The sequence below is a fragment of the Bacillus sp. TE9106W genome (assembly GCF_054062215.1).
This window is the reverse complement of sequence record NZ_JBSSFA010000017.1, coordinates 55,724-106,347: the sequence shown is the minus strand read 5'-3', so window position 1 is coordinate 106,347 and position 50,624 is coordinate 55,724. Positions and strand designations below refer to the sequence as shown.

General features: G+C 36.7%; 48 protein-coding genes. 22 read left to right on the top strand and 26 right to left on the bottom strand.

What is annotated here, in order from left to right; genetic code table 11:
* Positions 1-426: 426 nt before the first annotated feature.
* Together ACVWY7_RS23830 and ACVWY7_RS23825 are read left to right on the top strand one after the other, a co-directional pair.
* A complete protein-coding gene (locus tag ACVWY7_RS23830; protein WP_073526275.1) occupies positions 427-1,107 on the top strand; it encodes an MgtC/SapB family protein in 681 nt (226 codons plus the stop codon).
* Between the two features lie 95 nt (positions 1,108-1,202).
* Positions 1,203-2,198 (top strand): potassium channel family protein, encoded by a 996-nt coding sequence (locus tag ACVWY7_RS23825; protein ID WP_000842311.1) that lies wholly within the window; start codon positions 1,203-1,205, stop codon positions 2,196-2,198.
* Here the strand turns inward: ACVWY7_RS23825 and ACVWY7_RS23820 are convergent.
* Both ACVWY7_RS23820 and ACVWY7_RS23815 read right to left on the bottom strand, forming a co-directional pair.
* Positions 2,185-2,598, bottom strand: coding sequence for a YugN-like family protein (locus ACVWY7_RS23820; RefSeq protein WP_017561657.1), 414 nt, complete (start codon positions 2,596-2,598; stop codon positions 2,185-2,187). The genes ACVWY7_RS23825 and ACVWY7_RS23820 overlap by 14 nt on opposite strands.
* Before the next feature lie 107 nt (positions 2,599-2,705).
* Positions 2,706-4,058: a glucose-6-phosphate isomerase gene (locus tag ACVWY7_RS23815; protein ID WP_073526292.1), complete on the bottom strand. Its 1,353-nt coding sequence runs from the start codon at positions 4,056-4,058 to the stop codon at positions 2,706-2,708.
* 274 nt (positions 4,059-4,332) lie between these two features.
* Between ACVWY7_RS23815 and ACVWY7_RS23810 the strand changes: the two genes are divergently transcribed.
* Positions 4,333-4,566, top strand: a complete 234-nt coding sequence (locus ACVWY7_RS23810) for a DUF378 domain-containing protein (RefSeq protein WP_000105789.1) — start codon at positions 4,333-4,335, stop codon at positions 4,564-4,566.
* 112 nt (positions 4,567-4,678) lie between these two features.
* Here the strand turns inward: ACVWY7_RS23810 and yugI are convergent, their stop codons facing one another.
* From yugI to ACVWY7_RS23795, 3 genes are all read right to left on the bottom strand, one after another.
* Positions 4,679-5,023 (bottom strand): S1 domain-containing post-transcriptional regulator GSP13, encoded by a 345-nt coding sequence (gene yugI, locus ACVWY7_RS23805; protein WP_000003765.1) that lies wholly within the window; start codon positions 5,021-5,023, stop codon positions 4,679-4,681.
* Positions 5,024-5,276: 253 nt separating this feature from the next.
* Entirely contained in the window at positions 5,277-6,467 is a 1,191-nt protein-coding gene (locus tag ACVWY7_RS23800) for an aminotransferase (protein ID WP_072191026.1), read from the bottom strand.
* Positions 6,464-6,961 carry an Lrp/AsnC family transcriptional regulator gene (locus tag ACVWY7_RS23795; protein WP_000255699.1) on the bottom strand — a complete coding sequence of 166 codons (498 nt, stop codon included), beginning with the start codon at positions 6,959-6,961 and terminating at the stop codon, positions 6,464-6,466. The genes ACVWY7_RS23800 and ACVWY7_RS23795 overlap by 4 nt, the downstream gene beginning before the upstream one ends.
* 264 nt (positions 6,962-7,225) lie before the next feature.
* Between ACVWY7_RS23795 and ACVWY7_RS23790 the strand changes: the two genes are divergently transcribed.
* Positions 7,226-8,218, top strand: a complete 993-nt coding sequence (locus ACVWY7_RS23790; RefSeq protein ID WP_073526294.1) for a 2-hydroxyacid dehydrogenase — start codon at positions 7,226-7,228, stop codon at positions 8,216-8,218.
* A gap of 110 nt (positions 8,219-8,328) precedes the next feature.
* The gene (locus ACVWY7_RS23785; RefSeq protein ID WP_001015199.1) at positions 8,329-9,168 is read left to right on the top strand and encodes an alpha/beta fold hydrolase; all 840 of its coding nucleotides are present in this window, start codon (positions 8,329-8,331) and stop codon (positions 9,166-9,168) included.
* Between the two features lie 29 nt (positions 9,169-9,197).
* Here ACVWY7_RS23785 and ACVWY7_RS23780 read toward each other — a convergent pair whose 3' ends face one another.
* Complete coding sequence (locus ACVWY7_RS23780; protein ID WP_000537636.1) at positions 9,198-9,449, bottom strand: YugE family protein; 252 nt, start codon at positions 9,447-9,449, stop codon at positions 9,198-9,200.
* A 117-nt stretch (positions 9,450-9,566) separates the two neighbouring features.
* On the opposite strand from ACVWY7_RS23780, the gene ACVWY7_RS23775 reads away from it, so the two are divergent.
* Positions 9,567-10,718 carry a MalY/PatB family protein gene (locus ACVWY7_RS23775; protein ID WP_456524003.1) on the top strand — a complete coding sequence of 384 codons (1,152 nt, stop codon included), beginning with the start codon at positions 9,567-9,569 and terminating at the stop codon, positions 10,716-10,718.
* Between the two features lie 204 nt (positions 10,719-10,922).
* On the opposite strand, the gene sodC is transcribed toward ACVWY7_RS23775, so the two are convergent.
* Both sodC and ACVWY7_RS23765 read right to left on the bottom strand, forming a co-directional pair.
* Positions 10,923-11,462 (bottom strand): superoxide dismutase [Cu-Zn], encoded by a 540-nt coding sequence (sodC, locus tag ACVWY7_RS23770; protein ID WP_000746509.1) that lies wholly within the window; start codon positions 11,460-11,462, stop codon positions 10,923-10,925.
* Positions 11,463-11,530: 68 nt separating this feature from the next.
* Positions 11,531-11,704 (bottom strand): hypothetical protein, encoded by a 174-nt coding sequence (locus ACVWY7_RS23765; protein WP_212115065.1) that lies wholly within the window; start codon positions 11,702-11,704, stop codon positions 11,531-11,533.
* Positions 11,705-11,878: 174 nt separating this feature from the next.
* Between ACVWY7_RS23765 and ACVWY7_RS23760 the strand changes: the two genes are divergently transcribed.
* Positions 11,879-12,262 carry a kinase-associated lipoprotein B gene (locus tag ACVWY7_RS23760; RefSeq protein WP_001209332.1) on the top strand — a complete coding sequence of 128 codons (384 nt, stop codon included), beginning with the start codon at positions 11,879-11,881 and terminating at the stop codon, positions 12,260-12,262.
* A 41-nt stretch (positions 12,263-12,303) separates the two neighbouring features.
* Here ACVWY7_RS23760 and kapD read toward each other — a convergent pair whose 3' ends face one another.
* Positions 12,304-12,927 carry a 3'-5' exonuclease KapD gene (gene kapD / locus ACVWY7_RS23755; RefSeq protein ID WP_000344361.1) on the bottom strand — a complete coding sequence of 208 codons (624 nt, stop codon included), beginning with the start codon at positions 12,925-12,927 and terminating at the stop codon, positions 12,304-12,306.
* 289 nt (positions 12,928-13,216) lie between these two features.
* Between kapD and ACVWY7_RS23750 the strand changes: the two genes are divergently transcribed.
* Positions 13,217-14,542 (top strand): ArsB/NhaD family transporter, encoded by a 1,326-nt coding sequence (locus ACVWY7_RS23750; protein ID WP_000545220.1) that lies wholly within the window; start codon positions 13,217-13,219, stop codon positions 14,540-14,542.
* 58 nt (positions 14,543-14,600) lie between these two features.
* On the opposite strand, the gene ACVWY7_RS23745 is transcribed toward ACVWY7_RS23750, so the two are convergent.
* Positions 14,601-15,068, bottom strand: a complete 468-nt coding sequence (locus ACVWY7_RS23745; protein WP_000390057.1) for a hypothetical protein — start codon at positions 15,066-15,068, stop codon at positions 14,601-14,603.
* Positions 15,069-15,186: 118 nt separating this feature from the next.
* Here ACVWY7_RS23745 and ACVWY7_RS23740 point away from each other — a divergent pair, with 118 nt between their 5' ends.
* Positions 15,187-15,900 carry a DNA alkylation repair protein gene (locus ACVWY7_RS23740; RefSeq protein WP_000553326.1) on the top strand — a complete coding sequence of 238 codons (714 nt, stop codon included), beginning with the start codon at positions 15,187-15,189 and terminating at the stop codon, positions 15,898-15,900.
* Positions 15,901-16,247: 347 nt separating this feature from the next.
* Positions 16,248-17,624, top strand: a complete 1,377-nt coding sequence (locus ACVWY7_RS23735; protein WP_000287154.1) for a glycine--tRNA ligase — start codon at positions 16,248-16,250, stop codon at positions 17,622-17,624.
* 37 nt (positions 17,625-17,661) lie between these two features.
* On the opposite strand, the gene ACVWY7_RS23730 is transcribed toward ACVWY7_RS23735, so the two are convergent.
* Positions 17,662-18,045 carry a hotdog fold thioesterase gene (locus ACVWY7_RS23730; RefSeq protein WP_001140609.1) on the bottom strand — a complete coding sequence of 128 codons (384 nt, stop codon included), beginning with the start codon at positions 18,043-18,045 and terminating at the stop codon, positions 17,662-17,664.
* A 95-nt stretch (positions 18,046-18,140) separates the two neighbouring features.
* On the opposite strand from ACVWY7_RS23730, the gene ACVWY7_RS23725 reads away from it, so the two are divergent.
* Both ACVWY7_RS23725 and ACVWY7_RS23720 read left to right on the top strand, forming a co-directional pair.
* Positions 18,141-18,884 carry a DUF3298 and DUF4163 domain-containing protein gene (locus ACVWY7_RS23725; RefSeq protein ID WP_456524002.1) on the top strand — a complete coding sequence of 248 codons (744 nt, stop codon included), beginning with the start codon at positions 18,141-18,143 and terminating at the stop codon, positions 18,882-18,884.
* A gap of 50 nt (positions 18,885-18,934) precedes the next feature.
* Positions 18,935-19,528 (top strand): biotin transporter BioY, encoded by a 594-nt coding sequence (locus tag ACVWY7_RS23720; RefSeq protein ID WP_001252159.1) that lies wholly within the window; start codon positions 18,935-18,937, stop codon positions 19,526-19,528.
* A gap of 45 nt (positions 19,529-19,573) precedes the next feature.
* Here the strand turns inward: ACVWY7_RS23720 and galU are convergent, their stop codons facing one another.
* Together galU and ACVWY7_RS23710 are read right to left on the bottom strand one after the other, a co-directional pair.
* On the bottom strand, positions 19,574-20,461 hold the full coding sequence (gene galU / locus ACVWY7_RS23715) for a UTP--glucose-1-phosphate uridylyltransferase GalU (RefSeq protein ID WP_000832654.1): 888 nt from the start codon (positions 20,459-20,461) through the stop codon (positions 19,574-19,576).
* Positions 20,462-20,569: 108 nt separating this feature from the next.
* Positions 20,570-22,294 (bottom strand): phospho-sugar mutase, encoded by a 1,725-nt coding sequence (locus ACVWY7_RS23710; RefSeq protein WP_001104191.1) that lies wholly within the window; start codon positions 22,292-22,294, stop codon positions 20,570-20,572.
* A 143-nt stretch (positions 22,295-22,437) separates the two neighbouring features.
* On the opposite strand from ACVWY7_RS23710, the gene cdaS reads away from it, so the two are divergent.
* On the top strand, positions 22,438-23,043 hold the full coding sequence (gene cdaS / locus ACVWY7_RS23705; RefSeq protein WP_001158742.1) for a sporulation-specific diadenylate cyclase CdaS: 606 nt from the start codon (positions 22,438-22,440) through the stop codon (positions 23,041-23,043).
* Between the two features lie 82 nt (positions 23,044-23,125).
* On the opposite strand, the gene pepA is transcribed toward cdaS, so the two are convergent.
* The 4 genes from pepA to ACVWY7_RS23685 form a co-directional block, all read right to left on the bottom strand.
* Complete coding sequence (pepA, locus tag ACVWY7_RS23700; RefSeq protein ID WP_000487984.1) at positions 23,126-24,610, bottom strand: cytosol aminopeptidase; 1,485 nt, start codon at positions 24,608-24,610, stop codon at positions 23,126-23,128.
* A gap of 145 nt (positions 24,611-24,755) precedes the next feature.
* Positions 24,756-25,382 (bottom strand): 3D domain-containing protein, encoded by a 627-nt coding sequence (locus ACVWY7_RS23695; RefSeq protein ID WP_000920101.1) that lies wholly within the window; start codon positions 25,380-25,382, stop codon positions 24,756-24,758.
* Positions 25,383-25,468: 86 nt separating this feature from the next.
* On the bottom strand, positions 25,469-25,786 hold the full coding sequence (locus ACVWY7_RS23690; protein WP_000027007.1) for a YuiB family protein: 318 nt from the start codon (positions 25,784-25,786) through the stop codon (positions 25,469-25,471).
* Positions 25,783-26,289 (bottom strand): NUDIX hydrolase, encoded by a 507-nt coding sequence (locus ACVWY7_RS23685; protein WP_000415298.1) that lies wholly within the window; start codon positions 26,287-26,289, stop codon positions 25,783-25,785. Before ACVWY7_RS23685 ends, ACVWY7_RS23690 begins: the two co-directional genes overlap by 4 nt.
* Positions 26,290-26,453: 164 nt before the next feature.
* Between ACVWY7_RS23685 and ACVWY7_RS23680 the strand changes: the two genes are divergently transcribed.
* The gene (locus tag ACVWY7_RS23680) at positions 26,454-26,705 is read left to right on the top strand and encodes a hypothetical protein (protein ID WP_000831500.1); all 252 of its coding nucleotides are present in this window, start codon (positions 26,454-26,456) and stop codon (positions 26,703-26,705) included.
* A 25-nt stretch (positions 26,706-26,730) separates the two neighbouring features.
* Here ACVWY7_RS23680 and ACVWY7_RS23675 read toward each other — a convergent pair whose 3' ends face one another.
* Positions 26,731-27,939, bottom strand: a complete 1,209-nt coding sequence (locus ACVWY7_RS23675) for an NAD(P)/FAD-dependent oxidoreductase (RefSeq protein WP_000856616.1) — start codon at positions 27,937-27,939, stop codon at positions 26,731-26,733.
* Between the two features lie 462 nt (positions 27,940-28,401).
* Here ACVWY7_RS23675 and ACVWY7_RS23670 point away from each other — a divergent pair, with 462 nt between their 5' ends.
* On the top strand, positions 28,402-29,391 hold the full coding sequence (locus tag ACVWY7_RS23670) for an NAD(P)/FAD-dependent oxidoreductase (protein ID WP_000829779.1): 990 nt from the start codon (positions 28,402-28,404) through the stop codon (positions 29,389-29,391).
* A 118-nt stretch (positions 29,392-29,509) separates the two neighbouring features.
* Here ACVWY7_RS23670 and ACVWY7_RS23665 read toward each other — a convergent pair whose 3' ends face one another.
* Entirely contained in the window at positions 29,510-39,610 is a 10,101-nt protein-coding gene (locus ACVWY7_RS23665; RefSeq protein ID WP_456524001.1) for an isopeptide-forming domain-containing fimbrial protein, read from the bottom strand.
* A gap of 444 nt (positions 39,611-40,054) precedes the next feature.
* Between ACVWY7_RS23665 and ACVWY7_RS23660 the strand changes: the two genes are divergently transcribed.
* Together ACVWY7_RS23660 and ACVWY7_RS23655 are read left to right on the top strand one after the other, a co-directional pair.
* Entirely contained in the window at positions 40,055-40,531 is a 477-nt protein-coding gene (locus ACVWY7_RS23660; RefSeq protein WP_000662558.1) for a GyrI-like domain-containing protein, read from the top strand.
* Positions 40,532-40,706: 175 nt separating this feature from the next.
* Positions 40,707-41,954 (top strand): MFS transporter, encoded by a 1,248-nt coding sequence (locus ACVWY7_RS23655; RefSeq protein ID WP_073526315.1) that lies wholly within the window; start codon positions 40,707-40,709, stop codon positions 41,952-41,954.
* Positions 41,955-41,964: 10 nt separating this feature from the next.
* On the opposite strand, the gene ACVWY7_RS23650 is transcribed toward ACVWY7_RS23655, so the two are convergent.
* A complete protein-coding gene (locus ACVWY7_RS23650) occupies positions 41,965-42,852 on the bottom strand; it encodes a helix-turn-helix domain-containing protein (RefSeq protein WP_000535286.1) in 888 nt (295 codons plus the stop codon).
* A gap of 80 nt (positions 42,853-42,932) precedes the next feature.
* Between ACVWY7_RS23650 and ACVWY7_RS23645 the strand changes: the two genes are divergently transcribed.
* Positions 42,933-43,394, top strand: coding sequence for a DUF523 domain-containing protein (locus tag ACVWY7_RS23645; RefSeq protein WP_000635498.1), 462 nt, complete (start codon positions 42,933-42,935; stop codon positions 43,392-43,394).
* Positions 43,395-43,422: 28 nt separating this feature from the next.
* Here ACVWY7_RS23645 and ACVWY7_RS23640 read toward each other — a convergent pair whose 3' ends face one another.
* The 4 genes from ACVWY7_RS23640 to ACVWY7_RS23625 form a co-directional block, all read right to left on the bottom strand.
* Entirely contained in the window at positions 43,423-43,776 is a 354-nt protein-coding gene (locus tag ACVWY7_RS23640; protein ID WP_000833139.1) for a YxeA family protein, read from the bottom strand.
* Positions 43,777-44,004: 228 nt separating this feature from the next.
* Complete coding sequence (locus ACVWY7_RS23635; protein WP_000573828.1) at positions 44,005-44,358, bottom strand: HesB/IscA family protein; 354 nt, start codon at positions 44,356-44,358, stop codon at positions 44,005-44,007.
* Between the two features lie 41 nt (positions 44,359-44,399).
* Complete coding sequence (dapF, locus tag ACVWY7_RS23630) at positions 44,400-45,266, bottom strand: diaminopimelate epimerase (RefSeq protein WP_000077386.1); 867 nt, start codon at positions 45,264-45,266, stop codon at positions 44,400-44,402.
* A gap of 244 nt (positions 45,267-45,510) precedes the next feature.
* Positions 45,511-45,750 carry a YuzB family protein gene (locus tag ACVWY7_RS23625; protein WP_000595026.1) on the bottom strand — a complete coding sequence of 80 codons (240 nt, stop codon included), beginning with the start codon at positions 45,748-45,750 and terminating at the stop codon, positions 45,511-45,513.
* 351 nt (positions 45,751-46,101) lie between these two features.
* Between ACVWY7_RS23625 and ACVWY7_RS23620 the strand changes: the two genes are divergently transcribed.
* The 4 genes from ACVWY7_RS23620 to ACVWY7_RS23605 all read left to right on the top strand — a co-directional run bounded on the left by ACVWY7_RS23620 (position 46,102) and on the right by ACVWY7_RS23605 (position 49,071).
* Positions 46,102-47,172, top strand: a complete 1,071-nt coding sequence (locus ACVWY7_RS23620; RefSeq protein WP_000682073.1) for an NAD(P)/FAD-dependent oxidoreductase — start codon at positions 46,102-46,104, stop codon at positions 47,170-47,172.
* A gap of 230 nt (positions 47,173-47,402) precedes the next feature.
* Entirely contained in the window at positions 47,403-47,576 is a 174-nt protein-coding gene (locus tag ACVWY7_RS23615; protein WP_001103329.1) for an aspartyl-phosphate phosphatase Spo0E family protein, read from the top strand.
* Between the two features lie 54 nt (positions 47,577-47,630).
* On the top strand, positions 47,631-48,290 hold the full coding sequence (locus ACVWY7_RS23610) for an ABC transporter ATP-binding protein (RefSeq protein WP_000470339.1): 660 nt from the start codon (positions 47,631-47,633) through the stop codon (positions 48,288-48,290).
* Positions 48,274-49,071 (top strand): ABC transporter permease, encoded by a 798-nt coding sequence (locus tag ACVWY7_RS23605; RefSeq protein ID WP_000679263.1) that lies wholly within the window; start codon positions 48,274-48,276, stop codon positions 49,069-49,071. The genes ACVWY7_RS23610 and ACVWY7_RS23605 overlap by 17 nt, the downstream gene beginning before the upstream one ends.
* A 180-nt stretch (positions 49,072-49,251) precedes the next feature.
* Here the strand turns inward: ACVWY7_RS23605 and phnA are convergent, their stop codons facing one another.
* Entirely contained in the window at positions 49,252-49,593 is a 342-nt protein-coding gene (gene phnA / locus ACVWY7_RS23600) for an alkylphosphonate utilization operon protein PhnA (RefSeq protein WP_000212737.1), read from the bottom strand.
* Positions 49,594-49,828: 235 nt separating this feature from the next.
* Entirely contained in the window at positions 49,829-50,623 is a 795-nt protein-coding gene (locus tag ACVWY7_RS23595; protein ID WP_105989960.1) for a DUF2628 domain-containing protein, read from the bottom strand.
* Position 50,624: the final 1 nt, after the last annotated feature.

The following is a 50,624-nucleotide window of genomic DNA, read 5'->3' as shown; positions in this document are numbered from 1 at the left end:
GCCAGGATCAAACTCTCCAATAAAGTTAGTTTGTCTAGCATCTAAAATAAAAATTGACGTTTCACGTTGTTTGTTTCGTTCAGTTTTCAAAGAACCACTTGGTCGCTCATTTGCGACTCCCTTATGTTAACATCTTCGTTTTTCGATGTCAACTAAGTTTTTTAATTTCTTTTTTGTCGTTTTCTGCGTTTCCGCATCAGCGACGGTTATTAATATATCATGCAGTAAAATGAAATGCAACACCTTTTATAAACTTTTTTTAAATTAACTACATTTCTTTTTTATTATCATATACTTAAACGAAATATCTCTTTCATTTCTAAAAGATTGCTACATATATTCTATATAAAGTCACTCTACCCAAAAACGTTTCTTTCTATAATAAACGTTTTATTTATATACGATATCATACAAGGAGGAATATATATGGACTATACCGATTTATTAATCAAACTAGGTCTTTCGGCTATTTTAGGATTCGCCATCGGTTTAGAGCGCGAATTAAAACGGAAACCACTTGGTTTAAAAACGTGTTTAGTTATTTCTATTATTAGTTGCCTCCTGACGATTGTTTCTATTAAAGCAGCTTATAACTTACCACATACCGATCATATGAATATGGATCCCCTTCGACTTGCCGCCCAAATTGTATCAGGAATTGGTTTTTTAGGTGCTGGTGTTATTTTAAGAAGAGGAAACGATAGTATTGCAGGACTAACGACTGCCGCTATGATCTGGGGCGCATCTGGTATTGGTATTGCTGTTGGAGCCGGATTCTATATCGAAGCAATTTTCGGGATGTGTTTCCTTATGATTAGCGTTGAACTTATACCGTTAACAATGAAATTCATAGGACCTAGATCATTTCGTCAACGTGATATCGTAGTCAAACTTGTTGTGCGAAAGATGGACAATATCCCGGTTGTAATTGAGGAAATAAAAGAAATGGATATAAAAGTGAAGAATATGAAGCTTAAAACGTTAGAAAATGGTTCTCACTATTTACATCTTAAATTATGTATCGATCAAAAAAGACATACTGCCGATGTTTATTATGCTCTCCAGCATCTTGAAAGTGTTCAACAAACTGAGGTGGAAAGTATGTAACGCAAAACAAACTCTCTTTTAAAATTAGAGAGTTTTTCTTTTTTCTATAATGGCAACAATGAATGTAGTCCTGCAAAGTAAGGAGGAATTGGCAATTGAAATCCCGTCCAAAATTAGTAGATGCATTTCGTGATTCGATTATTTTTCGTTTAATTTGTTTTATTGTTGTACTTACTGCTTTTTCCGGCTTTCTTATACATATATTAGAACCGTCGCACTTTACCACATGGTTTGATGGAATTTGGTGGTCAATCGTTACGATTTTCACTGTTGGCTATGGTGACTTTGCCCCGCATACACTAATCGGCAAACTTATCGGTATGGGTATTATTTTATTTGGAACTGGTTTTTGTTCTTATTATATGGTTCTATTCGCCACTGATATGATTAATAAACAATATATGAAAGTTAAAGGAGAAGAAGCCGCGACCTCTAACGGTCATATGATTATTGTCGGCTGGAACGAACGGGCAAAACATGTTGTAAAACAAATGCACATCTTACAACCGAACCTGGATATCGTTTTAATTGATGAAACACTTTCTTTACTGCCAAAACCATTTCATCATTTAGAATTTATAAAAGGATGCCCCCATCACGATCAAACATTATTAAAAGCTAATATTACAACGGCTCACACTATATTAATAACTGCTGATAAAGAAAAAAACGAAAGCTTAGCTGATACACAGTCCATTTTAAATATTTTAACCGCAAAAGGGCTCAACCCAAACATTCACTGCATCGCTGAACTTCTTACTTCTGAACAAATACAAAATGCAACGAGAGCTGGTGCATCAGAAATTATAGAAGGAAATAAATTAACGAGCTATGTATTTACCGCTTCTCTTTTATTCCCTTCCATTTCAGGTGTACTATTTTCACTTTACAATGAAATCTCTGATAATAAATTACAACTGATGGAGCTTCCATCGTCCTGCACCGGACAAACTTTTGCAAATTGTAGCTATACTCTTTTAAAGCAAAACATTCTCTTACTAGGTATAAAGCGCGACGAACAATATATGATTAATCCAGTTCATTCCTTTGTTCTCATTCAAAGCGACATACTCATTGTTATTCACCATTAGTAAAATGTTTTTCTAGTTCTTGTATGAGTACTTTCCCAATATTGATATATTTTCTTTTTACATCTCCATCTGGATCTTTCGGCTCAGCAAATTGATCCATTCCACTCGTTCCGGCTGTTAAAGTATTAACATGATCATCTAGTTCGTCTTGATATACGTGCGAAAGAATATACGGCGTTCCAAGACGAACTACTACACCAGGTACATCTAGTTCTCCATCAACCGCTGTAAATGGCACTCGTAAAAATTGGTAGCCATCTTCTTCATCAATTTTATAATCAAAGCATCCTTTCTCATAATCCCAATTGCCGCCAATGCTATACCCAAGTGGCTTCATTATTTCTTCTAACTTATATAACGCATATGTACGTCCCTCTAAATTTGATTGAATCGGAATCAAGCCCATCCCTCCTAGACTTTTTCTTTAGCATACCCACTCTAGTTTGAATATACTAATGGACTTTTCGACGAAATAATAAAAAGCGGCCGGATTGCGGCCGCTTTTTATTATTTTAAACGCTCTTCTAATTCTGCTTTTAATTCTTCAAATCCTGGTTTACCAAGTAAAGCAAACATGTTTTTCTTGTATGCTTCTACTCCTGGTTGGTCAAATGGATTTACGCCTAATAAGTAGCCGCTCATCGCACATGCTTTTTCGAAGAAGTATACAAGGTAACCGAATGTGTACTCATTTAATTCAGGAATATTTACGATTAAGTTTGGTACTCCACCATCGCTATGTGCAAGTAATGTACCTTCGTATGCTTTCGTGTTTACGAAGTCTACAGTTTCACCAGCAAGGTAGTTTAATCCATCTAAATCGTTTTCTTCTGATTCAATTGTTAGTTCATGTGTAGATTTACCTACTTTCAGAACTGTTTCAAATAAATCACGACGACCTTCTTGAACGTATTGACCTAATGAGTGTAAGTCAGTTGAGAAGTTTGCTGAAGATGGGAAAATACCTTTTTGATCTTTTCCTTCACTTTCACCAAATAACTGTTTCCACCACTCAGCGAAGTATTGAAGTGCCGGCTCATAGTTAACAAGCATTTCAATTGTTTTTCCTTTATTGTATAAAGCGTTACGAACTACTGCATATTGGTAAGCTGGGTTTTCTTCTAGTTCTGATGTTCCGAAGTCATCACGACCAGCAGCTGCACCTTTCATCATCTCTTCAATATTTAAACCACTTACTGCGATTGGTAATAAACCAACTGGCGTCAATACAGAGAAACGTCCTCCAACATCATCTGGAATAACGAATGTTTCGTAACCTTCATTATCAGCTAATGTTTTTAATGCACCACGTGCTTTATCTGTCGTTGCATAAATACGTTTGCGAGCTTCTTCTTTTCCATACTTTTCTTCTAATAACTTACGGAAAATACGGAATGCTAGTGCAGGCTCTGTCGTTGTACCTGATTTGGAAATAACGTTAATAGAGAAGTCTTTACCTTCTAATACGTCCATTAAATCTTTCATGTAAGTGGAGCTAATGTTTTGTCCAACAAATAGCACTTGTGGAGTTTTACGTTGTTCTTTAGATAGCGTGTTGTAGAAAGAATGGTTTAACATTTCAATTGCTGCACGTGCTCCTAGGTAAGAACCACCGATACCTACAACAAGTAAAATGTCAGAGTCATTTTTAATTTTTTCTACGCATTTTTGAATGCGAGCGAATTCTTCTTTGTCATATTGAAGCGGAAGGTCTACCCACCCAAGGAAATCGTTCCCAGCTCCAGTTTTTTCGTGGATTGCGTGATGTGTTACTTTCACTGCATCACGTAAATAAGTGATTTCATGTTCACCGATGAAGGATAACGCTTTAGAATAGTCGAACGTTACATGTGTACTCATCTTTTTCCCTCCAATTATGGATATGTATTTCTGTATTCACTTTAGCGAAACTGAAGTTGTAAATCAAGCGATTCAACCATTGTAAACGTAACCAATATATATTTTTTAGAAAAAGTTCATTTTTTGCATAAAAATTCGCATTTTTCGGTATAGATGTATATACATCCTGTTTCAAACATTTTTTATGTATAAAAACAACATAACTACCCCATTCTATAAAAGAGTTAATTAACTCATCGCTTGCTCATGCTTCACAATTAAGGGGGGCTTTTTCATGAGTACTTTGCAACGTATCGCATTAGTCTTTACTGTAATTGGCGCTGTGAACTGGGGATTAATCGGGTTCTTCCAGTTTGACTTAGTAGCAGCCATTTTCGGTGGACAAAACTCAGCTCTTTCACGTATTATTTACGGCATCGTCGGTATTTCTGGGCTTATCAATCTTGGTTTACTCTTTAAACCATCAGAAAATCTTGGCACTCACCCAGAAACGAACGAGATTCGCTAGTCAGTATGTCTTTACTTCACCTCCGACATACGAATATGATTGCATGCAATCATATTTGCAAATATATATCATAAGATAAAGTAAAAGAGGAACGCTCATATGCGTTCCTCTTTTACTTTGTTAACTCGGACTCTTCAATCCATTCTGTTAGCTTTTCTCGCAGCGTATTAAATCCGTTCTCAGATGGATTCGGTATAAGAATCCGTCCTTGTTTTCTTTTCGCCGCTTTTAACGATAAACTCATTTTTCTGTGTTCTTCATCAATTGAAAGTACTTTTACTTCTACTGTATCGCCGACTTTTAAAAAGTCATGAATATCCTTTACATATCCATTTGTAATTTCAGATATATGCACAAGTCCTTGTGTTTCTGCATCTAACGCTACAAATGCACCGTAATCTTGAATCCCAGTCACTTTCCCTGTTACAACCACTCCTGTTGTATATTGTTCTGACATATGAAACACTCCCATACGTTTACCATTTTCTCTACAATTGTAGATAGCAAAGCAGATGATTTATTGTTAAATATCCGATTAGTTAGTACGTACCCTAAGTAAAACTACTCCGAATACGTATACCTTATATTAGTAAATTATACCACTATGACAGGACGCATTCAAAATTCATGAAAAAATTTCCTTAAGTAAGTATAATTCTCCAATATTAGGGTAGAATACTAACACATGGCTTTCTAGTATTCCCCCCCTTTTATGGACAAAACGTATTGTGTTTTGTCCTTTTTTTATTCTCTACGAACCGTTCCATTCTCTTCATTGCTTCCATAAGTTGTTCAAGCGATGTTGCATATGAACAACGAATAAATCCTTCACCACTTTCCCCAAATACACTTCCAGGTACAACAGCCACCTTTTCTTCTAATAATAACTGTTCTGCAAATTCCGCCGAAGATAGTCCAGTTGAAGAAATAGAAGGAAATACATAAAATGCTCCGCCCGGCACATGACATGTTAATCCCATTTCATTGAAAGATGTCGTCATAAAATTACGGCGTTTCTTATAACTATCTCTCATCCGAATTACTTCATCATTCCCCGTGCGTAACGCTTCAAGTGCTGCAAACTGAGACATCGTCGGCGCACACATCATGGAATATTGGTGAATTTTGAGCATTAATTCCGAAAAATAAACGGGAGCTGCAATCATACCAAGGCGCCACCCTGTCATCGCAAATCCTTTTGAAAATCCTGAAATTAAAATCGTATGCTCACGCATATTTTTAATACTCGCGAAACTTGTATATGCTTCGTCGTATACAAGCTCTGCGTAAATTTCATCAGATAATACGATTAAATTGTACTTCTCAACAATCACTGCTATTTCTTCAAGCTCGGACTTATTCAACATTGCACCTGTTGGGTTATTTGGTGAACAAAGTAAAATTACCTTCGTTTTCGCTGTAATAGCTGCTTCAATTTGTTCTGGTTGTACTTTAAACTCATTTTCTAAAGTAGTCGCCACAGGAACCGGAACTCCTCCAGCTAAAGTTACGAGCGGTGCATAAGAAACAAAGCTTGGTTCAATAATAAGTATTTCATCATCAGGATTTATAATGGCGCGCATCGCTACATCTAACGCCTGACTCGCTCCAACTGTAACAATGATTTCATCGTTTGGATCATAAGATACTGCAAATTGTTTTTTTAGATACTTTGCTATTTCTTGACGGAGCTCCAATAATCCTGCATTTGCTGTATATGACGTATATCCTTGTTCTATAGAACGGATACATGCTTGCCTCACATTCCAAGGTGTAACAAAATCAGGCTCTCCTACTCCAAGAGAAATAACACCTTTCATATTTGCTGCTAAATCGAAAAACTTTCGAATACCAGATGGTTGTAGAGATTCTGCTGCTCTAGATAGTTCAAATTGCTTCATGGTGTCACCACAATTCGCTTATCATCATCGTTTTTTTCATAAATAATTCCCTCATGTTTATACTTCTTCAAAATGAAATGCGTTGTCGTAGAAACGACAGATTCAATTGTTGCTAATTTCTCAGAAACAAACATCGCTACTTCTCCCATTGTCTTTCCTTCTAATGTAATAGAAAGATCATACGTCCCTGACATTAAATACACAGACTTTACTTCTGAATAACGATAAATTTGTTCGGCAACTGCATCGAACCCAACGCCGTGCTTTGGTGTAACTTTCACATCGATCATTGCCGTTAAACCTGTATGTTCTTTCACCTTCGTCCAATCGATATGTGTGACATAATCCACGATAATCTTTTCCGCTTCTAATTTTTCAACCATTTTCTTTACTTCTTCTACTTCTATATTTAACAGCTTCGCTAATGTATCTACAGATAATCGACTACTTTTTTCAAGACAAGCTAATAATTCTAACTCCTTTTCTGTCACCACATAAATCATCCTTCCTTTTCGTTTGTGTCTAAATTATACAAATACACTTTCCAGTTTGAAAAGAAGATTTTTTTAGTGAATTATGTCAAAATAAAGTGAAACTTTAATCCATGGAAAGGTTCACCCCATGGATTATTAGTTGAACCAATCGGGCTTTTACGAGCAGTTGATCTCCCACCTCACTTCTTTGTCTCAACCGTCTTTTTAGGTGGGAGTCTTACTGCTCGTTAAAGCGGGGTAAAGTGAAACTTAATCAGCGGAAAAATGCGTGATAAAGCGAAAGGGGATGGAACCGTGAAACCAAAAGTTTATATTGCTGAACCAGTTCCAACATTTGTAGAAAACTATTTATCAGAACACTGTGATTATGAAAAATGGGAGCAAAATGAGAAGGTACCTCGTGATGTTCTACTAGAGAAAATACAAGATAAAGATGGTTTATTAAATTTTGGATCTGCTATTAATGAAGAATTATTGGAGGCGGCTCCTAACTTAAAAGTAGTAAGCAACATTTCTGTCGGTTACGATAATTTTGATTTACAAGCGATGGCAAAGCACAATGTCATCGGAACAAATACACCGTACGTACTAGATGATACAGTAGCTGACCTCGTTTTCGCTCTTATGTTATCTGCTGGTCGTCGTGTTTGTGAACTCGACTCCTACGTAAAAAATGGTGAATGGAATGCCGAAATTGGAAAAGAACACTTTGGTCTAGATGTACATCATAGTACAATCGGCATTATCGGTATGGGCCGAATTGGAGAAGCTGTTGCAAAACGAGCGAAATTCGGATTTGATATGGATGTTCTTTATTATAACCGTCGCCGAAAAGAAGAAGCTGAACAAAAATTCGACGCTACATATTGTGATTTACAGACACTACTCAAACAGTCTGACTTTATCGTTCTTCTTACTCCATTAACAGATGAAACGTATCACCTTATCGGAGAAAAGGAATTTTCATTCATGAAAGAAACAGCTATCTTCATTAATGCTTCTCGCGGGAAAACAGTCGATGAAGAAGCGTTAATCCATGCGTTAACTGAAAAGAAAATCTTTGCAGCAGGCATCGATACGTTTACACAAGAGCCGATTCAAAAAGATAATCCGCTCTTATCATTACAAAACGTTGTGACTTTACCACACATCGGATCTGCAACATTAAAAACTAGGCAGCAGATGGCTATGACCGCCGCTGAAAATTTAGTTACAGCGTTACAAGGAAAGACACCACCGAATATTGTTCGCGGGTAATAATGGAATAAACGAAAGGCAAGATGACATCGTCATCTTGCCTTTTTTTGTTAACATATTTTTTTCTTCCTTGGAGATGATATGAACAAAAATCAATGGAGTGACAAAAAATGAATCACGAATATACTTGTCCTTATTTCACTTTTTCCACTCGCGGCACTACGATTCATTACGAATTGTATGAGCATGCTAATAAAGCGGAACGCCCTACTTTCGTGCTCGTTCACGGTTTTTTATCTTCCTCATTCAGTTACCGCCGTCTCATTCCTTTACTATCGAAAGAAGGAACCGTCATTGCTCTTGATTTACCACCGTTCGGAAAAAGTGATAAGTCTCATCTGTTTAAGTATTCTTATCACAATTTAGCAATGATTATTATCGATTTAATCGAACACTTATCTCTTTCAAATATTGTGTTAGTTGGGCATTCTATGGGTGGGCAAATTTCTCTTTATGTAAACCGTATACGTCCTGAATTAATTTCAAAGACGATTTTACTATGCAGCTCGAGTTATTTAGCACGCGCAAACTTACCTTTAATGTATTCTTCTTATTTGCCGTTCTTTCATTTATACGTAAAGAACTGGATTATACGGCGCGGCATTGTTCATAACTTAATGAATGTCGTTCATGATCATTCATTAATTGACGATGAAATGAAGGAAGGTTACTCCGCTCCTTTTTATGACAACCGTATATTCCCCGCTTTAACTCGTATGATACGAGATCGTGAAGGTGACTTATCTTCAATTGAATTACAAAAAATCGAAACACCTACACTACTCATTTGGGGTGAAAAAGATCGCGTCGTCCCTGTACATGTAGGTCATCGTCTACATAAAGATTTACCGAATTCGAAATTTATTTCTTACGAAAACACAGGACATTTACTACCAGAAGAAAAACCGGAACATGTTTATGAAGAAATTATCACATTTTCTGCGCAGTAATGTAAAAGGCTGTCGGAAATTCCGACAGCCTACAATGAACAACTTCCGCCTTCTTTTATTACGAGTAATTCCACAGCTAACTTCTCACATTTTTCAAGCGCAGGTACTTCTTCAAAAGACATAAAGTATATATGTTGAATCTTCTTTGCGATGTATTTCGAATCATCAAACACACTTGCGACGTTCACAACATCGCTCGCTTCTGTTTCATAAAACTCCGGTCCCATTTGAAACGGATCCCAATTCTTCACAACCTCTATCATCTTTTCATATGTACCCATTCGCTTCCCGCCTTTTCACTTTTTAATACTTTTCTTTATCCTATCACATCAGCTATTCTATAAGAAGAGAGAGAACTTTTATAACTTAACGGTTTTACAGAAGAAGGGGGCAAACTTATGCAACTATTTCATAAAACAGTCAATCGACGTGGAACTCATAGTATAAAATGGGATACATATAAAAACGAAGAACTTATCCATGCTTGGATTGCGGATATGGATTTTGAAGTACCACAACCAATTCAAACTGCTTTAAAGAAACGTATCGAGCATCCTATTTTCGGCTATACACTTCCTCCTGAAAATATTGGAGATATTATTTGTAACTGGACCAAAAAACAGTACAACTGGGATATTCAAAAAGAATGGATTGTCTTTAGCGCCGGAATCGTTCCAGCTCTTAGTACGAGCATACAAGCCTTCACAAAGGAAAACGAATCCGTTCTCGTACAACCACCTATTTATCCCCCATTTTTCGAAATGGTCACAACAAACAACAGACAATTATGCGTAAGTCCATTACAGAAACAAAATGATACATATGCGATAGACTTTGAGCATTTAGAAAAGCAATTTCAACAAGGCGTCAAACTCATGCTTCTTTGCAGTCCTCACAATCCGATAGGGCGTGTTTGGACGAAAGAGGAACTAACAAAGCTTGGATCTTTATGTACCAAATATAATGTAATCGTTGTCGCAGACGAAATTCATTCCGATATTATTTACGCAGATCATACACATACACCGTTCGCTTCTTTATCTGAAGAATTAGCAGCGCGCACGATTACTTGTATGGCTCCGAGTAAAACATTTAATATCGCGGGATTACAAGCATCGATTATTATCATTCCAAATGAAAAACTCCGTCAAGCCTTTACATCTATCCAATATAGACAAGGCTTCCACGGATTAAATATATTCGCCTATACAGCGATGCAAAGTGCCTATACAGAATGTAACGATTGGCTAAATGAAATTCGATTCTATATAGAAGATAACGCTAAATTCGCTTGTGAATATATTAAAGATCACATACCTACTCTTTCCGTAATGAAGCCAGAAGGTAGCTTTTTATTATGGATTGATTGTTCTGCCCTAAATCTTTCTCAAGACGAGCGCACTATATCGCTTGAGGAAAAAGGGAAAATTATCGTTGAACCTGGTGAGAAATACGGATTAGGCGGAGAAGAACATATTCGAATTAACATCGGCTGTCCAAGATCTGTTTTAGAAGAAATTTTAAATAGACTGCGCCATACGTTTTCATAATAAAAAGGAGGCTATTTGAGACAGACTCCTTTGTCAACTTTTGTCGGTAAGTCAATATATTAAAAAAATCGCTGATATATTTCGAGTTGCGGTCGATATATTCCAATAATCGCCGATATAATTTGAGTTACAGTCGATATATTCCAATAATCGCTCAGATATTTTCACTTACACTACACAAAAAGCTACCATGCACGGTAGCTTTTACTTTTTCTTCATATCCGACGCTTTTTTTACAATGACACCGCAAGCAATTCGATCACCGGATTTCCCTGTCGGTTGTGTCATGCCATCATCAGCGTTTTCCGTAATAATAATAGACGCTCCATCTTTTCTATAAATCGTCGTTTTTCCTTCTTCAAGCGTTATGTGTGGCGCATCAATTTCTGCTTTAATCTTTCCAGAACCGTCTGCAATTACGTTCGGTAAATCGCCGTTTTCTGCACCCTTCGGATTGAGTAGACCATGCTTTTTATCATCTGGATTAAAATGATTTCCAGCTGATTCAAAACGAGGTGCTTTACACTCTCCAATTTCGTGTACATGTAGTCCGTGCGGGCCTGGCGTGAAACCTTCCCCTTTAATCGTAATTTTCACTCCGCTTGTTTGCTGAGTTACTTTCGCAGTTCCCACTTCATCACCTGAAGCATTATGTAATTTCACGTCAATTTCTTTCGGCTTTCCTTGGTCACAACCTGCCATCAGAAATAGTAAACAACAACTGAAAAAAAGCCGTTTTTTCATTTTATTCCCTCCAAAATACATTCTGCCCTTAGATTGTCCGAGCATAGAGGGAAACATACAAAAATGAGTTACTGTTTCTTTTCAGCTAATAGCTTTTCTTCAACTTTCTGTAATCGTTCTGCTTCTCGTTTTGATACACGAACGAACATACGCCACGTAGCAACGGCACCGATGATAAATAGAACACAAACAATCCCTGGAATAATATATTCTGTTTTATCTTCCGGAAAATATAAAGGCATCATATAGAATAGAACACTCCTTCATTAGAGGATTTATAAAACATCAGAATTTTCTGTTACATTAATTTAAATTATAGTTGAACCGATTCATATTCTCAAGGGGTCGTTCCGAAAGCGAATGATTTCTTTGACTCCTTCTCTTACTTTCCTTACTATAAACTTGAGGTGAAAAATATGAGAGAAACATTTGAAATTGGCGAAATCGTTACTGGTATTTATAAGACGGGAAAATACATCGGCGAAGTTACAAATAGACGCCCTGGCAGTTACGTCGTAAAAGTATTAGCTGTTTTAAAACATCCGGTGCAAGGTGACTTACATAACGTGAAACAAGCTGACGTACCATTTTTCCACGAAAGACGTGCTTTAGCTTTCCGTGAACAGACGAACATTCCAGAGCAAATGGTGAAGAAATATGAAGGAGAAATTCCAGATTATACAGATTCACTCAAATTAGCATTAGAAACTCAAATGAATTCATTTGCTGAAGATGATTCACCTTTTGCAGTTCGCAGTCTAGAAACATTAGAGCAGTTAAAAAAAGACTACAAACTTTAAAAAAACAAAACGACCAAATTACATACTGTGCAATTTGGTCGTTACTGTGTGCTCACTTTCTTTAACACTTTTGAAAAATCAACGAGTTCTCCTAATGTTGGAGGTGCTGGTTTCACTAAATACTCTTTATCTTTTTCTACTAATTTAAAAATATTATACGTCGTCATCGCATCATCTAGCGCACAATGATGCTTACCCGTCCCTACTTTTCCATACGCTTCAATTGCTTTCCACAATCCTGTTTGATTTCTCTCACCAAAAAACTTCTTATACTCAAGTGATAAATCACGGCACTGTCCTAAGAACGGAAAATCTACCTCCGCTTTTTCACAATTATGCTTCAACACTTTCATATCCATATTTCCCCACGTAACAATGGTCGGTTTACATTTCTTTTCATATTCTGCGAGTTTTTCAACGAGTTCTAGAAACGAAATCCCTTTATCTACGACTTCTTGTTTAATCCCTAAAAATTTCTTACATCGATCCGTTAAAGAAGGAAAAGTTTTCGGCCTCACATGAGCTGAATACGTATCTTCTACCTTACAGCCAACAACCGAAACGAGTCCTACCTCAATAATCTCCGGGAAAAATCCTTTTGGTTTTTTTCTGTGCTGGGGCATCGTAAACTCAAAATCTAAAAATAAAAATCGTTGTTCATCCATACGATCCCTTCCTTATCATCTTTGTCATTCCTTTCTATTTGACACTCCTACACGAACAAGCTCGAATGCTAATTCCATTTTAAATATTCAGATTGGATGTATCTTATATATATGTCAAATACCCGCAAATATTTTTAAAAATACGAAAAAGTAACAGTTGCAGAAAATATAACAAAATAAGCCCTTTCATTTACATCCGACAATTTTCTAATTTATAATGACGTTATGTGTGTTTCATCTAGTTAATTTTTGACACACTAAGAAAAGTGAATGAAAGGAGATGAGAGTTTTGCACGAAACAACGCAAGAGCTCGCAAATTGGCAGTATTATTTTGCTATCGCAGTCTTTTTAATTACATATGCCATTATTATTTCTGAAAAAATCAATCGCGCTGTCATCGCACTTCTCGGTGCAGCACTCATGGTAATTATGGGGGTCGTTGATTTACACAACGCCTTTACGAAACATATTGAATGGGGGACGATTACACTACTCATCGGTATGATGATTTTGGTGAACATTACGAGTAAATCGGGCGTCTTCCAATACGTTGCCATTAAAGCAGCAAAAGGAGCACAAGGAAATCCAATTAAAATTTTAATTTCACTTTCCTTACTTACTGCGCTTGGTTCCGCATTTTTAGATAACGTTACAACTGTACTTCTTGTTGTTCCAGTTACTTTATCTATTACGCGCATACTGCAAGTAAATCCTGTTCCTTATTTACTTTCTGAAATTATTTTTTCAAACATTGGGGGAACAGCAACATTAATTGGTGATCCACCTAATATTATGATTGGTTCTGCAAATAAGCATTTAGACTTCAATGCATTCTTAATAAACTTAGCGCCAATCGTAATTATTATTATTGCAGTGACAGCAGTCATACTTTACTTCATGTACCGTAAACAATTAATTGCTGATCCTGTACAAGTTAAAAAATTAATGAGCCTAGATGAAAAACAATACATTAAAGATCCAGTATTAATGAAAAAATCTTTAACAGTACTTGGACTTACAATTGTAGGTTTCATGACTCATTCGATTTTCCACATTGATGCAGCTATCATCGCTTTAACTGGTGCTACTGTACTTATGCTAATTGCTGTGAAAGAACATGAAATTGAAGAGGTATTTGCAAGTGTAGAATGGGTAACAATCTTCTTCTTCGCAGGACTATTCGTACTCGTTGGAGGACTTATCGATATCGGCCTTATTAAAATGCTAGCTCAAAAAGTAATTGGCATAACAGGCGGAGATATTTCTTACGCATCTATCCTTATTTTATGGGTGTCTGGTATCGCCTCTGCAACAATTGATAACATTCCATTCGTTGCAACAATGATCCCACTTATTAACGATATGGCAGTTGGGCTAGGTTTATCACCTTCTGACGCACAAATCGACGTATTATGGTGGGCATTAGCATTAGGTGCTTGTCTGGGCGGAAACGGAACATTAATCGGAGCTTCAGCTAACGTAATTGTCGCAGGTATCGCAAGCCGCGAAGGGCATAAATTTAGCTACATGGACTTCCTAAAAGTCGGTTTCCCAATTATGATCGTTTCATTAATCATTTCTCATATTTATATTTATTTACGCTACCTTATGTAGTAGAAAAAGCGCTCTGATAATCAGGGCGCTTTTTTCATTACACATATTTAAAATAAACTTACTCGTTATACCTCACTGGCTCATTTCGAATAATGAACAAGTGAATCGGCAAGAACACCGAAAATGTGATGACATGAATAATCGTAAATAATATAGAGTTCGTTCCATATCTGTCTAAGATAGCGTAGATGAGATAAATGGACAACACAATCGATACGGCTGTTGCTATTAAATATAAAATTGGTACGAAATTAAAAATGAAACATGCGACATATATGCCGAATACTTTCCATCCTGCTTCTTCTTTCAAGAAATCTGGTAATTTATCTTTCGCTAAATCACCCCATATTTTACTATTTAAAAAAGGAATAAATGCAAGAACACCATCCGTTGCACCGTCATTTTTCGCCATCGTATACAGTGCAAAAGCCGTTAACAAATACGCAATAACTGCCCAAATCAATATAACAAGAATAAACGCAAAACTAAGAGCAAAGAAACCTGCTAGTAAACCTTGATCTTCCATCTTATCCTCTCCTCTCTACTCTCAACATATTTCGTTGCATTGCAAGTTATGTTTTAAAATTCAACCAAACTCTCTGTATAATAATAGGAGTAAGATAATAAGAGAGGAGAACGAACCTATGCATCCATTTGTAAAAGCATTACAAGAGCACTTCACAGCAAATCAAAATCCAGAAAAAGCAGAACCGATGGCACGTTATATGAAAAATCACTTCCCATTTCTCGGTATTCAAACGCCTGAAAGAAGACAATTATTGAAAGACGTCATCCAAATACATACTCTCCCAGATCCAAAAGACTTCCAAATTATCGTACGTGAGCTGTGGGATTTACCAGAACGAGAATTTCAGGCAGCCGCACTCGATATGATGCAAAAATATAAAAAGCATATAAACGAAACGCATATCCCCTTCTTAGAAGAACTCATTGTAACAAAATCTTGGTGGGACACCGTTGATAGCATCGTCCCTACCTTTTTAGGCAATATCTTTTTACAACGCCCGGAATTAATTTCTGCCTATATTCCAAAGTGGATTGCATCAGATAATATATGGTTACAACGCGCCGCTATTTTATTCCAGCTAAAATATAAACAAAAGATGGATGAAGAACTTCTTTTTTGGGTCATCGGACAACTACATTCTTCAAAAGAATTTTTCATTCAAAAAGCAATTGGATGGGTCCTTCGCGAATATGCAAAAACAAAGCCCGATGTCGTTTGGGAATACGTGCAAAATAACGAGCTTGCTCCGCTCAGTAAACGTGAAGCAATTAAGCACATTAAACAAAATTACGGAATAAATAACGAAAAAATAGGCGAGACTCTATCATAGATAGACGCGTTCCTCTATTGAGATTTAAAAAAGAACGTGTTAGAATATGTTCATTATTATTAATATAAGTAGCGATGACGGACTTATAAGTACTTGCACAAAAAGCGATTCAGGGATAGTGAAAGCCTGAAGCTGCAAGGAAACGGCAGTCTCGAGCAATACGTGATAAAGTGGATGCACCTTTTGTGTATCAACTAGGGTGGAACCGCGGGCAAACGCTCGTCCCTAGGCAATTAAGCCTTGGGATGAGCGTTTTTTTATGTTTTTCAAAGCATATACTGCTCGTTTCACAAGTTACCTGAGCACGTCATCGCCAATACGTTAACTTTCAAAAGGAGGATTTTCTTATGTATTCAATGGAACAAGTAGTAAACTTAGCGAAACATCGCGGTTTCGTTTTCCCTGGTTCTGAAATTTACGGTGGTCTTGCAAACACTTGGGATTACGGTCCACTTGGAATCGAATTAAAAAATAACGTTAAAAAAGCTTGGTGGAAAAAATTCATTCAAGAATCTCCATACAACGTTGGTTTAGACGCAGCTATTTTAATGAACCCAAAAACTTGGATCGCTTCTGGTCACGTTGGTAACTTCAACGATCCAATGATCGACTGTAAAAAATGTAAAGCGCGTCACCGTGCTGACAAATTAATTGAAGATGCATTAGATGCAAAAGGCATCGAAATGGTTGTTGATGGTCTTACTTTCGACCAAATGGCTGACTTAATGAAAGAACATGAAGTAAAATGTCCTGATTGCGGTAGTGAAGAATTCACTGAAATCCGTCAGTTCAACTTAATGTTCAAAACATTCCAAGGTGTTACAGAGTCTAGCACAAACGAAATCTTCCTTCGTCCAGAAACAGCACAAGGTATTTTCGTAAACTTCAAAAACGTACAACGCTCTATGCGTAAAAAACTTCCATTTGGTATTGGCCAAATCGGTAAGAGCTTCCGTAACGAAATCACGCCTGGTAACTTCACATTCCGTACACGTGAATTCGAACAAATGGAACTTGAATTCTTCTGTAAGCCTGGTGAAGATTTAGAGTGGTTCGCATTCTGGCGTGAAACTTGTAAGAACTGGTTACTTTCACTTGGTATGACGGAAGAAAGCATGCGTCTTCGTGACCACGGTGAAGAGGAGTTATCTCACTACAGTAACGCAACAACTGATATTGAATTCAAATTCCCATTCGGTTGGGGCGAACTATGGGGCGTTGCATCTCGTACAGACTTCGATTTAAAACGTCACATGGAACACTCTAACGAAGACTTTAACTATATCGATCCACAAACGAATGAGCGTTACGTACCGTACTGCATCGAGCCATCTTTAGGTGCTGACCGCGTAACATTAGCATTCTTATGTGATGCATACGAAGAAGAGCAATTAGAAAACGATTCTCGTACAGTTCTTCGTTTCCACCCTGCTTTAGCACCATACAAAGCAGCTATCTTACCATTATCTAAAAAGCTATCTGAAGGTGCTACTGAAGTATTCGCAGAATTAGCGAAAGACTTCATGGTAGACTTTGACGAAACTGGTTCTATCGGTAAACGTTACCGTCGTCAAGACGAAATCGGTACACCATTCTGTATCACTTACGACTTCGACTCAGTTGAAGACAAAGCTGTTACAGTACGTGACCGTGATACAATGGAACAAGTTCGTATGCCAATTAGCGAACTAAAAGGTTTCTTAGAGAAGAAAATCCAGTTCTAATTATAAAAAAGAGGCGCTCTATTGAGCTGCCTCTTTTTTACTTTTCACGTTTTTCTTTAATTGCTACTGTACATCTTGAAATACATAATAAATCGTCATTCTCATCAATGATGCGCACATCCCAAACCATCGTTGAATGTCCTCTATGTATCGGTGTTCCGATTGCCGTTACCATTCCATCTTTCTTTGAGCGAATATGGTTTGCATTAATTTCTAGACCGAAGCAAATGCATTTCTCTTGATCAATTAAATTGTATGAACCGACGCTTGCTACTGTTTCCGCTAACGCAAGAGATGCACCACCGTGTAAAAAACCAAACGGCTGATGTGTACGTTCATCAACAGGCATCGTAGCAACTACCTTATCTTCTGTCATCTCTAACAACTCAATTCCAAGTGAATCCATTAAAGTTTTTGCCATATCGTTTCCCCCTTCTCTCACTTTAATTAAATGTATAATTTTACCTATTTACTTTCAAACTACGTATAACACTTATATAAGGAGGTTTCACCTAAATGAAACAGAAATTTTTTATACTATCTCTTATGTTCTCCTTGCTGACTATTGTACCAAATTGTGCACTAGCAGCCAAAGCATCCAACCTGACAATCGATGTTCAGACTGTCACGCAAAAAGGTAAGAAACCTTATATAGAATATCAAATCAATAGGCCTTCGTTTCATAATTTTTCCGATTCTAAGTTTCAAAATAAGCTCAATTTCTATTACAAAAAATCTACTGAAAAATTTAAAACAAAATTAGAAAAAGACGCAAAGAAATATTATAAAGAAACAGAAGGATCTAGTACACCATTTCATCCGTACGTGGCGAATGTTGATTATAAAGTCTCCTTAAATAAACCACATTTGCTCAGCCTTTATTTGAATTACTATCAATATACAGGCGGAGCACACGGTCTTTATACGTGGAAGGCTAACACATTTGATTTAAAAGAAAAAAAGTTACTACACTTAGACGATTTATTTCAACAAGAAGATAAATATAAAGAAGTAATTCGTGCTGAGATTGTAAGACAGATTAAACAAAATGAAAGTATTTATTTTCCTGATGCAACTGAAAAAGTCATGAGCACGAAAAAGTTTCACTTCTTTTTAGAACCGAACAATCTTGTCATTTATTTCCCTTTATATGAAATTGCGCCTTATTCAAGCGGCATTCCACAATTTCGTATTCCATATACGTTGCTAAGAGAGTATTTGAAGCCTTCTTATCAAAATATTTTAATTGACAACAAGTAAATAGTTTCGCTACGATAATGTTAACCTAAAAACAACAGGAGGTTAACATTATGAGAAGATTTCATGTTTTAGATTTAGCATTAGCCGCCATGTTCGTCGCTCTTATGGCCATTGGTGCAAATATTGTATCTTGGGCACCATTCCTGCAAGTAGCGGGCATCCCATTATCTATGCAACCATTTTTCGCAATTTTAGCAGGGCTTCTTCTTGGAAGTAGACTTGGTGCATTATCAATGACTGTTTACATGCTCGTTGGAGTAGCAGGTGCACCAATCTTCGCTAACTTCAAAGCTGGATTTGGAGCACTTTTAGATCCTACTGGTGGCTTTATTATTGCATTTATTATCGTTGCTTACGTATCAGGAAAACTAGTAGAACAAAAGGAAAAACCGACATTCAGTACATTTGCAATTGCTTCGTTCACAGGGATCATTTTAACGTATATTATCGGTACTACTTATATGTACGGGGCAGTCAACCTCTTCATGGGTGGCAAGATGAGTTATAAAGCTGCATGGATGATTATGATGTGGTTTGCAGTAAAAGATATTGTGTTTACAATAATCGGTGCTATTATCGCACCTCGCATATACTATGCTGTACGTCGTTCCGCTTATCAGCATTCTCATTCGACGATTTCATAATAAAAAAGAGTTATCTTACTATGTTAAGATAACTCTTTTTTTATATTAAGACTCTTGATTCGTTTGTTCTTCTAAAATTTTCTTCATCATTACAACCATGTCATCACGTAATTCTGGGTGTTGCAGTGCCATTTCAATTGTCGTTTGAACGAATCCTAGCTTTTCACCTACGTCGTAGCGCTTTCCTTCGAAATCGTAAGCGAATACACGTTGAATTTCGTTTAAGCTTTGAATAGCATCTGTTAACTGGATTTCACCACCAGCACCAACATGTTGTTGTTCTAAGAACATGAAGATTTCAGGTGTTAAAACGTAACGTCCCATAATTGCTAAGTTTGAAGGTGCTGTACCTGCTGCTGGTTTCTCAACGAAATTGCGAACTTGGTAACGACGTCCTTCTTGCTCTAACGGATCAATAATTCCGTAGCGGTGTGTTTCGTCTTCTGGAACCGTTTGTACACCAATAACAGAAGAAAGCGTTTTATCATATTCTTCAATTAATTGACGTAAACATGGTTTTTCAGCTTGAACGATATCATCACCTAATAAAACAGCAAATGGCTCATCACCGATGAATTTACGTGCACACCAAACAGCGTGACCTAATCCTTTTGGTTCTTTTTGACGGATATAGTGAATGTCTACCATTTTTGAAGAAGCCTGTACTTTTTCAAGTAACTCATACTTTTTCTTTTCTAATAAGTTTTGCTCTAACTCAAATGCATTATCAAAATGATCTTCAATAGAACGCTTCGTTTTACCAGTAACGATAATAATATCTTCGATTCCTGATTTTACTGCTTCTTCTACAATGTATTGGATAGTTGGTTTATCAACAATCGGTAACATTTCTTTTGGCATTGCTTTTGTAGCTGGTAAAAAACGTGTTCCTAATCCAGCTGCTGGGATTATCGCTTTTCTTACTCTTTTCATCACAAAATACCCTCTCTTCTGTCAGAATCAATAACGATTATTTCCTTACATAGAACAAAAGGGAGGTTTCGCTCCCTTTTGTTTCCTACTACTTAAAATTACTTTATATTATAAACGATTCATAATATCTTCTTTAATAGTAAGTAACTTTTGTTCACTATTTTGTAAAGAATTATCTTGAACACCGAAGTAGAACTTGATCTTCGGTTCAGTTCCAGATGGACGTAGGCAGAACCAAGAACCATCTTCTAATTGATATTTTAACACATTTGATTTCGGTAAGTGAATCTCTTCTTTATGTCCATCTTGTAAAGATGTAATGATGCTCGCTTTATAGTCTTCAACTGCTACAACTGTTAAGCCAGCTACTTCTTTCGGAGGATTTTCACGGAATGTTGCCATCATTTCTTGAATTTGTTCCGCTCCATCTTTCCCTTTTAGCGTTAACGATACAAGATCTTCACGGAAGAAACCGTACTTCTCAAATACTTCTAATAGACCATCGTATAACGTTTTACCTTGTGATTTGTAGTATGCAGCTACTTCACATGCAAATAGAACAGATTGTACTGCATCTTTATCACGGCAGAATGGACGGATTAAATAACCATAGCTTTCCTCATAACCGAATTGGAATTCGTATTGTCCGCTTTCTTCATACTGTTTAATTTTCTCACCGATAAATTTAAATCCAGTTAACGTATCAACTGTATCTAAACCGTATGCTTTCGCGATTGTACGGCCAATTTCAGACGTTACGATTGTTTTTAATACAACACCGTTCTCTGGAAGCGTTCCGTTTTCTTTCTTTTGAGATAATAAGTAATCAAGCATTAATGCACCTGTTTGGTTACCCGTTAATACTTGGAACTCACCATCATGATTACGAACTGCTACACCAAGGCGGTCTGCGTCAGGATCTGTTGCGATTAACACATCTGCGCCTACCTTCTCACCGTCACGAATTGCATACTCAAACGCTGCATGCTCTTCTGGGTTCGGTGATTTCACTGTAGAGAAATTCGGATCTGGTAACTCTTGCTCTTTTACAACTGTTACATCTGTAAATCCAACTTCTGCTAAACCACGGCGTACAGAAAGATTTGATGTTCCGTGTAGTGGTGTGAAGACGATTTTTAAGTCTTTCCCAACCTTTTGTACCATTTCTTTATTAATAATGACATTGTTCAATTCTGCAGCATATGCATCATCTACTTCTTGTCCAATCATATGTAATAAACCGTCAGCTTTTAATTGCTCTACATCAGCAACTTCAACTGTTAATTCATCTTCTACTGCGTTTACGTAGCTAATTAATTCATCAGCTTCTTTTGGAGGCAACTGCCCACCATCTTCACCGTATACTTTATAACCGTTATATTCAGGCGGATTATGGCTTGCCGTAAGAACGATTCCACTCACTGTATGTAAATGACGAACTGCGAAAGAAAGCACTGGCGTTGGGCGTAAGCTTTCAAACACATATGTTGTAATACCGTGTGCACCAAGTGTAGCTGCTACTTCCATTGCGAACTCAGGTGATTTATGGCGAGAATCATACGCTACAACAACACCGCGCTTCTTCGCTTCTTCACCTAACTTTTCAATAAACTTTGCTAATCCTTGTGTTGCTTTACGAACTGTATATACGTTCAAACGGTTCGTACCAGCACCAAGTTCACCACGCATACCACCTGTGCCAAATTCTAGATTTTTATAAAAGCTGTCCTCGATTTTTTTCTCATCTTGCTTCATGTTTTCTAACTGTTCTTTTAGTTCTGCGTCTAACTCTGCATATGAAAGCCAGCGACTAAATTCTTGTTTCCAGTTCATATTTCTATCTCCTCTCGCTTGTCATACCTTTATTATATGAAAAAAACAACCTGTATCTCAATATTTTTTACAATCTAACAGGATTTTACTGGGAATATTTGTATACACTATGATTAAATACTCCACTAAAGGGAATGAGGATTATGCAAGAATGGGGCTTGTCAGAAGAGCTCAAAATACAAACAAAGCAAATGATTGAAATTGCTGAAAAAGAATTATCAATTATGAGGCAAGCAATTGATAAAGAAGATGAATGTATTTTGTGCAAGATGGAAGATATTCATCATATGTTAGCAAATGTACAAACACTGGCAGCTACATACTATATTCAAGCGTATTTATCACCTTATACGGAAAGCTCACAGTTCATTACAACAGCTGTCCAACATTTAAGCGCCCGAAAACACGGTGCTCTTATTGTTGTGGAACGAAACGAGACACTTGAATCTTGTATTCAAACTGGAACAACGTTAAACGCTCATTTAACCGCACCACTGCTCGAGTCGATTTTTTATCCAGGTAACCCTCTTCATGACGGAGCCGTTCTCGTTAAAAATAATCATATTGTTTCAGCTGCTAATATTCTTCCATTAACAAGAAGCACAGAAGTTGATCCTGAGCTAGGAACACGTCACAGAGCTGCAATTGGCTTATCAGAAAAAAGCGATGCACTTATTTTAGTTGTCTCTGAAGAAACGGGACGCACTTCCTTTGCTTTAAACGGGACGTTATATACAATTTCTTTATAAAGTGAAATTACATCGCCCGTAACTCCACATATATCAAAAAAAAGGCTGTTCCAAAATGTAGGAACAGCCTTCTCTTATAATCTTATTCTTCTCCGAAACGTTCAACAAGTGTTGCAAGTGTACGTACCATTGCACCTGTTGCTCCAGCTGGCCCTAAATCATGCGCTCCTGATGATTCAGATGTTCCAGCGATGTCTAAGTGTACCCAAGGTGTATCTTCAGCGAATTCACCTATGAATGTACCTGCCATAACCGCATGTCCTTCGCGGCCTGGTGAGTTATTTAAATCAGCAAACTTACTGTTTCTCACGCGCTCTTTATCACGATCAAAAATCGGTAATTGCCAAATTGATTCATCTGTTTCCATAGATGCCTCTAGTACTTGCTCAAACAACTCTTCATTGTTTGTCATCGCACCTGTCGTATGATTTCCAAGTGCAACAATTACACCACCTGTTAATGTCGCCACATCAATGAGATAGTTTGCACCTAATTTTTTCGCATACGTAATACCGTCAGCTAATGCTAAGCGACCTTCTGCATCTGTATTTAATACTTCAATTGTTTTTCCGCTCATAGATGTGATTACATCGTCTGGCTTAAATGCTGTACCACTTACAACGTTATCTGTTGATGGAATAACAGCGATCACATTTTGCTCTGGGCGAAGTTCACCGATAATTTCCATCGCACCTAATACAGCAGCTGCACCGCCCATATCACCTTTCATACCAACCATACCTTCACGTGGTTTTAAAGAATAACCACCTGTATCATATGTGATTCCTTTTCCAACGAATCCAATAACATCTGTCCACTCTTCTTTTCCTTTATAAATAAGAGCGATCATTTTTGGTGGCTCTATACTACCTTGGTTTACTGCAAGTAATGCACCCATACCAAGCTCTTCCATCTCTTCTTTCTCAAGAACTTTATAATCCATATCATACTTTTCCGCTAACTCAACAGCATACTCAGCAAGCTTTGTTGCTGTTAATACGTTTGGCGGCATATTTACAAGTGTACGAGCTGAATTTGTTGCACGTCCATGTACGTAGCCAACTGTTAATGCCGCTTCAATTTCCTGTGCATCTTCCGCTGTAATAGCCGTAAACTTCTCTAACTCTACACGATCCTTTTTATCTGATTTATACGTTTGTAACTCATATGTACCAAGGCCTTGTACTTCTGCCGCAATATGAGCGACATCAATCGCGTCTAATTTCTCTGTTACGAAAGAATCAAGTAAGATTGCTGCATCTTGTACTTTTGCTGCTTGCAGTGTTTTAAACGTCTTACCAAGAGCCGAACGTAATGTTTCTGTCGTATAAGATTCTTTCTTACCTAAACCAACGAAATAATAACGTTTCACATCTGTTTTTCCTAAACTATGTACTTTTGAAATAGCTTTCTTCTTCGTAGAAAGTTCTTTCTCTTCTAATAAAACTTGTAATTGTCCTTCAAACGCTTTGTCCAGTTCTTGTACAAAGCTACTCGTTTTCTCTTCTTCAAATAAGGCAACAACCACCGCTTCATGGCTTGCTAATTCTTTTTGTACTTGAAACATGTTCAGACCCCCTAAATTTCTCTACTCTACCTTTATTATAACTTTATTTTCGATAAAATGCGACAATTCTAACTTCTGTTACATTCTATCTAGTCCCTATTTCCTCCAATATAAAATAAAAAAGTCTAGCGTAATTACCACTAGACTATCTTTGTTTTAAATATTGTCCGCGAAACACTTGCATCGTTTCATCTTGGTTTAACATCGTTAACTCTTCTTCTGAAAACTTACCATTTCCTATCTTAACTACATATACATTTACTTTTTTCTTACCCCATTGGCTATAAACATCTTTCACCGTATCATAGTACAAATCAAGACGGTTTCCTTTTATTGCACCGCCCTTATCAGCTACTACACCATACCCATAACCTGGTACGAATAAGATTGTTCCAATTGGGAATACGCGTAAGTCCGCTGCGATTGTGGAATATAAATCCCTTTTCGCCTTAACACCTGAATATGTAATACCATACTCCGGATGTCCCGGCCTCTTACCAGTTGACTCAATTCCCGACGTATAACCTGTTGCTGTCATTTCAATTGAACGATATTTAGACCAGTCGTTTGCCTGCTCTAAAGCATTTATCACTTCTTTACTCGGAGCAACATTTCTCTTAACTTCTGCTGCATGTACTTCTTTTGCACTCGTTCCCTCATACTTCTTTACAATCTCTAATAAAGAAACTCCTGTGAAAGCATTCCATGTTACGCATAATGCAATTGCAAGTAAACAAGTCATCATAATGCGAATACAATATCGTTTTAACATTTTTATATTCCACACTCCTTCATCGTTAATCATTCCCTATACGATGAAGGAATATGCAAAAAAATAATCTCCAATTGCATTGGAGATTAAAACATTTGATATCCGCTTTTCCGAAGTTTCTTAATTACGATTCCCGCTAAAGCAGCACCTACCAATCCAGTAGATAAAATAAACACATCTGCTTGTCCTAAATGCGATACACTTGTCCCAAATGAAGAAAATGTTTCTTTTGGCTTTGAAAAATAATCCCACACACTTGCCTTATTAATAATAAGTATACAAACAATTGGATACACAATAACCATTACCCATGTCGCTCGCAATATCATATTGAGTAAAAATCCAATTCCAAAAAACAAAATAAAAAATAACATCATTGAAATAAGTAGTACCGGTATACTCACTCTTTCTCCCTCTCCTTCGTATGCGCCGTAAATACGTGATAGGCCGTATAACCAAACTGCTCTCCTGGATTTAATGTTTTGTCCATTTCAAGATGTAATTCTGATTTTCTTTCTAACAAATATGTAATAAGCACAGACGTATTTGGATCGTCCGCAATCGTATCTGGATGTAGAAACGCTACTTCAGACAATTCCTTCTCCTGTACAATAATGTTTTCCCCTTCAGGTTCCAAAAGGAAAATAATCATATTATCACTAATCTCATTGTGAATTACGCCCGATCGAACACCAATGATCCCCTTCACATGAGCGACAATACCTGTCTCTTCTAACACTTCGCGTTTCACAGCTTCATCAATCGTCTCACCTTCATTTACAAAACCAGCCGGTAAAGACCATTTCCCCTTTAATCCACTGTATTTCTTCTTAACGAACAGCCACCTTCCATCTTTTGTAGCTACTAGGCCACTGACAGCTAACCACACTTTCCCTCGTTTCTCCATGATGTCATACCCTCCTCCACTAGAACGGACAGAATATTCTTTCTTTTTTGTATATTATACTATATTTTCAAATATGCTGTTACTTTTCCTTTCGAATGCACTATGATAAATTCCATATTTTTGATATATTGTTAATAAAAAACGTAAATAGGGGGACATATACTATGAAGAGAACAAAACATTGGCTTCTTGAATCGGCATTTTCTTTTTCTGGAAAAGCAATTATTCTTTATCTCATTTCATATACTTCCTTCTTAATTGGTATGATTTTCGGATTAAGACATTGGACTCGCCCACTTTCCGATCCAACAATATTTCAAAAAAGTATTACTCCCATCTGTCTTACGATTTTTTGCATCTTTCTATTACTGTATAGAAAGCGTGTACTATACGAAAAAAGCAGAAACAGCTCTTAGCCGTTTCTGCTTTTTCTACTATATATTAAAAGAACTTTAATTTACCTTTTTTAAGAACTAATAAAGGTCCACCTAATAAGAATAGGTAACGGTTATCGATAACTTTCTTCATGAAAGAAGCTTTCCAACCTGTTAACTTTTTGCCCATAACAACGCCCATTGCATCGTCATGACCTAAAGAACATACAGATCCTTTATTATCAAATACGAATTTCTTCATTTCGCCTTTACCACGAACTAACACAGTTAAATTGTGTGCAATGTTGTAACCTTGTTGAATTGCGATTTGTGCTGTTGGTGGATATGGACGGTTAATTTCTTCGTTAATGATTAACGCTGCGTCACCAACCATGAATACATCTTCGTATCCTGGAGCGTGCATGTACTCATCAACTTTTACACGTCCGCGCATTGCTTCAAAGCCAGACTCTTCCACAATACCATTACCACGAACACCTGCAGCCCAAACTACTGTTTCAGACTTAATTAATTCAGTATCATCACCGTTTGCAACGATAATGCCTTCTTCAGTTGCTTCTTTAATTGCTGTACCGATGCGGAATTCTACACCTTTTTTCTCAAGTTGTTTTACAGCATATTCTACTAATGCTGGATCGAAACCTGGAAGTGCTGTTGGAGCAGCTTCTACACAGATGATACGTGCTTTTTCACGTGGTACATTGTACTCTTTGCAAAGTTCAGGAACACGGTTTGCAAGCTCACCTACGTACTCGATACCAGTAAATCCAGCACCACCAACAACGATTGTTACTAACTCATCGCGCTTTTCAGTTGCATATTTAGCGAAACTAGCTTCCATATGCTCACGAATTTGACGAGTTGCATTAATGTTAGCGATTGAGAATGCATGCTCTTTTAGTCCTGTAATTCCGAACGTTTCTGATTCGAAACCAAGACCGATTACTAAGTAGTCATACTCTAACTCGCCATCTTTTAAGATAATACGTTTTTCAGCAGCTTTAATTTCTACTACTGTGTCTTGTACAAAGTTCACTTTATTTGTATCAATAACGTCTTGAATATCTAGACAGATTTTTTCATCTTGTAATGTACCAGCTGCGCTCTCATGTAACCAAGTCGCTTGGTAGTGATAGCTGTTGTTGTTTACTAACGTAATTTCAGCTTCATTTACAGATAATGCTTTTTGCAGACGAACAGTCGTAATCATCCCGCCATAACCTGCACCTAAAACTACGATTTTTGGAGTCTTCACCAAATCACAACCCTTTTCTTTATATAATAGTAATAAAAAATAATACCAAGTACCAAAAAACTCTATTTGTCAAGAATGTGGAATTTATCACATTCTATATCATAACAAAATGCAGTCAAAAAATCGTACGAATTTTGTCATAGAAATTTAACATAATACTTCCCTATATTAGTCGGTTTTATTCCAGAATTCAAGCGTCTGGAGAATTATCAATATTTTAAAATAACATAGCGTTTTCAAGGGTTTTTCAGCCTTTTTTTCATGTATTTTCCTTTCTCCATATTTTATACAATTAAAAAGTGTCTATGCGAAAACTTACACACAATTCAGTCGTTTTCAGAAGTATTATGAACTGAAATATGCTATCATTTATTTGAAAGTATCATCATTTGCAGGATTTTCGTGTACATATGAACAATATATGAAATCAATATCAAAATTCCATCTATAGGGGGAATGAAAGTGGCAGAAAATCAAAAAGTTTACGACATAACGATTATTGGTGGTGGTCCAACAGGACTATTCACAGCATTTTATGGCGGTATGAGACAAGCAAGTGTAAAAATTATTGAAAGCTTACCTCAGCTTGGAGGACAATTATCCGCACTCTACCCTGAAAAATACATTTATGATGTAGCTGGATTCCCGAAAGTGCGTGCACAAGAGTTAGTTGATAACTTAAAAGAGCAAATGAAGAAATTTGATCCAACCGTTTGTTTAGAAGAAGCTGTTGATACGCTTGAGAAACAAGCTGACGGTATATTTAAACTTGTTACAAATAAGCAAACTCACTATTCTAAATCAGTCATTATTACTGCTGGTAACGGTGCTTTCCAACCACGCCGCTTAGAATTAGAAGGGACAGCAAAGTACGAAAAGAAAAATTTACATTATTTCGTTGATGATATGAATAAATTTGCTGGTAAGCGCGTCGTAGTATTTGGCGGCGGCGATTCAGCTGTTGATTGGACAATGATGTTAGAGCCAATCGCTGACAAGGTTACAATCGTTCATCGCCGTGATAAATTCCGTGCGCATGAACATAGCGTAGAAAGCTTAATGAACTCTCGTGCAGAAGTAAGCACACCGTACGTCCCAGTAGAACTCATTGGTGATGACAAAATTGAACAAGTCGTTCTTCAGCATGTAAAAACGGAAGAAAAAATTATCATCGATGTTGATGACGTAATCGTAAACTACGGCTTCGTTTCTTCCCTTGGCCCAATTAAAAACTGGGGCTTAGATATACAAAAAAACAGCATTCTCGTGAACTCGAAAATGGAAACAAATATTCCTGGCATTTACGCTGCTGGTGACATTTGTACATATGAAGGAAAAGTAAAACTCATTGCTTGCGGCTTTGGTGAAGCACCAACCGCAGTAAACAATGCGAAAGCTTACTTCGATCCAAACGCAAAACTTCAACCGATGCACAGCTCTAGTATGTTTTAATATACAAAAATAAAGCTCCTTCCACGCATGGAAGGAGCTTTTCCTTTTATATCAGAAAACGAAAGCACAATGAATCCGATACAAAATCGAACTCATTGTGCTTTTCATCTAAAAAGAATTATTGTTTTCTTCTTCTACCTAATACAAATAATACTCCGCCAACTAAGAATGAAATTCCCGCACCAACTGAGACCATCCACGGAGACGCTGCCCCTGTTTTCGGTAATTCTCTCTCTACTTTTACTTGCGGCTCTTTAATTAATTTTTCCAATCTTACTTCCGGTTTCTCCAGCTTTACTTCTGGTTTTACTTCTGGTTTTACTTCTGGTTTTACTTCTGGTTCTTTTGGATCTTCCGGTTTCACTTCTGGTTCTTTTGGATCCTCCGGTTTCACCTCTGGTTCTTTCGGATCTTCCGGTTTCACCTCTGGTTCTTTCGGATCTTCCGGTTTCACTTCTGGTTCTTTCGGATCTTCCGGCTTCACTTCTGGTTCTTTCGGATCTTCCGGTTTCACCTCTGGTTCTTTCGGATCTTCCGGTTTTACCTCTGGTTCTTTCGGATCTTCCGGTTTCACTTCTGGTTCTTTTGGATCTTCCGGTTTCACTTCTGGTTCTTTTGAATCCTCCGGTTTCACCTCTGGTTCTTTCGGATCTTCCGGTTTCACTTCTGGTTCTTTCGGATCTTCCGGTTTCACTTCTGGTTCTTTCGGATCTTCCGGTTTCACTTCTGGTTCTTTCGGATCTTCCGGTTTCACTTCTGGTTCTTTCGGATCTTCCGGTTTCACTTCTGGCTCTTTCGGCTTAATTGAGACTGTTGGTTCAAGCGGTTGATTTATTCCGTCATCAACAATTGCTCTATTTACAATTTCTTCACCGGCTTTTTCTTTTACTTTCACTTTAAAAGTAATGTTTCTTTCTTTTGTATCTATAATATTTTCGTACTTCGCAGTTAACTTTCCATTCTCTACTTTTACTTCTATTGCCCCTTTGGCTTTGACACTATCTTTCACATACTCTAAGCCATCTGGTAATTGATCTTCAATTTTAACCTCTGCTACTTTTCCGTTTTCTACCGTATTTTTAAAGCTAATTCGGTATTCTACTTCTTCTCCTAGCTTCGGTTCTTTATTACTTACTGCCTTCGTTGCTTTTAACTTACCATCTTTATATTCTGGCTTTATTGTCGCTGTCGGTTCTATAACTGGATGGTTCGGATCGTCCACATGAATAATCGCTTTATTTGTTATTTCCCCTCCAACTTTTACTGTTTCTTTTACCTTCGCTTTAAAGATGATACTTCTTTCTTTCGTATCCGTAATTTCTGGATACTTCGTTGTTACTTTTCCATTCTCTACTTTAAGCTCTGTTGGTACAGGCTTATCACCTACAGCCTCCAGGCTATCTTTCACATATTCTAAACCGGCTGGAATTTCATCTTCAATTTTCACATCAACTAACTTCCCGCCATCTACTGTGCCATTAAAAGTAATTCGATATTCGATTTCTTCTCCTAGCTTCGGTTCATGATTACTTACTTCTTTCCTTGCCTCTAGTTTCCCATCTTTATATTGCGGTGTAATTGGTATAAGTGACTCAACTGGCGGAGTCGTCGGATTATTATCATCGACAATCGCCTTGTTTATAATCCCTTTTCCTACTTGTACCGTTTCTTGTACTTTCACTTTAAAGATGATGCTTCTTTTTTTCATATCCGTAATTTCTGGATACTTTGCTGTTACTTTTCCATTCTCAACTTTAAGTTCTACTGGATTTGGTTCCGGCCCATCAGACTTTATACTATCTTGTACGTATTCTAAACCGGCTGGAATTTCATCTTCTACCTTTACCTCAGTTAGCCTTCCGTTCTCTACCGTATTTTCAAAGCTAATTCGATATTCTACTTCTTCTCCTAACTTCGGTTCCTGATTGCTTACTGTTTTTTCTGCTTGTAATGCACCATCTTTATATTGAGGCTGAATAGCAATATTCGGTTGCTCTGGTGGATTTATTGTATCTTCCACAACCGCCGTATTCACAATTTCCTCGCCTACTTTAGCTTTTTCTTTCACTTTTACTTTAAAGATAATACTTCTTTCTTTCGTATCCACAATTTCTGGATACTCTGCAAGGACGATTCCGTTTTTCACTTTCACATGCAACGGTTTCGGATTCTCTCCCTCGGCTCTTTCACTACCTTCTACAAACTCTAAGCCCGTTGGTAATTCATCCTTAATCTTCACCTTCGCTACTTTTCCATGCTCTACTACGTTACGGAAAGTAATTCGATACTCTACTTCTTCTCCTAATTTTGGAGCTGGATTATTTACTGTTTTCTCAGCTTTTAGTTTTCCATCCTTATACTCCGGCGTAATAATCGCTTCTGGTTTTTGCGGAGGATTCTTTGGATTATGATCATCCACAATTGCCTTGTTCACAATTGTCTTACCGACCTTTACTGCTTCCGTTACTTTCACCTTAAAGCTAATACTACGCTCCGCTGTATCAGTGATATTCTCATACTTCGCTGTAATTTTTCCAGCTTCTTCTTTTAACTCTACTGGATTTGGTTCATTACCTTCTGCTTTTAAACTATCCTTCACACACTCTAAGCCAGCTGGTAATTGATCCTCAATTTTCAGCTCTGCTAGTTTTCCGTTTTCTACCGTATTTTTAAAGCTAATTCGGTATTCTACTTCTTCTCCTAGCTTCGGATCTTTTTTACTTACATTTTTATCAGCTTTAACTTTACCTTCTTTATACTGCGGTGTAATCTCTACTTCTGGTCGCTCTGGTGGATTTTTTGTATCATCCACAATTGCTCTATTTACAATTGCCTTATCCACTTCAGCTGTATCTTTCACCTTCACTTTAAAGATAATACTTCTTTCTTTCGTGTCAGTAATATTTTCATACTTCGCGGTAACCTTACCCGCTTCTTCTTTCAACTCTACTGGCGCTGGTTTATCCCCTTCTGCTTTTAGACTATCCTTCACGTATTCTAAACCAGACGGAATTTCATCTTCTATCTTCACCTCTGCCAGCTTTCCATCTTTCACCGTATTACTAAATGAAATGCGGTATTCGATTTCTTCTCCTAGCTTCGGTTTATCATTATTTACCTTTTTATGAGCAATAATTTTACCGTCTTTATATTGCGGTGTAATTTTAGCTGTCGGTTCAATTATAGGGTGATTTGGATCATCCACATGAATAATTGCTTTATTTGTAATAGCCTTTCCTATTGTAACTGATTCTTTCACCTTTACTTTAAAGACAATACTTCTTTCTTCCGTATCCATAATCTCTGCATACGTTGCAATTACCTTACCATTTTCTACCTTCAACTCCACAGGTTTTGGCTCTGCACCTTCTGCCTTTTCGCTTCCTTGTACAAACTCTAAGCCAGCTGGAATTTCATCTTCTATCTTCACCTCTGCTAGCTTTCCATCCTTCACCGTATTATTAAAAATAATTCGATATTCGATTTCCTCACCTAGTTTCGGTTCATGATTACTTACTTCTTTTCTTGCCTCAATTTTCCCATCTTTATATTGCGGTGTAATCGGTACATAAGGCTCTTCTGGTACATTCTTTGTATCATCCACAATCGCCTCATTTACGATTTCTTCTCCCGCTTTTACACTTTCTTTTACCTTTGCTTTAAAGACAATGCTTCTTTCCTCTGTATCTGTAATTGCTGGATACTTTGCCATTACCTTATTATTTTTAACCTGTAGTTCTACTGGTTTCGGTTTAGAACCTTCTACCGTGATACTGCCTTCTACATACTCTAAACCTTTTGGTAATGTATCCTTTATGTTTACCTCTGCTAGTTTCCCGTTTTCTACCGTGTTTTTAAAACGAATTCGGTATTCTACTTCTTCTCCTAGTTTTGGCTTATGATTATTCGCCACTTTCTCCGCAATAATCTTACCGTCTTTATATTGCGGTGTAATTTCCACATAAGGTTTTTCTGGCTCATGTGTTGTATCTACTACGATTGCTTTATTAACGATTTCCTTGCCTATTTCTGCTTCTTCTTTTACTTTCGCTTTAAAGACAATACTTCTTTCTTTTGTATCTGTAATTACTGGATACTTTGCCATTACCTTGCCGTTTTCAAATTTCAGTTCTACCGGACTTGGTTTAGAACCTTCTGCTTGTAAACTGTTCTCCACATACTCTAGTCCAGCTGGAATTTCATCTTCTACTTTAACCTCTACTAGTTTTCCGTTTTCTACCGTATTTTTAAAGTTAATTCGGTATTCTACTTCTTCTCCTAATTTCGGCTTCTTATTATTTACAAATTTCTCAGCTTTCAGCTTACCGTCTTTATATTCTGGGGTAATCGTTACTTCTGAAGTCGTTGGATCTTTTGTGTCATCAACAACTACTTTATTGACAATTCCTTCTCCAACTTTGAAATCTTCTTTTACTTTCGCCTTAAAGACGATACTTCTTTCTTCTATATCCGTAATCTCTGGATATTTGGCGATTACCTTTCCGTCTTTTACTTGCAGTTCTACCGGCTCTGGCTTAGATCCTTCTGCTTTCACACTGTCTTTCACATACTCTAAGCCATTTGGTAAATTATCTTCTATTCTCACCTCTGCTAGTTTTCCGTTCTCTACCGTATTTTTAAAGCTAATTCGGTATTCTACTTCTTCTCCTAACTTCGGCGATGGATTATTTACTACTTTTTTCGCTTCAAGTTTTCCATCTTTATGCTGCGGAGTAATTTCTGCCGTCGGTGTTTCTGGCTCTTTTTTCGTATCATCAATAATTGCTTTATTGACGATTTTCCCACCAATTTTCACTTCATCTTTTACTTTCACTTTAAAGGTGATACTTCTCTCTTTTGTATCCGTAATCTCTGGATACTTCGCCATTATCTTACCATTTTCAAATTTCAGTTCTACTGAATCTGTTCCGGCACCTTCTGCTTTCAAACTGTTTTCTACATACTCTAAACCTTCTGGTAAAGTATCTTCTATTTTTACCTCTGCTAGTTTTCCGTTTTCTACCGTATTTTTAAAGCTAATTCGGTATTCTACTTCTTCTCCTAACTTCGGTAATAGATTATTTACTACTTTTTTCGCTTCAAGTTTTCCGTCTTTATGCTGCGGAATAATTTCTGCTTTCGGTGTCTCTGGCGGATGTTTCGTATCGCTCACAATTGCTTCATTGACAATTGTATCGCTCACGTTACCTTTTACTTTCACTTTAAAAGTGATACTTCTCTCTTTTGTATCCGTAATCTCTGGATACTTCACCATTACCTTACCGTTTTCAAATTTCAATTCCACCGGATCCGGCTTAGAACCTTCCGCTTGTAAACTACCTTTCACATACTCTAATCCATTTGGTAAATCATCTTCTATTATTACCTCTGCTAGCTTTCCATGCTCTACCGTATTCTTAAAGCTAATTCGGTATTCTACTTCTTCTTCTAACTTCGGTGATCGATTATTTACAACCTTTTCCGCTTCAATTTTCCCATCTTTATACTGAGGAGTAATTTCTGCTTTTGGGTTAATTGGATCATGTTTCGTATCATCAACAATTGCTTTATTGACGATTTTTCCACCGACTTTTACTTCTTCTTTTACTTTTACTTTAAAAGTAATACTTCTTTCTTCTATATCCGTAATCTCTGGATACTTCGCCAGTACCTTCCCATTTTCCATTTTCAACTCTACTGGATTTGGTCCGGCACCTTCTGCTTTCAAACTATTTTCTACATACTCTACACCTTCTGGTAAAGTATCTTCTATTTTCACCTCTGCTAGTTTTCCGTTCTCTACCGTATTTTTAAAGCTAATTCGGTATTCTACTTCTTCTCCTAACTTCGGTGTTTCATTATTTACGCTTTTCTTTGCTTTAATTTTTCCGTCCTTGTGTAATGGCGTAATTTTTGCTTCTGGCTTTTTCGAATCTTTCGTATCATCAACAATTGCCTGATTGACGATTTCCTTGCCTACTTCCGCTTCTTCTTTCACCTTTACTTTAAAGACGATACTTCTTTCTTTCGTATCTGTAATATTTTCGTATTCAGCGATAACTTTTCCATCTTTCACATGTAACTTTACTGGAGCTGGTTTATCGCCTTCCGCCTTTTCACTACCTTTTACATACTCTAAACCGTTAGGGATTGTATCCTCTATTTTTACCTTTTCTAGTTTTCCGTTTTCTACCGTATTCTTAAAGCTAATTCGGTATTCCACTTCTTCTCCTAGTTTTGGTGATGGATTATCTACTATCTTAGCCGCATTAATTATCCCATCTTTATGTTGTGGGGTAATTCTTTCTTCCGGCTCAATTGGTTGATGTTTCGTATCATCAACAATTGCTTTATTCACAATTTCTTTACCTACTTCTACTTCTTCTTTCACCTTTACTTTAAAGACGATACTTCTTTCTTTCGTATCCGTAATATCGATATACTTAGCTTTAACTACCCCAGCTTCAACTGTTAATTCTACTGGACTCGGCGCTTCCCCTTCAGCCTTAATACTATTTTCTACATATTCAAGACCTTTTGGAATTGTATCTTCTACTCGTACCTCTGCTAGTTTTCCGTTCTCTACCATATTATGAAAACTAATGCGGTACTCAATTTCTTCTCCTAGCTTTGGTTTCTTATTATTAACTACCTTTGTAGCAGCAATTTCCCCTTTTTTACTTTGCGGTGTAATAACAACATCCGATTCAACAGGCTTATTTTTCGGATCTTTTGCAATTGCTTTATTTACAATTGCCTCCCCTACTTTTGCCGAATCTTTTACTTTTACTTTAAAAACAATATTTCTTTTTTCCGTATCCGTAATTTCTGGATATTTTGCAATGATTTTACCATCTTCCATTTTTAGTTCTACTGGCTCTGGTTTGATGCCTTCAGCTTTCAAACTATCTTTTACGTATTCAACATCTTTAGGTAATGTATCTTCTACCAGTACATTTTCTAGTTTTCCGTTTTCTACCGTATTATGAAATGTAATGCGGTACTCCACTTCTTCTCCTAGTTTTGGTGTTTGATTCGTTACACTTTTATCTACATCTACTTTACCGTCTTTATAATCTGGCGTAACCTTTTCTTCTGGATGCTCCGACTGTCCATTTGGCTCACTCACAACCGCTTTATTAACAATCGTTTCTCCTACTTTTGCCTCTTCTTTTACTTTCACTTTAAAAATGATGCTTCGCTCTTTTGTATCCGTAATCTCTGGATATTTTGCGATTACCTTACCATTCTCTACTTTTAACTCTACTGGACTTGGTCCAGCGCCTTCAGCTCTCTCACTGCCTTGAACAAATTCCAAGTTAGCTGGAATTTCATCTTCTATTGTAACGGCCTCTAGTTTTCCGTTTTCTACCGTATTGTTGAAACTAATTTGATATTCAAATTCTTCTCCTAGCTTCGGATGCTTATTTGTTGCTTTTTTCTTTGCATCAATCTTGCCAGCCTTATGCTGCGGTGTAATCTTTTCTTCTATATTCTTTGGAGAAGTTGTCTTATCACTTACAGTCGCTTTGTTAGTAATTTCTTTACCAATTTCCGCATTTTCTTTTACCTTTGTTTTAAAGACGATACTTCTTTCTTCCATATCCGTAATTGCTGGATACTTTGCAATGATTTTTCCATTTTCAAATTTCAGTTCTACTGGCTCTGGTTTTTCACCTTCTGCTTTCAAACTATCTTTCACAAACTCAAGACTACTTGGTAATTCGTCTTCAATTGTCAATACGTCTAGACATCCATCTTTTACTTTATTTTTAAATGTAATACGATACTCTACCTCATCACCTAACTTCGGTGATTTATTAGAAGCTATTTTTCTCGCTTCTATTTCTCCAGGAACCTCTTTTGGAATCGTAATCGTAACATTTGCATCGTCTTCACTCTCATACTTTATCTCGGCACTATCTTGTCCCTTTACAGCAACGACATTTTTTACTGTTGTATCTGATTTTATAGATTCTTTCACTTTCACCTTAAATGTAAGAATGGCACTTTCACCAGGCTTTAAAACCCCACCGTCTTTAGCATCTGCCCCTTCACCAATACGGAAATCAATTTGATTATTTACAAACTCTGCTTCATCATCGCTTGCATCATCTGTTTTTTGTCCTGTATTGCTACCAGTAACATATTGAATTGATCCTGGGACATACTCTAAGCGATCATCTAATTTATCAAAGCCTTTTACATTAGATACCGGCGCTTGATTGTTCTTCGTATCATTTTTCACTTCAATTTTGTACGTAATCTCTTCGCCAGCTTTAACTTCCTTAATTTCTTTTCCGGCACTATCTAACGCCTTTTTATCAACTTGTAAGTTTGGCGCATTATGTTCTGTGACGAATGTGGCGTTGTTTAATACGTAAATATCACCATAGCCACTATTTGCCCTAAAACGCATTTTTGCTTCTTTTAAATCACTTTTTACTTGTTTTGGTCCCTCAAGATGATACGTATGAATATCTGTACTAAATGAATTTGTCCAATCTGGGTTATATCCCGGATATTTTTTCGTAACAAACTCGTTAGTACCGTCTACCTGTACTTCTGTCATAGACGAGTCATTCACATCATTTTCTTTACCGTTAATATTTTTTAACTTTTGATATCCTAATCCAAAGTCATATTCTCCATAATCCCAAGCATATCCATCATTTTCAGCAGGATCTCCTTGTGAAGAGAAATAACTAAATTTCGCCTTAAAAGCACCTTCTTTCGGTGTGTTTATTTTGTTAACACTAATATTTGCCCAAGCTGTACTTTTTTGAACAACTAAACCTTCCCAAATTTTCATATCTTTTACTGTTTCTTTATAGTTTTCATAAACTAATATAAGATTCCAGTTGCCCCAGTAGTAGCCATTACCTTTGTCACCTGTCATTTGAGGCACATTCGCAACTGTCACCGTTTGAGAAATACCTTGTTCCATAATTACATTTGTTACGTCAGCATATGCAACATAACCATCACCATTAACACCAGTAGAGTAATCTGAGATATAAGATATAGCTTTTGCTTTTCGTATACTATCAGCACTTACTTCAGTATATTCTTTATTTCCCATTTTCATCTTAACTGGCTGCCTTACATCTTCATCGCTAACTACATTCTCTTTAGCATAAAGTGGTGTACCCATTGCTGCTGTCCAAAATAGGTAGGCCTTTTTCACTTTACTTCCAGCAGGGATTTGTGGAAATGCACCTGTTGATGAGTTAAAGTTGCCATCAACCTTATCGACATTAACAGTATATTTATCCGTCCTATACCCCAGGCTTTGTCTACCATATCGAGTCTTCTCATCAACTAGGCCAAGCGTCGTATTACCCGTCTGCACTAAATCACCAGCAGTAATTACGGAATACAACGGATCTCCAAATCCTTGCTTATCTCCTACCTGAATTTGAACCTTTGAAGCATTCTCTGACGCAGCTTGTACTTCTGCATCACTCTGCTTTGCTACCTCTTTTTCTGGCTGTTTCTCAGCTTCAGTTACTGGTTGCTTTACCAGTTCTGTGTTGGATGTAGGTTTATTTGTATCTTCTACAGATACTTTTAGCTTTTCATCAACTTTTTTAGTTGTATTATTAACAGATGGGACTACTGATTTCTTACTACTGTCAGCCTCATCATCAGCAGTAGCTTCTACCTTGTCTTCAGAAGGAATCCCTTCCACATCAAAGGACATGCTCCCTATTTGTACTTGATCTTTTTGTACACTAATCTTTTGTTTGTATTCTTTATTAAAATGCTGCGTGCGACTAGCTTTTATTAACACAGTCATTTTTTCGTGTGATTTTAAATCTCGAATTTTAAGATTAGAAGAAAGAAGCTTTCCTCCCTTATCTTTTTCCTCTACATAGAAATCCGCTACTTTATTTTCAGGTAACTTCTCTCCGTTTACTTTCATAGATTGCGAGAGGAACGTAATTTCATTTTCATTATTTTGTTTAAGTACCAATTCTTGAATTGGTGTATCTCCCGTATTTTCAATCGTATATTGAAATACGTGCTCCCTCTCAGCTACTTCTCCCCTATATATTTCAGCATTTACTTGCTCTGCCTTAATTCTCACATCATTTCCTTGTAACTCATCCCAGTTCTTCTTATGTATCTCTGCAAAAGCACTAGGTGAAGGCAAGGTGATGGATAGGAGAAGTGCGATTATTGTTACGACATTAAAACACTTCAACGATTTCTTCATATCTTGTACCTTTCTCCTTCCTATATATTTGCTATCCGTCTACTTATAGACGAAAACATAACAATATATATCCACTCGCAACAATCCGTCCTATGAAAATCTATCATTGAAATCTTTATTTCAACAATACAAATCTCATAAAATATTACTATTTTAATTTATCAAAAATAGTATATATATCGGATACTCATATAAACCTCTACCACTTTTTACTTATTGTAAAAATCCCCTATGATATAGGTTTATATAACAGTTTAAGGATACATAAAAATCTTAACATACTCCATAATCTATTTATACATACAATGATAAATTTACCATTTTTTACTTATTTCAGTTTGTTATGTATCATTGAAATTTTTTAAAAATAGTAACCGTTACATGTAAAAATATGTTATATTAAATAAGAACAAACGTTCTATATAATAAGGGGGATATTTTAAAATGAAAGAACCTATCATCGTAAAAAAAGAAGCTTTCCAAGCAATCGGCATTTCGATTACGACAACAAATGAAAAAGAGGCATCTACTGAAGGAAAAATTCCCGGGCTTTGGAACCGGTACTTCCAAGAACAAATCATGCACCACATTCCAAATCAACAAACGAAAGAAACATTCGCTTTTTACTCAAACTACGAATCAGATGAAACGGGTACATATACCTTTACGATTGGCATGCCCGTTTCTTCATTAGAAGACGTTCCAGAAACTATGACAACTTTAACAATACCTGCCGCTACGTATGCGGTATTTACAACGAGAAAGGGACCAGTTGCTGAAGTTGTTTGCGAGGCTTGGGAATATATTTGGAAATGGTCAAAAGAAAATAAACGTGCTTTCACAATAGACTTCGAGCTATACGATGAAAAAGCAACAGATCCAAACAACGCACAATTGGATATTTATATTGCATTAGCCTAAACGACAAAAAAGAAGATACCATTTGGTATCTTCTTTTTTGTCGTTAAATAGCCACTGTGCAAATTCAACATAATTGTCTACAATGAGAAAGTGCAGTATAGAAATATTAGAAACTGTATAAAACGATTGTTAATAGGTTTTTTAGTCTAAAATCGGTACATAGAAAGGAAGCAATATGGAGGAACTACAACAAAATAAATCTGCTTTAGAAGGAAGCGGAAAACCGCTATTAAAAAATGCGAACTTCCTTTTTCTTTGGGCAGCTACTCTTTTTTCAAGTTTCGCTTTAGCCTTTTTTACTTTTTCGCAAACGTGGTACATAGCAAAAACATTAAACCTTGAGGCATCACTCGGTGTTGTTTTCGTAGCTCTTAGTGTTCCAAGGCTTATTTTTATGATTATCGGCGGCGCTGTAGCAGATAAATTCCCGAAAAAAAACATTATGTTTTATTCTAATATTATTCGTGCTATTCTCGTCGCAACCATCCTCACATGGTTCATCGTAGGTGATGTAACACTATATACATTTGCTTTATTCGCTTTATTCTTTGGACTTGCTGATGCCTTTTTCTGGTCAGCTGATGGATCTATCCTACCTGAACTTGTAGAAAAAAGTCGGTTAACACAAGCAAACTCACTTACACAAATGACAAACCAAGCATCGGTCATCTTAGGCCCTGTACTTGGCGGTATTCTTATTAAATTTACGAACTATGAAACGATTTTCTCGATTACAATTTTATTACTCATTGTCGCAGCTATACTCGTTCAAAAAATACAATTTACGATACCAGAGCAACAAAATACAGACAAGGGCATGTTTACTTCTATTAAAGAAGGAATCTTATATGTAAAGGAATCACCGTTCCTTTCAACTTTCCTTATTTGTAGCGCATTTTTAAACTTATTTTTAATCGGTCCGATGCAAGTCGGTTTCCCGCTTTTCGTTAAAAATGTTCTACACGGTGATTCGCTTCAGTTTAGTTACTTAGAAGCATCTGTAGGCGGCGGAATGGCAATAGGCGCTGTCATTGTCGGTTTAAAAAATATTAATCGTAGACGCGGTCTATTTTGTATTGTCATGATGCTACTGTCTGGTGTATTCTTCTTATCTATCAACTTTAGCACTGTACTATGGCAAGCGTTATTAGCTGGCATGTTTTACGGTATTACAATCGCCATGGCTATCGTTCCGCTTATGGCGATGATTCAATCGACAGTAAAAGAAGAAATGATGGGACGCGTAATGAGTTTACTTATGCTATCATCAATGGGCTTTATCCCGCTCTCTTATGCATTCACATCAATCGCGCTTGCAATAGGAATTCCAATCGTAACCGTTATGAAAAGTGGTGCAATCGCCGTTATCGTCTTTGTACTATTTGTAGCGATTCGCGTTCCAGTTGTAAGAAAGTTTGATTAACTACTTGGAGTCATGCATTTACGCATGGCTCCTTTTTAAACGGATCAAATAACGGTATCCCCTTACTTCTTCTCAGTGCTGCTCCCCATTCTAATCCAACCTCTAAAAATAAATCCCGCACTGTGCTATATAAAAGTGCCTTTACATTTTTACGGATTTCTCCGTATTTATACGCTCTCACAACACTCTTTACTCGCCAAATGAAATTTCCATACACTTCTTCATCAGCTAATATTTGCTCCAGTAAAACACCTTGCTCTAGTAACCCGCTCTTTTTATACGCAAGTTCTACCTTGCTCCAAAATATATTAATCTTCTTCGGATTACTCGTCATCGGCAGAATTGCATATATAAAAGGCTTCGGTATATCGTGACGGCAATACGTCTCATCAAGCTCGTACGTTACTTTTCTTTTCTCTTTTATTTGTGGAATGTTTTTAGAAAGAATTGTTTCCCCCTCATATTTTTGCTCATTTTTACTACAGCCAGCTGCATAATTCTCACTTTCACATGCGGACAATTTCATACGGTCATCCATGCGGTCAATTGCAGATGTAAGAAAAACATATAAGTTCGCACTATACCCGCCGCGCTTATGTCTTTCTTTCGTTGCAACACGCTTTATAATTCCTAATTCCTCTAACTTTGCAATAGAGCGGCGTACTGTACGAATACTTTTTCCAACATTCGTCGCAATCGTCTCCATTAATGGACAAGCAACTCCTACTGTTTTCTGTTTCTCATTCACTGCATACTTTCCTAAAAAATGAATAATAGTAGCATCCGTTTTATTTAATTGAAATTGATAATGTTTCAAAACTTGTTTTTGATATGTATTAAACTTTTCTTTACTTCGAAATTCACTATATGGTTTCATTAAATTATATAAGCTTCCCATTTTTATCACCTCACTTATAAATAAGGGGTTGGAAGGGAAATTGGCGTGATAATTAATATTTTTTTACTGGAGATGAAAATATGATCGTAATTAGCGCTTGTTTAGGTGGTATTGCTTGTCGGTATGATGGAAATGACAATCTCGTTTCAAAAATAGAGGAGCTCCTGCAAAAAGAAGATACAGTCCTTATTTGTCCTGAAGTATTAGGAGGATTGCCAACGCCTCGTCCCTCAGCTGAAATTATTGGCGGGAATGGCGATGACGTTTTGGATGGAAAAGCGAAAGTGATGACAAAAGACGGTGAAGATGTCACGGAATCTTTCGTAAGTGGTGCTTATAGAGCGCTAGAACAAATTAAAAATTTGCATCCAGAATATATTATTTTGAAAGAACGCAGTCCCTCTTGTGGTAGTTCTACCATTTACACGGGAGAATTTAACGGCAATAAACAAATTGGTTACGGGGTAACAACTGCTTTATTCAAAAGACATGGATTTACAGTCATTTCAGAAGAGGATTTTGAGAATATAAAAAGGAATTGACCCTGTTCGTCAATTCCTTTTTTCTGTCTTATTTTGCACCTAATTTTTCTTTCACTTTCGCAGGAAGCTCATCTTTCTTAACTTCTTCCCAAGCTGTTACACCTTTTTTATCTGAATTGTATACGCGTAAGAATGCTTCTTTACGAAGATTTTTTTGAGCTGTGAACTCTAATTCTTTCTCTTTACCATCTTTATCAAAACCAGTTAATTTATATTGGTAATCTTTAAACTTCTCACCATTATCAGCTTTACTATACGTTTCTTTTCCATCTACTGTGATTTGAACGTAATACTGATCTTTCCCCATACGGTTAATATCACAACCAACTAACAGGCTTGCAAATACAACTAAAATACTAAATAGTGCAATGTATCTTTTCATTTCCTTCACCTCATATGTTTTTTCTTATATTGTTATCTTAAAGCCCAAAGCTTAAAGAAGAAATTCAAAAACATGACATGAACATTACACTTTTGTAAGATAATAATTATTCCTTCACTTTAGAAATCTTCATCCGGTCATCAATTGGACTTTCACGCCAAAAGAAAAGACCTCCTTAACGATTTTATTCCATCGCTAAAAAGGTCTTTCTCTATTTCACCTAAAAACTTAGCACTCTTCTGGCTTACCAGCATTCGTCGCTGTACGGAAAGATGATCCACATCCGCATGATGCGATTGCGTTTGGATTGTCGATTGTGAATCCGCCGCCAAGCATAGATTGTTTATAATCAATTTTTACTCCTTTAACAATCGGAGCACTCTCTTTATCGATAACAAATTCAACACCGAAAAACTCAAGAACTGTGTCGTCTTCTTTTGGTTCTACTTCAAATCCTAAGCCGTAAGAAAGGCCAGTACATCCGCCGCCGTGTACAGCAAGGCGCACGTACTTCTCTCCATCTTCAGCATCTTTTAACATATCTTTAATTTGAAAAGCCGCTTGTTCTGTTACTTCAATCATGAAATACACCATCCTTTCTGTTCTCATTCTATTATACATCTTTACGCTTCTATCTTGTACTCATACACTCCGCGGCAAATTACTTCCGCTGGTCCTTTCATTAACACGTTGCCTTCTTCTGTCCATGCAATCATTAAATCGCCGCCAGCTAAATGAACTGTAATTTCCTTACCACGTTCCATTTTCCCATTTAAAATAGAGGCTACAACTGCAGCACACGCTCCTGTTCCGCAAGCTTGTGTTACACCAGATCCTCGTTCCCAAACGCGGAAGTTCATCTCTTCCTCATTCAAAATCTCGATAAATTCAACATTTACTCGTTCTGGGAACATTTCATGTGTCTCAAGAACTGGTCCAAGTGTTGTAAGAGGTGCTTGTTCTACATCATCCACAAAAATAACCGCATGCGGATTTCCCATTGAAACAGCTGTAAATGCATAACGATGATTATTGTATAAGAAGTTTTCACGAATAAATGGGGTTTCACCTTCACCAAGCATCGGTATTTCCGCACGTGTTAAACGCGGTGCTCCCATATCGATTTTCGCTAACGTAACTTTCCCCTCTTCTACCGTTACTTCCGCTGTTACAATGCCAGCTAACGTTTCAATTGTGAAAACTGTATCTTCTACTAGTTTATGCTCATACGCATATTTCGCTACGCAGCGTAAACCGTTACCGCAGCTCTTTCCTTCTGATCCATCATTATTAAACATGCGCATTTTCACAGGCGCTACGTCAGATGGACAAATTAAAATCATTCCATCTGCTCCAATACCAGTATTAATATTTGAAACCTTTTCCGCCACAAGAGCTAAATCTTCTTCAGGAATTTGTTCTTCAAACATATTTACATATATATAACTATTGCCAAGACCATGCATTTTTGTAAAAGAAAATTGGCTCATTTGTATTCACTCCAAAAATAATTTGTTATGTTAAGTATAAAATGCACGCTTTTAGAACACAATATGAATGTCCCCCGTTTCTCATATTTGACAACATTTGGCGATGAGCCATTCTTGCGCAAATTGTGTAAGAAAAATGCCCTTCTAAAAGGGCCTTTTTTTATTTATATACAATATTATCCTCCCCTGCGAAATAAAATTTTATCTAATAGAAAAAGAAAAAGGTGCTGCCGATTGCAACACCTTAAAACATTGGATTTTCATCCAAATACTCATATACATTATTAACAAGTTCTTCTACTGTAGCACCTTGTACAACTTCACCATTTACAAGTGCAAACGGCCCCTCAAAACAAATACCACAATATCCTAAACAACCATACTCCATTACATCTAAATTCGGATCTTTTTCTAATTTCTCTAAAGCGGCTTGTGAACCACTCGCAAGGTTACCTACACAAAATTCAATTAATGGTTTAATCAAAATTCTCCCCCCTGTACTACAAAACAAATTACTTTCTGATTCTATCTATAAGAAGAAAACTAAGCTGTTTCTTGTTGTTTTCATTACACATTCTAAACTATTCAGTTACTTCATTATTTCACTTCAAAATAGATGATTTATTTTATATTACATGCTATTTGCGATGAAATGGTAACTAAATAAGAAAAACAGTTTACTCTACTTTTCTTCTTATTGTACAACAGAGTATTCATTCATGCATTGTTATTTGTTCACAAATTCGATATAATTTGATTGAGTAAAGTCAAAATATTTTATCAATATAAAATTTTATGATTAGGGGATATTTCAACAGAAAAGGGGTAATCCATCATGAAACACCTCGTAATATTAGGTGGCGGCTACGGTGGAATGAGAATTCTGCAGCGGCTACTTCCAAGCAACCAACTTCCAGATGATGTACAAGTGACATTAATCGACAAAGTACCATATCATTGCTTCAAAACTGAATATTATGCATTAGTTGCGGGTACTATTTCAGAAACGCATATTCGTATACCGTTTCCTGAACACCCACGCCTCAATATTCAATACGGCACAGTAACAAATATTGATCTCGAAGAAAAAGCTGTTCATCTCGATGGCGGCGAAGCAATCCAATATGATGATTTAATTATTGGACTTGGCTGTGAGGATAAGTATCATAACGTTCCTGGGGCGAAGGAATATACACATAGCCTACAATCGATTGAACAAACACGTAAGACATATGAACAATTAAATAGTCTAGAACCAAATGCAACAGTAGCTGTTGTTGGTGCTGGATTAAGTGGCGTTGAAGTCGCAAGTGAACTTCGCGAAAGTCGTTCTGATTTAAAAATCTACTTATTTGATCGAAAAGATAGAATCCTATTCCCATATCCAGAGAAATTAAGTAGATATGTAGAAGAATGGTTCGTAAAACATAAAGTTACTATTATACGAAACTCTAACATTACAAAAGTAGAGCCAAATATTGTGTACAACCACGATGAACCACTTGAATGTGATGCAATCGTCTGGACAGCTGGTATTCAAGCAAATGAAGTTGTTCGAAACCTTCCAGTTGAACAAGATGGTAGCGGCCGGGTTGTTTTAACAAAATATCACAATATTCCAAATAACGAGCACGTGTATGTTGTAGGAGATTGCGCAGCACTTCCACACGCACCATCTGCACAACTTGCTGAAGGACAAGGAGAACAAATTGTCCAAATATTATTAAAACGTTGGCATAATGAACCACTTCCTGACGAACTACCTGTCATTAAATTAAAAGGTGTTCTCGGCTCTCTTGGTAAGAAGCACGGCTTCGGTTTACTCGCAAACCAACCATTAATGGGACGTGTACCGAGGTTATTAAAATCCGGTATCCTCTGGATGTACAAATATCATAACGGTTAATACTTAAAAGGCTGTCTACTAATTAGACAGTCTCTTTTATGAGTTAAAATATAATTATCAGACACATTTTTCTCAATATGGATAATGATTTATTTTTCATTTTTATATTAAAAACTATTGATGAACAGTGTATGCTATTTATAAGTTGTTTTATTTCCTTTAAGACCGAATTCATTCGGTCTTATTTTTTGTGTTGTAAATACTTTTATAGGAGGCATTTCATTTCACTTATGAACGTAACGAAACTAAATGATCGCATAGAAGCGAAGAAGAAAGAATTGATCTATCTCGTTGAAAAGTACGGATTCACTCATCATAAAGTAATTTCTTTCAGCCAAGAATTAGATCGTTTACTTAATTTATTAATAGAACTCAAGACGAAGAAAAAACATTGCTCTTTCTAACCGTTATCTTCTCTTTTTTGATACGATATAACTAGAATTAGAAAGGAGCCCTCTATGTTTATATTACAAGACGTTACATATAAAGATATACTGCACATTCCTTATTTACAGATTCAAAAAGAAAAAATTACATGTATTATCGGTGAGAGTGGGAGCGGAAAAAGTACATTGCTCCGTATGTTAAATGATTTGCAATCTCCAACATCTGGAACAATTGAATATAACGGAAAACTAATTTCTGATTATCCCCCTATTCAATTACGACGTGACGTAGTCATGCTTGGGCAAACACCACCTATTTTTGATGGAACCATTAAAGACAATCTATTAATGGGACTTCGTCTTTCTGAAAAACCATTTCCAAATGATGATATTTTGCGAAGCGCATTAAAAACTGTTAGCTTAGAAAAAAGTTTAGAAGATAACGCTGATTCCTTATCAGGCGGGGAAAAACAACGACTTGCTTTTGCACGTATCGTACTTATGGATCCACCTGTTTATTTATTAGACGAACCAACTTCGGCGTTAGATAGCGATACAGAACGACGCGTTATGAAGCAGTTCACTACGCTAGCAAGAGAAAAGAAAAAAACAGTTATCTTCATCACACACTCACAACAACTTCCAGAAGAAATTGCGGACGATATTATTGAGATTAGTAAAGCAAACGGTGCAACTAGAAAGGAAGTGCTCTCAGTTGAAGGGCGTTATTGAACTCCAAATTTGGCAACTTGCCGCTGCATATATTTTCATTCTTATTTTAATTGGGCTTGTGAAGTTAAAAGGAATACCTCGCGAAAAACAAATCGCGCTCGCAACATTCCGTATGACGATTCAGCTCGTACTTGTTGCCTATGTCCTTACATACGTATTTGAAAACAGTAATCCATTTTATACAATTGCTCTCATTACTTCTATTACTACCTTTGCAATTTTTAATATTTATAAACGAGTTAACATCCCTATGTCTAAAGAATTAAAACGAGTAGCCGCTCTTTCCATGGTAGCCGGATCCATTGGGCCACTTCTACTATTTATCTTTGTTATTATCGGACATGATCCTTGGTATGCGCCGCAATATATCGTTCCGATTACCGGAATGTTAGTTGGAAATGCGATGACCGGTGTTTCTCTCGGTGCAAATACGTTCTTAAACAATATGAAATCGCAAAGAGGTCAAATTGAAGGAGCACTTATGCTCGGTGCAACGCCAAAAGAAGCCACTGCTCCACTCATACGCGACGCTTTTGACTCTGCCATTTTACCAACGATCAATTCTATGGTCGGAATGGGAATTATAAGCTTACCAGGCATGATGACAGGACAAATCTTATCTGGTGTATCACCATTTACAGCCATTCAATATCAAATCGCAATTATACTTGGTATTTCAGGAAGTACCGCTTTTGCTGTCATTATCTTTTTACAGCTTGGCTATAAAACATTCTTTAATAAGCGTTGTCAGTTGAAAGAGATTGACTATGGCGGGCGTTAAATTGTGCACTGTTCATGGTAAATGAAATTATATCGACGATTTTTCGAATATATCTATCATAACTCAAAATATATCAACGATTTTTGAAATATATCGGCGATTCGACAAGGAATATCGACTTACCGACAAAAAATGACATAATAAAAAGAGGAGGCCTATACGCCTCCTCTTTTTATTTACTTACGCCTTCTTAACGAATTGTGATTTTAACTTCATAGCTCCGAAACCGTCGATTTTGCAATCAATATCGTGATCGCCATCAACTAGACGGATACTCTTTACTTTCGTACCGATCTTCACAACTGAAGAAGTTCCTTTTACTTTTAAATCTTTAATGACAGTAACAGCATCGCCGTCTTGAAGAACGTTTCCGTTCGCATCTTTTACAACTTTTGCACCATCATTATTTTCAGCTTCTGCTTCTTGGCCCCACTCATGAGCACATTCTGGACATACGAAAAGAACGCCATCCTCATACGTATATTCTGAATTACATTTTGGACAATTTGGTAAAGTAGCCATAAATCCATTTCCTCCGTTCATTATTTATACGTAAAAATCAAAATTGATGTTTACATCTCGATAAATAAAATTTGTATAGCATTTCTATATAGTGCCATAGTCTCACGTTATTGACAAGCCTACCTCAAATTCTCATTTTTTATTGTATTTTACAAAATTTCAATTCGTATGGTGTTTCCAAATAAAAAAGAAGAACCTTCACAAGATTCTCCTTTTCAAAATGAACGAGTTCTGACTAGAATCCCCAACCATTTTCTTCAATGTAAAATTGATACTCTTCTAACTCATCTTCACTCAATTTCTTATTATTCTCATATACTTCTTGCCATTCAAAATAGTCTTCACTAAAATAAACAGCAAATTTAATTTTCACGTTTTTCTTCTCCGTATAATCATAACCAGTAAACTCTACTACATCATAATCTTGTTCTTTCTTCACAAACTTCCAAGTTGGATTATCCGTCATAATCTCTAAAGTAATACCTTCACTACTTGAACGAACGACATTTTTAATATTCGGCTCAGTTGGTAAAAGTGAGAGTCCGAGCATAGCTCCAACCAATACTATCATCACCATAACCTGTAAACCAATCATGCCAGCAAAACTAGCGTTGCCCTTTGATTGTAAATAATATGCCTTCTCATGATCTGGCATATCTTCTCCCTTATGTAATACACGAACAGCGTGCTTATAATATAAACGATTTCCTTGCCATCCAGTAAATATCATCGTTCCTAACTGAAGGACTAAACTACATGTTAAATAAATCCCATCTGGAATATCTATAAAAGGAGTTACAACGATACTAGGTACCGCCAATAACGTAAGTATAATAAACAACTTATACATTTTACGATAAGCTAACCAAAAAGTTGGGAAGAAAAAGGCTACCCAATTCCACGTATTCCCTTGCGCTGGATTTTCTACTTTGCCCCACTTAAAGTCATAATAAGCTGTATTCTTTTGAACAACTTTATGTAACTCTTGCGGAGAAATTGTTTCTTGTAAAACAGTGTCCTTCACGTACATC

Excerpts from the sequence above, each read along its gene's own strand:
- ACVWY7_RS23830 (WP_073526275.1), top strand. The coding sequence starts at position 427 with ATGGACTATACCGATTTATTAATCAAACTAGGTCTTTCGGCTATTTTA.
- ACVWY7_RS23815 (WP_073526292.1), bottom strand. The coding sequence starts at position 4,058 with ATGAGTACACATGTAACGTTCGACTATTCTAAAGCGTTATCCTTCATC.
- ACVWY7_RS23810 (WP_000105789.1), top strand. The coding sequence starts at position 4,333 with ATGAGTACTTTGCAACGTATCGCATTAGTCTTTACTGTAATTGGCGCT.
- yugI (WP_000003765.1), bottom strand. The coding sequence starts at position 5,023 with ATGTCAGAACAATATACAACAGGAGTGGTTGTAACAGGGAAAGTGACT.
- ACVWY7_RS23800 (WP_072191026.1), bottom strand. The coding sequence starts at position 6,467 with ATGAAGCAATTTGAACTATCTAGAGCAGCAGAATCTCTACAACCATCT.
- ACVWY7_RS23790 (WP_073526294.1), top strand. The coding sequence starts at position 7,226 with ATGCGTGATAAAGCGAAAGGGGATGGAACCGTGAAACCAAAAGTTTAT.
- ACVWY7_RS23785 (WP_001015199.1), top strand. The coding sequence starts at position 8,329 with ATGAATCACGAATATACTTGTCCTTATTTCACTTTTTCCACTCGCGGC.
- ACVWY7_RS23780 (WP_000537636.1), bottom strand. The coding sequence starts at position 9,449 with ATGGGTACATATGAAAAGATGATAGAGGTTGTGAAGAATTGGGATCCG.
- ACVWY7_RS23775 (WP_456524003.1), top strand. The coding sequence starts at position 9,567 with ATGCAACTATTTCATAAAACAGTCAATCGACGTGGAACTCATAGTATA.
- sodC (WP_000746509.1), bottom strand. The coding sequence starts at position 11,462 with ATGAAAAAACGGCTTTTTTTCAGTTGTTGTTTACTATTTCTGATGGCA.
- ACVWY7_RS23765 (WP_212115065.1), bottom strand. The coding sequence starts at position 11,704 with ATGCCTTTATATTTTCCGGAAGATAAAACAGAATATATTATTCCAGGG.
- ACVWY7_RS23760 (WP_001209332.1), top strand. The coding sequence starts at position 11,879 with ATGAGAGAAACATTTGAAATTGGCGAAATCGTTACTGGTATTTATAAG.
- kapD (WP_000344361.1), bottom strand. The coding sequence starts at position 12,927 with ATGGATGAACAACGATTTTTATTTTTAGATTTTGAGTTTACGATGCCC.
- ACVWY7_RS23745 (WP_000390057.1), bottom strand. The coding sequence starts at position 15,068 with ATGGAAGATCAAGGTTTACTAGCAGGTTTCTTTGCTCTTAGTTTTGCG.
- ACVWY7_RS23740 (WP_000553326.1), top strand. The coding sequence starts at position 15,187 with ATGCATCCATTTGTAAAAGCATTACAAGAGCACTTCACAGCAAATCAA.
- ACVWY7_RS23735 (WP_000287154.1), top strand. The coding sequence starts at position 16,248 with ATGTATTCAATGGAACAAGTAGTAAACTTAGCGAAACATCGCGGTTTC.
- ACVWY7_RS23730 (WP_001140609.1), bottom strand. The coding sequence starts at position 18,045 with ATGGCAAAAACTTTAATGGATTCACTTGGAATTGAGTTGTTAGAGATG.
- ACVWY7_RS23725 (WP_456524002.1), top strand. The coding sequence starts at position 18,141 with ATGAAACAGAAATTTTTTATACTATCTCTTATGTTCTCCTTGCTGACT.
- ACVWY7_RS23720 (WP_001252159.1), top strand. The coding sequence starts at position 18,935 with ATGAGAAGATTTCATGTTTTAGATTTAGCATTAGCCGCCATGTTCGTC.
- galU (WP_000832654.1), bottom strand. The coding sequence starts at position 20,461 with ATGAAAAGAGTAAGAAAAGCGATAATCCCAGCAGCTGGATTAGGAACA.
- ACVWY7_RS23710 (WP_001104191.1), bottom strand. The coding sequence starts at position 22,294 with ATGAACTGGAAACAAGAATTTAGTCGCTGGCTTTCATATGCAGAGTTA.
- cdaS (WP_001158742.1), top strand. The coding sequence starts at position 22,438 with ATGCAAGAATGGGGCTTGTCAGAAGAGCTCAAAATACAAACAAAGCAA.
- pepA (WP_000487984.1), bottom strand. The coding sequence starts at position 24,610 with ATGTTTCAAGTACAAAAAGAATTAGCAAGCCATGAAGCGGTGGTTGTT.
- ACVWY7_RS23695 (WP_000920101.1), bottom strand. The coding sequence starts at position 25,382 with ATGTTAAAACGATATTGTATTCGCATTATGATGACTTGTTTACTTGCA.
- ACVWY7_RS23685 (WP_000415298.1), bottom strand. The coding sequence starts at position 26,289 with ATGGAGAAACGAGGGAAAGTGTGGTTAGCTGTCAGTGGCCTAGTAGCT.
- ACVWY7_RS23680 (WP_000831500.1), top strand. The coding sequence starts at position 26,454 with ATGAAGAGAACAAAACATTGGCTTCTTGAATCGGCATTTTCTTTTTCT.
- ACVWY7_RS23665 (WP_456524001.1), bottom strand. The coding sequence starts at position 39,610 with ATGAAGAAATCGTTGAAGTGTTTTAATGTCGTAACAATAATCGCACTT.
- ACVWY7_RS23660 (WP_000662558.1), top strand. The coding sequence starts at position 40,055 with ATGAAAGAACCTATCATCGTAAAAAAAGAAGCTTTCCAAGCAATCGGC.
- ACVWY7_RS23655 (WP_073526315.1), top strand. The coding sequence starts at position 40,707 with ATGGAGGAACTACAACAAAATAAATCTGCTTTAGAAGGAAGCGGAAAA.
- ACVWY7_RS23650 (WP_000535286.1), bottom strand. The coding sequence starts at position 42,852 with ATGGGAAGCTTATATAATTTAATGAAACCATATAGTGAATTTCGAAGT.
- ACVWY7_RS23645 (WP_000635498.1), top strand. The coding sequence starts at position 42,933 with ATGATCGTAATTAGCGCTTGTTTAGGTGGTATTGCTTGTCGGTATGAT.
- ACVWY7_RS23640 (WP_000833139.1), bottom strand. The coding sequence starts at position 43,776 with ATGAAAAGATACATTGCACTATTTAGTATTTTAGTTGTATTTGCAAGC.
- ACVWY7_RS23635 (WP_000573828.1), bottom strand. The coding sequence starts at position 44,358 with ATGATTGAAGTAACAGAACAAGCGGCTTTTCAAATTAAAGATATGTTA.
- dapF (WP_000077386.1), bottom strand. The coding sequence starts at position 45,266 with ATGAGCCAATTTTCTTTTACAAAAATGCATGGTCTTGGCAATAGTTAT.
- ACVWY7_RS23620 (WP_000682073.1), top strand. The coding sequence starts at position 46,102 with ATGAAACACCTCGTAATATTAGGTGGCGGCTACGGTGGAATGAGAATT.
- ACVWY7_RS23615 (WP_001103329.1), top strand. The coding sequence starts at position 47,403 with ATGAACGTAACGAAACTAAATGATCGCATAGAAGCGAAGAAGAAAGAA.
- ACVWY7_RS23610 (WP_000470339.1), top strand. The coding sequence starts at position 47,631 with ATGTTTATATTACAAGACGTTACATATAAAGATATACTGCACATTCCT.
- phnA (WP_000212737.1), bottom strand. The coding sequence starts at position 49,593 with ATGGCTACTTTACCAAATTGTCCAAAATGTAATTCAGAATATACGTAT.
- ACVWY7_RS23595 (WP_105989960.1), bottom strand. The coding sequence starts at position 50,623 with ATGTACGTGAAGGACACTGTTTTACAAGAAACAATTTCTCCGCAAGAG.